Genomic DNA, 56,845 nt, shown 5'->3' with positions numbered 1-56,845 from the left:
CCAAGGCTGATCCGATCGCCTGGCCGGTTCCGCTGTTAAAGCCCATGCCGATCTCTTCGTCGTTGAAGATGATCCGGCGAATCTGCGCCACTGGTGGCATCGTCGATCCCTCCCGGTCGGGTTCGTTTTGCTGGGCGGATGTGTTGCAGGGTGCTCGCCCCGGGAGTCGTGTGCCTTCTTCCAGGATGGGCTGTGTGGGTGGTTCCGCAACTTGGCTAGGGTCGACGCTGCGGAGATGTACCTGCAGGCCGGCCCGCGCTGGCTGTGGCCGAACGCCGCGAGCAGCAGAGCCCTCAGGGACGTCGACGACGGCGAGACCGTGCAGGGCGCACGGACAAATGGACGAGTGAGCAGTGTGAGATGACGCTCAAGTCAGAGGATCTGTACCTCCTCAAGCGAGCTTTGTGACGGCCGCGAAAGGCGCTTTGGAAAATTGAGGGGAGGTCGGACACGGCAGCTGCAAGTCTTGATCGTCGAGGTGTCAGGGGCTTTGCATGAACGCGGTCTGCCCGGTACGTCGGACTGACGTGTGACGTGGCGTCAGGGCGAAGGACGCCCCGGGGCCGGCAGGACCGCGACGTTCACCCCGGAATGGCGCAGACATTCGAGGAGGCGGGCGTTGTATGCCTCCAGTTCGACGTTGCGCAAGGTCAGGACCTGGATCTGGTTGGCGTAGGTGGCCAGGGTGTCCTTCAGTTCGCGGAGCTCGGCGGCATGCTCGCTGCGAAGTTCGCGCTCCGCCTTCTTCAGCCGGGACACCTCCGCCCGCAGCTCCTCCGGTTCCGGGCGACGGGTCTGCGGCGCCTCCAGGATCTCCGTGTACGGCTTCCACGAGCTGCTGCACGTCGTCGGGCAGGGTGAGCGGCTGCTCGGGCCGTCGGGCGAGGTAGGCGGCGGTGGCGAGCGGCAGGAACGGGGAGTCCAACGGGCGCCAGGCGGGCGGCAAGAGGGTGCGGCCGCGATGGTCGGTGGGCTCCAGGACGATCAGGCGGGGGCGGTCGCCGGACAGCCAGTCGGGCCGCTTGATGTGGTCGAAGCGCCACAGGCGGCCCAGGCGTTGCAGGAGGGTGTGCAGGGGCGCCAGGTCGCTGACCATGACGTCGACGTCGATGTCGAGGCTCATGTCCAGCAGGCTGGTGGTGACGACCACCAGCCGCCCGGGGCGCTCGTCGGCTGAGGCCAGGGCGGTGCGGATACGGCGGATGAGAGCCTCGCGTTGGTGGCCGGGCAGGCGGGCGTGCAGCAGGAGCAGCTGGCCGTCAGGGCCGCCGTCCGGCCAGTCGAGGGCGGTACGCAGATGTGTGTAGGTGGTCTGGGCGTCGGCCATGGTGGCGCAGTACACCGCGGCGCAGCCGCCCGAGCGGGCGACGGGGGCGATCTCCTGAGTGATCCGCTCCAGGCGGCTCTCCCGGGCGGGTGTGTCTTCGGGGTCGGTGCAGGAGGGGTGGCGCACCGGGTGGAGACGGAGGTCGGCGCGGCGGTGGTGGCGGTCGGCGTGGGCGTCGGCCGCGGCCGGGTCGATGCGGGTGAGGGAGGCGTCCGAGGCGGCGGCGTAGAGCCAGCCCGGGTAGGGGGGCCGGCAGTCCAGGTGGGCTGTTGCGGGGTGCGGGTGGCCGGCGCCGTCGAGATAGCTGCGGACGAGTTGTTCGCTGATGTGGCCGGGCAGAGTTGCGGACAGCAGCACCACGGGGCAGCCCAGGGCGCCGAGCCAGTGCAGCAGCCGGGACAGTGTCTGCCGCATGTACGGGGGCAGGGCGTGGACTTCGTCGACGATGACGGTCCGCCCGCACAGGGCCAGCATGCGCAGGGCGCTGAAGCGGACTGGCAGGGCGGCCATGAGGGCCTGGTCGTGGGTGGCGACGGTGAACTGGGCCAGCAGGGCCCTGTCCCAGCCGCGCAGCCAGCCGTCGGGCACCGTGACGCGTTCTTCGGGCCGCTCCCCCGCAGTCGGCCTGCCCTCGTCATCGTCGCCGTCGTCGCTGTCGCTGTCGGGCCAGTAGGCGTCGCTGGTGGAGGGTTCGTGGGCGGCCAGGCGGTGGTCGGTGTAGGCGGTGTTGTCGTAGCTGTGGCTGTGGACCAGGGAGACCGGGGCGTGCTCGGGATGGTGGGCTGCGACGTAGGCCTCGAGGAGGTCGTAGGCGGCGTCGGTGGTGGCCGTGGTCGGCAGCAGCCACAGGATTCCGGCCGTGTCCCCGGAGGCGTTGAAGATCCGTGCTGCTTCCAGCGCGGTGACGCTCTTTCCGCCGCCGGTGGCGTCGGTGACCGCCAGGATGCCGGGCCCCTTCTCCCTCACCGCGGCAGTGAGTTGCTCGATCACCGAGGCCTGCAGGGCGTTCGGCCTCTCCAGGCCGCCGTGTGCCTGGGTGAACGGCACCTGCGGCAGGGTGATGCGGGTCAGCCCGGACTCCTCGACCACGGCGGGGGCGTCCCGGACGGCCTGGGCGTAGTGCTCGCCGGCGCCGAAGGCGGGCGCCTGGGCTTTGGGCAGCCAGTAGTGGCGCTGGCTGGCCAGCCGATCCGCGATGATGCCGATTCCGGTGATCAGCACGGCAGCCGGCACCGAGACGTCCGAGGGCACCGCGGTGGCGCCGGTCAGGTGGCGCAGCAGGGCGAAGTAGCGGCGGCGTAGATCCTGCCAGGTCGGTCCGCCCAGGGCGAGGTTGACCCGGGAGGCTTTGGCTGCGCCGTCGATGTCGACCTGCAGGAACCGGCCGTGGTGGCCGCCCAGGATCTGGGCGACGAGCACTCCGGGGCTGTCGGAGGTGTCGGCCGGATAGCCGGCCTCGGCCAGCAGGTGCAGCACACTGTGCATGGACGCCCGTTCGTGCGGCATACGCTGCCAGTCACGGATGTCCGCGCGCAGGGTGTCGCTGACCCGGGCCCAGGGATACGCCTCCTGTTCCTGGAACGCCGACAACTTGCCGAGATCGTGCAGGCCGGCGATGAACATCACCAGACAGCGCGCCTCGGCCAGAGTGAGCCCCAGCCCGGCGGCGATCAGCCGACGCTGACCGCGGGTCAGGTACCGGTCCCAGACCACGCCCGCGAGCGCCGCGGCATCCAGCAGATGAAACAGCAGCGGATACACCGCCCACGCCGCGCGGTCGAACTTGCCCCACGGCGTCAGATCGATCCCGCCGCGCCGGGCATCCTCCCGCACCCCCACCAGCCCGCTCCCGCTCCGCTCTGCGTCAACCCACCCTGCAATAAGGAGTGTTGCGCCTATCCTGCCGCATGCAGAGCATCTCCCCCGGCGCACGTCCCTGGAAGGGCAGGGTGTAGCCTACGATCGGGGTTTCGTCGGTTTCCTCATCCTGTGAGGGTGCGCCCCTGCTGGTCATCACGGGCCGCTCAGGGACCTACTTTTCCCCACACGCGTGGGGATCAGCCGTACAGCAGGGCGGCCGGCTGGACGATATGCGGCCCTCCCCACACTCGTGGGGGTCTGTCGACCTTTCCCCGGTCGACAACGATCGTCTTGGGATGCTCCCCACGCACGGGGGCTTCTCTCAGGTCTGGGATGCCGACCACGTGCAGCCCCCGTCTTCCCTCCACACGTGGGGGTCGTTCGCTTTCTTACATGCTCCGAGCCTTGCTGCGGTCGCCCTCCCCACACACGTGGGGGTCTGTCCAGCACGCGGGGATAGACGGGATACCAGCGGGGTGCCCTCCCCACGCGCGTGGGGGTCTGCCTCCCGTCGTCGAACAGATTTTCCTGGGCCAACGGTCACTTCGCCACGTGCGTGGGGGTCTGTCCAGGGTGTTGATACTGCCGAAGGTCCGCTCGGCGTCTTCCCCACACCCGTGGGGGGTCTATCGAACATTTGACCGCACCCGACGTCACGGGCGTTCAAAGCGCCCGCTCCAGGTCGGCGATGACCGGCAGAATTGAGATTGGCGGATGGTGACGCAGGCCGGAGCGAACCCCGACGGCGGATCACGTGGGAGGCAGAGCACGGGCCGGGGCGAGGAAGTGCAGGGGATCCCAGATGTCCGATCACCACTCCCCCGGCCACGGTCGGGCTTGGGATAGGCATGGTCCTCTTCTCTGACCCACCGTAGGGCGGCGGTCACCCTGGCGCCGTGGGAGTGGTCCAGGCGGACCGTCACCGTGCAGGCTGCGGGCATGTCATGGCCGATGGCGATGATGTCGAACGACCCCGGATCATGAGGGCCTTCCCGCTCATCCAGTGCGTCATCGCCAAGAACGCCGGCGTCCGTCTTGATGACTCCGTATGACCACTGTCGTCCATCGCAACGCCCGATCGCGCGCACGCCGCGCCCGGGAGACTCAGAAAGCAACAGGCGGATCATGCGGACGCTTGCTGGCGAGCCCCGATCGCGCCGGCGCACCCGGCATTCCGCGCCCCGGCCCAGGCTGGGGCGGCTGAGCTGTCTGGGGCGTGTGTCACGAAGGTGAGCTGTGGGATGTGGCGTTGGTGACGCGTGTCCCCGATCCGGTGCCGTTATCGGCTCGGCTGCGATAAGACAGGGAGCCCATAGCGCAGGGGGGCGAGCGTGAACACGGCACAGCTGGTTGTGGTCGTAATGGTGGGCTTGGGTCTGGGGGTGCTGTGGAGGCGGCACAGGTATCCAGGCGGTTGGGCCTTCGCATTCAGCTGGAAGTACGAAAGCGACCGCAACACCTTGGCGAATGCGCGCAGCAAGGCACGTGCGGTGTCCCGCAAAGCGGCTGAGGCCGAGTCCGCCGCGCAGGCCGAACTCACCTCGGCGCAGGCCGCCTACGAGCGAGGACTGCGTCAACTGGAGCAGCAGATAGCGCGGCTGCGCAATCCCGGTGCCGGTGAGCGACTGGGCAACCTGGGAGAACTCGTCCTGTTCCAGCACGTCGTAGTGGTGACATCCGGACCGGCAACGCGCTCGATCGAACTGGCCGGCCTCGATGCCCGTTTCGACACGGGCAGGACGAACCACTCGATCTACCTCACCGACGTCACAGGGCGGGTGCACCGTGCGAAGTACCCTCACGTTCTTCCCGCAGCGGATGACCAACAGCGATTCGATGAGGAAGCGGTGCGCGACTTCACCGTGGCCATCCAGAACGCCGTCGCCGACGAGAACAGCTTCCGCGCCCGGATCCCCCGCCAGCTCACGCAGGCTGAGCAACAGTTGGAAGAAGCCCGGACCGACACCCGTGCACAGGAGGCAGCACGCAAAAAGCTCGCCGTCGTACGGCAGCGCAACCGCCAGGACCCGCACCGCAAAGTTGCAGACTCCGAACTGGAGGACGCTCTCCAGGACTGGAAAACCCTCACAGGTCACCTCCCACCCAAGTAGTGGGCGGAGAGGAAGTTGCTGGCAGCCGTGCTCAAGGCGTCCGGCAGCCAAGGCCCGCTGGCCCCGTGAAGCATCGCCCGCTCACCGGCAGCGCCGACTTTCGTGAAGTGCAGAAAACAACGTCCCGGCCCGCCTCACTCCTGACCGGCGGCGCACTCGCACCTGCTGCCCCCCAAGGCCAGACAGTCTCAGCGGCCGCGTCAGCAACAACCGCTCCCAGGGCGCCAGCCTCATCAGCCACCAGATCAGGTAAAGTGATCGAAATACCACCGGTTGGTCTTCGGACGCAGAGGCCGTCAAGGGTCCTCCCCGCGCACGCGGGCGTCTATCCGACTCCAGTGCCGGAAGATCGATGAGGCCACATTCTTCCCCATGCACGTGGGGGTTCATCGTTCCGGGCCCGGGCGCACCTGACCACCCAAGGGAATCCTCTCCACGCAGGTGGCGGTCTTCCCAGCTCCTCGCGGCTGCCGAGGAAGTAGTCGCTGTCTTCCCCACGTATGCGGGGGTCTGCCGTTCGCCAACCGGGCACAGCTGTCCGTCGCCGCATTCCTCACACGCGTGGGAGTCAGCCGTACAGCAGGGCGGCGAGCTGAGCGATGCGCAGCCTTCCCCTACGTACGTGGGGGTCTGTCCACGAAAGCCCAGGCCAGCAGCACGCCTTTCAGGTTCTCCCCATGCACGGGGGGGTCTGTCCACTCTGGCCGTTTACACCTGCCTGCGCGAGCTGCTCTCCCCACAGACGTGGGGGTCTGTCCCAACGCTCGACCGTGGTCCAGGTCACCGGGGCGTACTCCCCACGCACACGGCGGCTGTTCGGTGCGTAACCCCTACTCCTCGTCGCGCTTGCCCGGCCGACGGCACTTGACGCACCCTCCGCATCCGGATGCGCCACGATGAATAGCCCCAGCCCCTCAAGGGCCAGCCAGCCCCGCTCGGCCAGCCGGTTCAGCTTCGAGCGCAGCCCTTCGATCTTGGACTTGTCGGTGCTCAGCCCGGCCGCGGCAGCCACCTGCCCTGCCCGCATCGCATGGCCGGTGTCCGCGAGCGCCTCCACCAGGTCCTGGTAGGAGCGCGGCAGCACCGACACAGACATGCCCGGCCGCCACGGCGGCACCGTCAGCACCCCGATCGGCGAGCCCTCCCCGGACTGAGACGTCCCGGCCGGTGGCTCGGTCGACTGAACCAGCTCCTGCGTTCCGGCCTCGCCGAGGATCTCGGTGACCGTCTCCCGGGTGATCTCCAGCCGGGAGAGCATCGACTCCTCGCGATCCAGCGACTCGGTCAACTCCGCGATCTGCTGCCGCAGTTCCCCGATACGGGCGCGGGCCGCCGCCTCCCGCACGTCCAGTTCCTCAAACAACGAGCCCATCGCCGCCCCCAAGGTCGTGACGACACCGTAGGAGACACACCACTCAGACCGCAGCCCGAGGTTCAAGTTCCCAGCTCAGCCAGTCCCCGAGGGAGAGCTGCGCCCAAGGACGACCGCGGCCAGGCAGCAGCCCTCACCCGCACGGCCAGGTCATGTAAAGTGAACAAAAAACGCTTTGCCGATCTCCAAACCACAGGTGAGCAAGGGTCTTCCCCACCCGCGTGGGGGTCTGTCCGCCCCGTAGACCTGCGAGAGCAAGGTAGGGCCGTCTTCCCCACCGCGTGGGGGTCTGTCGGTGACGGTCAGAGAGCCGGGAAAGCGCTCCGGGTCTTCCCCACACGCATGGGGGTCTGTCCAGAGCGTCGACGGACGCGAACAGCTCTTCCTCGTCTTCCCCACGTAGGTGGGGGCTGTAAGCCTGCAGAACCCCCGTGCTTCGCCTCTTGTTGCGCCTTCCCCAAGCGCGTGACATCTCCTCCAGCCAGGCAAGCAAAAACAGCAGATCAAAGGACTGGCCCTATGGGCTTCTCATTTCGGAGCGCTGGGGATTCTCATGTCACTGAATCTTCTCGCTTGATGTCAACCCAATTACTTCCTGACCAGCCATAAGGGATGACATCTAGGTGAGAAGTATGCGTGACATCGCAATGAGAAGTCGCACGCAGGGCGGTGAGGTCGGGGTCGGGTGGCAAGATCGTCACCCGACCATCCGATGGTGCAGACCCCTGCCCTGTCAGTGCAGACTTCTGCACTATCCGTGCAGGTGGACACCCAGGGTGACGGCACGACGCGAGTGCGGGGATCTGCACTACGGTGCGGACGGCTCCCTACCGCCCACCGGGAGCGCCCAGCATCCCGCCGCCCGGATTTCGGATGGGTGCGGATCCTCTGAAGTGATGGCAGGGATCACGCTCTGAGGTCGAAGTAGGGCCTGGCCCGACGTGGTGGAGGAGGGCTACGTTCGGATGATGCGGATCTTGCATCTCTCTGACACTCATCTCGACGCGGCAGGCACCCCGGACGCCGATGGGGCCGATGGCACTGCCGCGCTTCGTCTTCTGCTGGACGAACTCCAGTACGTGGACTGCCTCGACGCGGTGGTCATCACCGGTGATGTTGCCGACGACGGTTCCCGTGAGGCGTACACGCGGGCCGGTGAGCTCGTGTCCGCCTACGCGGGCCGACGCGGGGCGGAGGTCTTTTACGCGACCGGGAACCACGACGACCGCAGCGCGTTCCGTGAGGTGCTCGGCAGTGGCCACAGACAGCCCGAGGCTGCGTACGAGGGGGCGGCAGGTGAGCGCGCGGCGGTCAGCACCGTCAGCGGATGGCGGTTGATCACGCTGGACACGCTCGTTCCGGGCAAGGGCTACGGCCGCCTGGACCGCGGTCAGCTCGACTGGCTACGGGAACTGCTGGCCGTCCCTGCGCCGTCGGGCACCGTCCTGGCGTTCCATCATCCGCCGGTCGCCCTGGACGTCGAGGTCCAGCAGGCGCTGGGCCTTGAGAACCCTGCAGAGCTGGCCGAGACGATCCGCGGGACGGACGTTCAGCTGATCTTGTGCGGGCACTTCCACCTGCAGATTCTGGCGCGTATGGAGCAGGCGACGGTCTGGGTCACCCCAGGGGTGGTCAGCCGCATCGACCTGACCGCCCAGCCGGGTACCGAGCGTGCGGTCCACGGCCCTTCGGCCTCCCTGGTCCGTCTGGGGGCACCCCATGGACCGCTGATCCATACGCTTCACGCCCGGGATCCGCGCATGGGTGAGACGGTTTACGAGGCCGACGAGAAAGAGATGCGCGAGGTCATCAACAGGCTAGGCCCTCCGCAACGGGCCTGACTTTGCGGGCTGCTGCGGAAGGCGCCCCGTTGCTATGTGGTGATGCCGTTGCCCTCCTACCGTTGGGTGTGGAGGTGGGGCGCCATGGTGTCGTTACCGGAAGAGCTTCGAACGCGGGAGGCGGCGGCTCGCCGCTGCGTGGAGGAACTCCAGGCTGAGGCTGCGGAGTTGGCCATCCGGCTGGAGAAGGCGCGGGAAGATCTGTCGCGACTGGAGATCACGCGGGAGACCGTCACGCAGGTGCTGGCGGATCTGTCAGCCGCGGAGGCCGAACCGCACGTTGCGGTCGGGGACGTTCCGGAAGCGAACGAGGCGTCGGTGCCTCACGGCGTCGGGGTGATGATGGTGCCACCGTGGCGAGAGGGTCTGGTCATGGCGGTGCTGCCGGATGTCTACCGGGACATCGTGGAGATCATCGCTGATGCGCCGGGACCGGTGCAGGCCAAGCAGATCGTGCCGCGGATCGGTCTGCCGACGACGACCGGGAAGATCGAGGGGACCCGGGGCAAGCTGAAGCGTCTGGTGGAGCGCGGCTGGCTGGACGAGGACACGCCGGGACAGTTCACCCTCGCCCGGCAAGGCCCGGGGCGAGATCGGGGCAACTCCTAGTGACCAAGGGGCTCTTCTCCGTAGATTCGTAGGTGCCAACCAAAACGAATCACTCCCGAAGAAGAGCCTCGATGAAACCGTACGACGCCTTACCCGAGCCTGATCCGTATGCCGCCTCCCGTGATGCCTTCGAACGCCTCATCTCGACGCTGGCCGACGGCCCGGCGGCGAACATGTCTCATGACGAACTGGAAGTACAGCTCGAACAGCTGGGACGCGAACTACTGCGGCAATTGATGCAGAACCACCTGGATCAGCGAGCCAGGAAGGAGGAAGTCACGCTGCGAGCGGACGGAGGACTCCCGCTGGTAATCGGTCCGGAAGGACAGCCGCGGACCTGGCGAGAGCGAGGCCACCGACGCCTGCTGACCTGCGTGTTCGGGCCGGTTAGGGTGACCCGGATCGCCTATCGCGGCCGCGGCGAGGCCAACGTGCACCCGGCGGACGCACAACTGTCGCTGCCCGCCGGCCGGCACTCACGCGGACTGGCCAAGCTCGCAGTCCGGGAAGCGGTCCGCGGCTCGTTCGACCAGGCCGCCGCTGCGATCGAGCGTCGGTGCGGGAAGGTGCTGGGCAAGCGTCGCCTCAAAGAGCTGGTGGTCGCCTCCGCCATCGACATCGCCGCCTTCTACGCGGCGAAGATTCCCACCCCGTGCACCCGCGAGATGCCGCTGATCATCCAGGTTGACGGCAAGGGTGTGGTGATGCGCCCCGAAGCGTTGCGCGAAGCCACCCGCCGGGCCGCGGCCAGGAGCGCAGCGGCCGGGCGGCGCGGACGTCTGGCCCCGGGCGAGAAACCCAACCGCAAACGCATGGCGACGGTGGCCTGCGTCTTCGACGTTGCTGCGGCCCCGCGGCGGCCGCACGACATCGTGCACCCGCCCGGCGGCCGCAGCGAAGCCCGGCCACCCAGGCAAGGCCCGAAAGCGGAGCGCAAATGGTGCACCGCCTCGGTGATCCGTTCCTCGGACCAGGTCGTCGCCGACGCCTTCGCCCAGGCCGCAGCCCGCGACCCGCAAGGTCTGCGGGACTGGATCGTGCTCGTCGACGGCGCCCGCCACCAACTCGACCTGATCCAGAACGAAGCCGCCGCCGCGGCATCCGCCTGAACATTCTGCTCGACTTCGTGCACGTCGCCGAGTACTGCTGGACGGCCGCGCACGCCTTCCATCCGGTCGGCAGTTGCGAGGCCGAGACCTGGGCCGCGGACAAACTCACCGCGATCCTCGCCGGACACGCCGAGCGCGCCGCCATCGAGATGACTGCCCAAGCCGCGGCCGAACAGCTTCCCGCCACCCGCCGTGACGCCGTCACCACCTGCGCCCGCTACCTCACCGGTCATCTCGACCAGCTTCACTACGACACCGCCCTCGCGGCCGGCTGGCCGATCGCCACCGGCGCCGTCGAAGGCGCCTGCCGCCACCTGATCGCCGACCGCCTCGACATCACCGGCGCCCGCTGGGGACTTGACGGAGCCGAAGCCGTCCTCCAACTCCGCGCACTGATCACGAACGGCGACTTCGAGGACTACTGGCGCTTCCACGCGGCCCGTGAACATCAACGCCTCTACCCCAGCCCCGACCAGCAGAACTACAGCCTCACCGCTTGATCCCGACCGTCACTTCAAAGGATCCGCACCCATTCGTGATTGCGTCAGCCGACTCTCCCTTGTGGCCTGCTGCTATCTCCAGCGGCTGGTGATGCGGCGGAGCTCGGCCCGCAGAGCCTCATCGTGCACATGCTCCTGCAGCCCGTCCGCGTCGGTCGGGCGCAGCTGCTGCAGTCCCTCGTGGGTGAGTGTCGCGAGGAGGGGCTCGGCGTGGTTGGTCAGCCAGTTGTCGGCGCCGAGGTCGCGGGCCAGCCGGAGCAGGCCGATGATGGCGTGCGGCGGCCTGGGCTGCGGAAGTTGTTCCAGCAGGGTGAGGGCCTCGGCGAGAGCAGTCTGGCCTGGCCGGCGGCCTGCGGTGTGCCACATCAGGGTGCTCTGGGCTTCGGCAAGCAGCAGCGACAGCCTGGTCAGTGGGTCGCCGTCGGTGTCGAGGGCGGGTGCTTGGGGCCCGAAACGGCTTGTGATCCTGCCGAGTTGATCGTGCGGGATGTCGGAACGTGAGGCGAGGCTGTTGACGCAATCGGCAAGGACCAGCCAGGTCTTCGCGGTCAGGCCGCCGGAGCTGGTGAATCGGGGCGTGGTCAGCTGGTCGAGAATGTCGATGACGGTAGCAGCGGGCAGGTCGGCGGCGGAGTGGAGGAGATGTCGTGCCAGGATGTCCGCGGCCATCAGGCGCGCGTCCCTGGGCAGATCCTGCAGCATACGCAGGAGTTGGGGGTAGGGCATGTCAGATGGGCGCATGCCGGCGGCGGGGCGGTGCAGCAGGGCCACGAGCATGTGTGCCAGGGACCGGCTGTGTTTGCCGTCGGCCGCCTGGTAGGTCTCGGCGGCCGCAGGTATCTGGTGCAGGAGAGGCGCCATGGCGTGCAGCAGGTGCTGTATGCCGACATCGTGCATGAAGGTTGCCGGCCGGTACAGGTCTGCTGGGCTGCCCTCGGGGTGCCGGAAGGTTCGCGTCGCGTCCTCGGGGCCAGGGAGGTTGACGGTCCAGACGAGTTCCTGCTGAGGGAGGTGGGCGGACACGCTCACCTGCAGATCCGTTGTCTGGTTGGTGGGGCCGGTGAGGGGCTCGGCCGTCAAGGTGCGGGTGAAGGCGTCCCAGGAGCCGTCGCTGAGCTGGGAGTGCCACAGCTGTGTGTGGCGGCGCCATTGGTCAACTGTGCTGCGGGTGCCGAGCAGGGTCGAGACGCGGATGCCGGAGTGGGCCAGGACGGCGAGCATGAGGAGGTTGGCGCTGTAGACGGCGTCTTGCTGGGTTTGGTGGACGGGGGCGGGGTGGTAAAGCACCGCGGTGCGGTGGCCGGTGCCGCCTGGAGTCTGGTGGAACAGGGTCCGTAACACGGTGGTCAGGTGCGCGCGCTGGGTTTCGGTGAAGCGGGTGAGGTGCTCGCTGATGTTGCGCACGACTTCGGCCCGGTCGGTCAGGGGGGCGTGGCAGAGCAGTGCGTACAGTCGGCCGTCGTCGACGGGCCGGTCGCTGCCGGGGCTGGTGGAGGCCTGGAGGCGGTGCAGTTCGTCGGCGATGAGGCGGGTGAGGAGGTACTCGCCGAAGGTCGCGTGCAGGAATTCGTAGGAATGGTGTTCGTGGCCCGTGAGCACTGCTTGGGCTTCGTGGATGAAGAAGAACCGCCCGAACAGCAGCGGTGTGGTGTCGTTCGGGGCGGCCCCCAGCAGGGCGGCCAGGTCGTTCTCGGCGTCGGTGGCGGTGATGCTCTGGCGGTGGCGGTTGAACATGCCGATCGCGATGACGGCCAGGCGCTTCAGTTCGTGTTCGACCTGGGCGGCTTCGGTGTCGGCCGGCAGGGCGTTGTGCTGTTTGGTGACCTGGCGGCGGACGAACTCGGTGAGCAGCCGCTCATACAAGGTCAGGCGTTCGATGCCGTCGCGCTGGCGCAGGGCGTTGCCGGCTCCGTCGTACAGAGCGAGCATCAGCAGCAGCAGCGGCTGGCTGGCCAGGTCGCGGTGGCGGCTCACCACATCCCAGGTGAGTGGTTGCAGGCTGTGGGTGGTGAAGTAGCGGCGGTTGGTGCTGTTCCAGACGTCCAGCCAGTTGCGGATCCTGTCGTCGTCGAAGGGTTCCAGACGGATGACGGTGCTCAGATGAGGGATCCGGGCATGGTCGGCGACGACGGTGCGGCTGGTGACGATCACGACGGCAGGGCGTCCGTGGTCGGCCTCCCGCTGTTGGAACCGGCTGACGTTCTCGAGGTAGGTGAAGTGGCGTGCGGGATCCATGTGGTCGGCTGCGGCTTGCAGCAGTTCGTCGAATCCGTCCAGCAGAACGACCCTGACGACACCGGCGGCTTGCTCGGTGGCCTCGGGCCAGAGCGCGTGCTGGCCGGTGGAGCGCCGCAGGGACTCTTCGAGTTGCTCCTGCACGTCCAGGTCGGCCGGGAGGTGGCGCAGTTCGACGCGGTGGCAGAAGAACTCCGCCTCCGGCAGGCGAGCGGTGATCAGCTTGGTCAGCAGCGACTTGCCCGATCCGGGGTGTCCCAGGATCAGCAGCGGCGCGCGGGTGGCGTGCTCCGTCAGCAGGTGTGCGGCGAGGAATGTCTCCAGGTCCTGCCACAGCGGCTGGTCCTGCCACCAGTCGTCACGGACGAGGGCCTGGTAGCCGGAGTGGCCGGCCACGCGGAAGGAGGGGTTGATGTAGCCGGCTTGCAGGGTGGGGATGCGCGGGCCCAACTCCTCGGACTGGGCGAGCGGGGAGCGCAGTTGCTGCAGATGAGACAGGGGCACCGTGGCTTCGTCGCAGGTGAATTCGCTGAACAGGCGGGACAGCCCCGCCATGCCTGTGCCCGGCGGTGATGCGGGCGCCAGGGTTTCGGGAGTGTCCAGGGCCTCGGGCGGATCTTCTGTGGCGGACGTCAGGCGCAGCTCAGGGCATTCCCAGGTCACACCGGCCAGCAGGGCCTCGTAGCGGCGCCAGGCGCTCCGGGCGAGTTCGTCCGGCGGCTGCCCCTGCCCGTTACCGGCGTCGTGCACAGTGTCGGCCGCATACATGTAGGTGGTCTCGATTTCCGCGCGCACGGCGGCCGGGTGCCTGACGCGGTGCGATCCGAGGGTGATCCGTTCCAGTTCCGTGACCACGTCGGTGACGAGGTCGCCCCGCTCGTAGGCGAGTTCTGTGTCATAGCGGATGCCGGACGCTCCTACGGCATCGCAGAACGCGGTCACCAGGATGACCAGGTCGGCCGCGCAGAGCAGGGCTGTGCGGGTGGTGCTATGGCTGGCTCTCACCCGTTCGGTGAACCCCTCCAACACGCCGCGCAGGTCCGCGACCACCTCACCGTGCAGGCTCAGGGGCTGCAGTAACTGCTCTGCCAGCCCACGGAATTCGTCGGTTCTGTCACCGATGAAGACGTCCACGGCGCTCACGAAATCATCGGGAATGCTCTCAGCGCGCCAGGGTGCCGGCACCTTGACGACACGCGGCCGCAGCAGCGGCGGCGCCTGGTCGTGATGAGTCTGCGCCTCGTGGTGGCGGTGGCGCCACCAGTCCGCATCGGTGGTCAGCCCGCCCGGCACACTGGTATTGCCGCGGCCTTGGCAGTACTCCACGATGCGGGCGACGTCGTCCCAGGGCGGCGGGGTGCGGCGCTTCCCGCTGAGCAGCATGGAGATCGTGGCGGGGCTGAGATTCACAGCGCGCGCCAAATCGCTTTGCTGGATGCCTTGCTCGTGCACCAGACGTCCCAGCAGCCTGCAGAACACCGCGGCCGGCCCCGAGAACTCCCCCGCCGTCACCCACCCACCCCCGCCGTCACCCTGAATCAGTGTGATCCCCTGGAAGCGTAGGGCTGACCTGCACTAACCGCCGTCTACTTCAGGACTTTTCAGCGCGACGCCTCTGGCGAGCCACCGTCCGGCACCGTCGAAGCACCACCCATCAGGTCGCTTCGAGGAGCATCAAATGCCCTGTCTCACCGGCTATGTCCCAGCTCTCATTCTGGCTTTGTGCCTGCTCGTGTTCGCAGGCGTCGCGCTGCCCGCCGTGTGGTCCGCCCAGCCCACCCGCCGCCAGGCAGCCGCCGCCGTGCTCGCGCAGCTCCTCACCGCCCTGCGCGGCCCGGGCAGCACAGGCCCTTGCGCGCCCGCGCTACCCCTGTGCGCCGGCAGCGCTGCCCCGGCCGGCCACCAGCAGGCGCACCCCGACCCGAACCTCCCGGATGCCGAAGCTCGCGACACCCACCCCAACGACAGCGAGCACGACGCGCAGCCGTGATGATGCCCTCCCCCTCCGCCCGCGCACGACGGACAGCTGGCGCGCACAGCCGTAACGGCTCCGGACGCGGGGCAACGGGCGGGTGCGCTCGGGTCAGGTGAAAGCCGGCATCCGCCTCCGCCGCCGCGAGGTCGAGCACAATGCGTGTCGCAGGCGGATGCCCATCGCGCAGATCCTTGGCCGACGGCTCGCCCCACCGCCGGCCTCGGCCCGTCATGCGCAGCCCGATCGCCAGCGCGCACCATCGAAGCCGGCGCTGTGGACGAACGGGCGGGAGGCTTCCGGGTGCAGCGTGACGTCGCGGGCTAGCACCGGCACGGCCCGGAGCACCGTGTTGTTCCGCTGCGCGCGACGGCGCGGCTGGCCGGGTCGGCGATGCACGCGAGTTCGTGCAGGAACGCCGCGACCTCGTGCCCCGGATAGACGTGCGGCCGTCTGATCGGCGATCAGCTCCCGTGCCTCGTCTTCGCCGGCCACCGCGGCCGCGACCACCACTTCGGCCGCGGCGACGCCTCCGGTGTCCAGATCCTGTCGGTCCGGGCCTCGGCGAAGGCCACACGCCCGGCGACCGCCCGCAGCGGCAGGTGGCCAGTGTGCTCGGGTCATCGCTGGTCCTCTTCGAGGAGTTGGGCTTCGAGGTCAGCGATGCGCTGGTGAGCAAACCGAGGGTTGGAGCGGGCGCCCTCAACGCGTTCTTGCTGGGTGCGTTGTTCCCGAGTGAGTTGCTGGACGCGGCGTTTGAACTACGGACTCCCTTCCACGCTCGTGCACGGGGGTGCCATGACGGAGAAGAATCTCCTCAAGGAGGTCCGCAGGATCTCGACTGTCCCCGATGGCCTGCTCGACGGAGTCGCGATCGCGCACTCCGTCGAGTGGTTGCGCGACCTGGTCCGGCGGTGACGGTGCCAGGGGTTCATCGCTGTCGGTGTACGGTCGCGGCGCATCGTCCTGGGCCGCAGGAGGGAAGGGATTATTCCGGTGGCCGGACCAGAATCAGGTCGCCTGGGTCGACGTCGTCCCGTGTCTTTAGAACCGGCAGCTCGGCGCCGTCAAGGGAGGCGGCGATCATAGCGACTTTGGCTTGTTCGACCGCGGTGGATACCGATTGCGCGGAAGCGATGCCGGCGTAGAAGCGGGCCGCAAACGTCACTGCTGAGGCATCGTTGATCTCATCAGACATGCCGATGACTGTGGGCACCGCCTGGAGGAGATCGTCAGCTCCGTCCAGGCTCTCGCATGCGTTGAGCACTACGAGACGGGGGGCTCGTCCGTGGCGCCGAGCATTCGGGCAAGCAGGCTGAAGTCGATTTCCGCGCCAGTCTGTGTGCCTGCGTCGTTCTCCATCAACAGCCCCCAGGACGAGGCGTGGCCGGAGAAATGCACGACATGGGGGCGGTGGTTGTTCAGACCTTCGAGGAGGTCCATGGTGGTTGCAGCGGGAAGATGTTCGACGGCCACCAGGTCACGGTAGATCGACTTGCGGAGCATGTCCTTGACCTGCCGGACCTCATAGTCCACGCGGAGCCACACGCCGTTCGTCTCAATGGAACCGTCGGGGTGCTCAATCGTGGTCTCCACGGCTTCCGGGTTGGCCGTGAGGTACAGAACACGCAGCGGCTCCGGTTTGGGCGACTGCACGGCGACATACCTGATCCGGGCGGCTGGTTGGGACAAGCGAGCGACTTCCCGGGCGTGATTCTTCTCTTTCCGGCGCCGGCTGTCGTTTTGCCGGTCCTGAGCACGCTGTTCGGTACTCAAAGCTGCCCTGAGGGACGCCTGTTTGCTCGCGATGGCCTTGGTGTTGTTTGCGATCTTGTTCTGAACGGTGGCGATCTTCTTCTGTGCATCAGCGGCTTTCTTGGCTTCACGCTCTGAGCCAGACAGCACCATGCGCCGACTGGAGTCGCTGCGGCTGCGTGTGGCCTGCTCTTGCTTCCTCCGAGCCACTGCACCGGCGTCGTTGGCCGTTTTCTGCGCTTTGGCCAGGTCGTTGTGCAGGCCTGCGTTCTTCTTCTCCAGCTGGGCGATCTCCGACCGGAGTGTGTCGCTGCGCGCCATGGGACTTCCTCCTGCTCTTCCGCCACAAGTCTTTCAGGCGGCACTGACAGTCCGCTGGCTCGTGCGGGCCGACCTCGACAAGGACGGTCCGCTCCGCGGAAGGGCCCGGGACGAAGGCACGGACGAGTCTGCTGCCGTTCACCTGTACGCGGCATCCGCGGGACCGGACCTCAACGCGGCGCGTGCCGTGTGTAATGTGGGGAACCTTCCCCACGCGCTTGGGGGTTGGTCCGTGCCCTGGGGCCGGTCATTGGTTGGGTCTTCCCTGCACGCGCAGGGGTCTGTCCGCGGCCGAGGCACGGGATAACCTCTATGCTTCGCCCTTCCCATGCACTTGGGGTCTCTCCTGCGCTACGACCGGATCGACTACTCGATCAAGGTCTTCCCTACATACCGTAGGGGTCTATCCCTCTGGGATCGCTTCGTGGCCCAGCATGGCCTACCTTCCTCACAGACGTGAGGGTCCGTCCCGCAGACGGCGTCTGATCGAATATGCCGCCTAGTTTTCCCCGCTCACGTGGGGGTCTGTCCTGATCATGACGGACATCCGCATGCGCTTCCTCATCGTCCCCACACACGTGGAGTTCTGTCCGAAGGCCTGGACAGCTTCGACCCGCGGGGAGTGTCCTCCCCACACGCGTGGGGGTCTCTCCCACCTGCCGCGCCAAGTACCGCGTTCGCTGACGTCCTGTCCCCACACGTGGGGGTCTCTCGCGCATCTCAGTAGGACGTTGGCCTGCCGCTCCAGGTCGGCCATCCGGCCCTCGGTCACTCCCACGTCCCCCAGGGCCGAGCGCAGGGCGACCCAGTCGGCGTCCGCGAGCCCGCTGTCGACCAGGTCCGCGTCGGTCCCGATGATGACCACCGGGGCGATCACCCCGGCCAGCAGCAGCATCGGCACATCAGAGGCGTCCCGCCCGGCAAGAACCTGAGCCTGCGGGGTCATCGGCAGGCCGGCGGTGTCCACGACGTACAGGACGGGCGCGTACCGGGACTGCCACAGCTCCAGCGCCCGCCCCAGGTCGAACCGGCCGCCCTCGCGGTGCCGGTCGGCCAGCACCCGCGGGACCTCCTCCCACACGTGAACCGGGATCAGGCACCGGACCGTCCCCGCCCGCGCCCCGGCGACGAACGACGACGGGGCCAGCCGCCGGGTGGCCGCGATGATGTCCGTGGTCAGCACGGAGGTGTCCAGCAGCGCGCGGCGCAGCGGCCCGCGCTGGTACAGGGGGCGCCGTCGGGCCGACGCCAGCTCGTCCATCCGCGCATCGTATTGCGGGCGTTGACCGGCAGGTGCGGGATTTCGGCGTCGTGCGCGTGGTGCACCGCCCCCTCCAGAGAGAGCCTGAGTCCTACAGCCGGAACCGGTTCCGATACTCCCCGGACCCCTACGGGTGTTCGCCCTCAGCGAGGGCTACCGGCCTCGGCACAGGCTGCGATGGCGCGCGCTCAACCTTCGGTGAGAACACTCAGCCTTCGCTGCGAAGGGACATCAGGGAAGGGGACTCTGACAGTGCGCTCCCAGGGGGGAATCGACGCGTTCGTGCTGTACGAGCAGGGGCGTGTCGAGCAGCGGGTCGTGCATGACCTGGACCGGGTGGAGGCCCGGCGGGCGGAGCGGGAAATGCAGCTGATCGCCCAGCGCTACGCCGTCTATGCGCAAAACACCTCGACTCCGATGCCGTTTGAGCAGTTCGTCGAGTACATGCGGAGGTTGACCGGTGGCCAGTGACCAGCCGCGCTGGTGGCACCCTGCTCTCGACGCGCCCCCGAAGAGGCGCTTGCCCTGGAGGCAACCGCCGGACAGCAGCAACGATTCGCTCAGCTCGACATGCTCGCGGCCCGGTTGCTGGCTGCAGCACTGAACGGCCAGCCCACTGTCTCGGTGGTCAGCGGCACCGGGGCGCAGGCCACGGACAGCGTCGAGCTGTTGGGGCTCAGCGCCGGGGAAAAGGCGTGGTGCGCTGAGACGTTCGGAGTCCAGGAGCAGCAGCGGCGCGGTGCCCGGTCCCTGCCGCAGAAGCTGTCGCTGAAAGCCGGGGCGGTGAACCTGCCCCAGCTTATTCGCGAACGCACTGCCGTTGGCCGCGGACAACTCGGCCGGAGTGAGCCTGGTGGACGGCGACGGCCGACGCGGTGCTGCTGTGGGCAGTGCTGGTCCCGTTGTTCGAGACACTGATCGAACCGATCCGGGTCCGGGCAGCGGGGCCGACGAAGACGATCGACGACCAGCGGCGAGTGTGGTCCAGCATCGAGGAACGCTACCGCCTGCTAGGCATCGCCGGCGATGCGCTGGAGGCCTTCCGCCTCGGCGGCGGATGGCACCGGCTGGACCGGCACAGACAGCAGTACGCAGCAGCACTTGGGCCCCCAAGAGATGATCACACGATCCACGGCCGCGACTGTCTCATCCCCACGACCAGACCAACGAGCGGACAAGCCGCCAGTCACATGATCAACCACTTCTGTTGGGACCTGTAAGGCGTACGAGATGGGCCCCGACGCCTATTTCGCCAAGCCGGTCTAGCGCGGAGAGCGACGGCAACTTCCGCCGCCCCACTGGTCTCTCCGACTGTGAGCAGGTCAGGCAGTACGGGCCTGGAGGAGGCACTCGGCGATGATGGGCTTGCCCAGGTAGCGTTCCACGTTGTGGGGGTTGAGCGCGCCGTTGTGCGCGACGACGTCGGTCACTCCGTCGGCGAGGTCGGCCAGGCCCTTGCCCCGTGGCACCACGTCCAACGGCGAGTACAGGTTCGTCCACCGGACACCCGCCGCCACGCCGAGCGGCTCGCCGGGGGTGTGCACGCCCTTGCGGACCGCCAGCCATCTCAGCGGGGACCCGAGAGTCATGAGGGTGGTCACCACAGGGCGGCCGTCGGCTTTCACCGGGATCTCACCCCGGCTGAGCATGTCGTAGAAGACGACGCTGCCCAGTGAATGGGCGAGGACCACCGTCGCCTCGCTCTCCACCAGGGCCTTCCGCACCGTTGCCCGGACGGCGCTGGCGGTTTCCGGCTTGCGGAGGTACGCATGGGCCTCACGGACGAACCACAGCAGCCGATCAGTCACCCCCTTGCCCGCCACCTGGTCGACAGCACGTTTCCGCCGCGCGACGCGAGGCGTGAGCCGGTCCTGGCCGAGCGTTCCTTCGAACGACGTGTCGAGGGAGGCCTCCGCGGCCACGGCCTCCGGTGCGTACGCGGCCAAGGCATCCAGGACGAAGGCCTCCTCTTCCTCATCCAGCGTCACCCCGTCAGCGTCTTCCGGACCCAGCCGTACGAACCGGGTGACCGTCTTCGGGAAGACATCTCGGTAGGACGGGACGGTGACGACGATTCCGTCGGGTCCTGACCACACCGGTACGCCCGCTCCCGGGACGGCTGGCGCCGAGACGAGCGCGGCTCGCCAGTCGTGACTGAGTTCCTCCGTCGTCGCGCTGGCACCCTGACGGATGCCGTGCACACCCACGATGCGCAGCAGACTCATGCGTTTCCCCCTGTGCAGTGGGCCACCGATGCGGCCTTCCCGTGCGCGCAACCGACTCTGGCCCCTGTGTCCGCATCGGCCTCAGGCGCGGTTGGGGATATGGTAGATCGGCCGTGCGAGGCAGGTGGGGGTGGCGGTTGCACACGCAGGCCGGTGACGACCTGAGCGGGATCGCCCGCAGACGACTGGTCGTCGTGGCAGTCGATGGTTACCGGGACGAACGCGAGGGCTTTCGCGACGCCATCGCGGAACAGGTCACTCGGATCACCACCTGGCTCGCAGACCCCGCCCTGGGCGAGGACCGGCGGTTCGAGGTGGTTCCGGTCGAGGATCCGCTGCATACCGTCGGAGACCTGCGGGACTTCCTGCGAGAGGCCAAGCTGTCGGAAGCCGCATATGAGGACGCCGTCGTCGTCTACATCACCGGCCATGGGCTGTGCCGTCAGGCCGGCCGCCACTACCTGACCCTGCCGAAGACACATCCTGAGCGGTTGCTGTCGACCGCCTTTCCCACCAGCGAGCTCATCACCGCGGTGCTGGACAGCGAGGCCGAGCACGTTCTGGTGCTGGTCGACTCATGCCACTCCGGGGTCCTGCGCGCAGAACTGAGCACCCTGCTGCAGGACTTGTCCAAGGAACGTCGAAGGCACGTCGGGATCGCTGTGGTCACCGCCGGCGACCATGAAGATCAGCCGCAGGTGGGATCCTTCACCCGGCGCGTCGCGCTCGCCTGGGAACGGATGAACGACGAGTCCGCCGGCTACACCTCCTCGCACCTGTCCTTCGCTGAGTGGGAGCAGTTGCTGCACGAGGTCGGGCTGGCCGACGGGGTGGAGAAGGACCTGATCGACGCTGAGTGGATCATGCCCCACTCACGTCGGCACCAGCTGAGCGCATGCCTGCCCAACCCGCGCTACAAACCGTCCGGGACCGCCGTCGACCCTGCCCTGCGCCAACTGGTCCTCGAACATGGAGATCTGGAGTTCTGGCGGGAGCGCGCCTCCGGACGGGTCAGCGGCGACGACGTGGGCTGGTACTTCAGCGGCCGTACAAAGCCCATGAGGCGCCTGGTCGACTTCCTCCGTGACGGCGAGGGCGTGCTCATCGTCACGGGCGCCGCAGGATCGGGCAAGTCCGCGCTGCTGGCCCGGCTGGTCACCCTCACCGCTCCCGCCTTCGCCGAGGACGCGTCGTACGCCGCTCTCATCGCCCGTATCCCTGGTGAACTCCGGCCAGAGCCCGGCTCGGTGGACGCGGCCGTACTGGCTCGCAACAAATCCTCCCGTGCCGTGGTCGACGACCTCCTCACCGCGCTCGGCGGGACGCCTGCTGCCAAGGGCACCCCGTTGCAGGCCCTTTTCAAACGAACGACCGAGCGTGCGGCCGAGCTCTCCCGGCCGGTGACCGTCATCATCGACGCGCTGGACGAAGCGGAGGATCCGCTCGCCTGTGTCAATGACGTCATTCTCCCGCTCGCCCGCCTTACCGCACCGGTCGGTGAGACCGCCGTCCGCCTCCTCCTCGGTATCCGCAGCTCACCCGTCACGTCCCACTCCTCCGGCGCCGACCTCCGCGACGAGCGGGCAGACGACCTGCTGCAACGCCTGACCGCCGCCCTCAAGGCCGAAGGTGCCGTGCCCGAGCCGCTGCGCACGGACGGCCCGGACTGCGAGGCCGACATCGCCGCATACGCGGTCGCGTTGCTGAGCGGCCCCGAGGACAGCCCCTACAAGGACGCCGACGACGAAGCCGTCGAAGCGACGGCCCGTGTGATCGCGAAAGCCGTCGCCCCCTCCTTCCTCGACGCCCAAATAGCCACCGACCAGCTGCGGACGGCCGAAACCCGACAGGACCTCACCGAGGAGGGCTGGCTGCACCGGCTCGCCGACGGCACCAGCAGCCTGCTGCGCGAAGACGTCAGGGGCGTCGCCGCGGCAACCGGGGTCCCGGCCGACCTGCTGGTCGCGGCGCTGCGTGCCACCGCGCTCGCTCAGGGCTTCGGCCTGCCCTGGGGGGAGATCTGGCCCGCGGTCACCGCCGCGCTCGCAGCAAACCCACACGGCCCAGCCAGGCCGGCTGACCCGGAACGAGAGCCAACGGCGCCCGGCGGCGAGGCACCCGAGACTGCGGACCTGGCCGACCACGCCGTCCGCACGCTGCGGTCCAGTCGTCTGACCGGATACCTCGCCACCGCGAGCGAAGACGGGCGCACCGTCTATCGGCCCGTCCACCAGCGGCTCACTGACCTGCTCCAGGCCGGTCACGAGTGGCTGCTTGGCGCACCGGACGCCCCCCCCCCCGCGCCCACCACTCCCGACGACAGGCAATGCCACAGAGCTGGCCGGTGCCCATGCGACCGTCACCGGAGTCCTCGCGGGATTGGTGCGCCGGGCTCGTCCGCACCAGGCACATCCCTACATCCGGCGCCACTACCTGCACCACGCGCAGGCCGGCGACCTCCTGACCGACCGACACGTTCCCGTCGAACTGCTCGCGCAGGAGACCTCCGGCACCCTGCGCGCCCGGCTGTCCCTGCCGCTGCCCACCGGCGATCCCGAGCGAGGCGCACTCACAGCGGCCGCGCTGATCGAGCCGTACCTCGACGACAGCACAGCCCGCCGCTCCCGCCGCGACAGCATCCACTTCCACCAGAGCGTACGAGGCGAGACGCGGGACGCGGCCCATGAGCAGCGCGCCCTGGCCTTCCGCTGGGGCAGCTGGGCAGCGCAGGTGAACGTACTCGCCCCCGCACAGAAACTCACCCGAGCCCTGTGCGCGGTTCCCACTCTCGACGGGCGCTGGCTCGTCGCGGTGGCCGATACCTCCCGACGAGTCCGCGTCTGGGACGCGAGCACGGGCCGGCCGACCGCAGACCTGGCCACTGACGGACCGGTATTCAGGCTCCGCACCATCCGTGCGACCGGCGGCCGCACCTTCCTCATCACGCTCACGCCCCACCGGATCGAGATCCATGACCCAGTCTCGGGGCAGCTAGTGGCGCAACTGGTCGTCTCGGCACGCGACGTGCACGTCCTGGAAGACGGCCCCTCGCTGTGGAAACTGTTCATCCTCACACGGAGTGGCAGCATGGTGTGGCGTCCCCACTCCGGGCAGACCACACCAGCTCGTGACGTCCCTCCCTATGAGCGTGAGGACCCGCTACAGTCGGCAGTCGTCCGACGGGCGAGCGGCCACGCGCTGGTCGCCCTCGCCGGAAGCACGGGCATCCGGTTGTGGGACCCGTTCTCCGGACTGACGGCCGACGCACCGTTCGGTCCCCGTAACCGTGAGGTTCGGCTCGCCACTTTGAGCCGGACCGGGCAGGACGACCTGCTCGTCGTGCAGACCCGCGGGGTGTCTACTCAGATATGGGAGCCCTTCACCGCGTCGCAGACGGCAGGTGTCTGGGAGACTGGCCACTCCCTGGTACAGGTACCCGGAGGCACCGACTTCGCCTACGCCACCGGAAGCGAAATCGTCGTACGCGACATGGAACTCAACGAAGTGCAACGCATCGCCGCCGATGTCTCACGCATCAACGAGCTGACCGCGTTGACGGGCCCTGCCGGGCCTCGCGTCGTTTCAGCCGCCCCCCAAGGCATCCGTATCTGGGACCTAGCCCCCACCGGCCGACCACCCGGCGATGACCTTCCCGACACGCCCTACCCGGCACCCGCGCCACACGGGTTCTTCCTTCACACCTGGCCACTGCGACGGATGGCGTACCCAGGCCCCGACGGCCCCAGGGACTGCGTCGTTGTCGGCACGCGCGACGGAATCGACGTGCATGACGCGACAACGGGACGGCTGCTGAAGCAAATCCCGATCCCCACCGCTCCCGTCACTGTCGTCGGAGCGCTGCCCTCTCCCCGGGGAGCCGCTCATGTCGCGGTCGCGGGCACTTCTGCGTCCGTCTGGGACCTGGTGTCAGGTGAATCCGTCGCATCACCCGACCCTGCGTCGCTTCCCTATTTCTCCTCCCGCACGTGTGTCACCGTCACTGGCGACGGGCTGCCGGTCTTCGTCACTGCTTCTGGAGGGAGCAAGCTGGCCACCACGACCCTGGACCCGAACAGCGGCGAGACCATCACCCACGTGGCGCCGGCCGACTTCGGGCGCGATGGGGGGCCTGTGCTGATCCCTGTGCCGGCGGCACATACTGTGACGGGTCCTGGGATCGTGGTGGCCCACGGGCGAGCCATAGAACTCGTAGACGCGGTGACCGGGCATGGCCTCGGCCCATGGGTCCGGGGGAAGCCCGGAACGCCCTATCGAGTCGGATGCACTGTGCCGCGGTCCGACGGTCTGCAGATCGCGGTGGCGAACGACAGGGAGATCCAGGTCTGGGACCTGACCGGCGGCACACAAGTCGTCGCCTGGCCCGCGCATGGAACCCTGGCCATGACCGGGCTCCATCTGACCGATGGCCGAACACTGCTGGTGTCCGGCAGCTCCAGCGGTGTCCGCATCTGGGACTCGACAACAGGTGAACTGCTCCACACCCTCCTCACCGGCGCGCCCGTCCACGCGGTGATCACCGGGATAACCGAGGAGGGCCCCGTTCTTCACCTGCACGGTCCAGTCGGCCTCGTCACACTGGCCGTCGACCCCCCGCTGCTGTGAGGACTACCACCCTCTGACGAGGACCTCGCCACCCTCGCCGTGGGCGACACAGCCGAGCTGCTCCGGCCCCGCTGCGGCTCCCGCGCCGACGAAGCGGTTTGGCCAATCACCGGCGCGGATCCGCTCGACACCGCCCTGGGACGGACACGACCCGACCGGCCACAGCCCAACGGCAGCGCCGTCCAGCGCATCACGCGCATCCGGCTGCACACCCCACAGCCAGAGGACCCGGGGGCGGAAGCAGTGCGGGACCGCGAAGCCCTGACAACGGTCACAAGCGTCGACACACACCCCAGCCCGGACCTCTCCAAGGGGTTGTTGGCGGCACCTGCTACGAAACTCAGCCAGGGCAGCCACGAAACGATCGAGCACGACCCACACCCGTCGCTGGTTCGGCGCTCGAGGATGCTGACGCGGTCACAGCCTGGTGGTGGGCGTCGTCGTTATCTAGGGGTCGAAGGGGTTCTGTGCAGTTCAAGAGCGTGATCGACGGTGCAGGCAAGTAAGGCACGTAGCCGGGAACGTTCGGCCGAACCGTTCACAGGACTCGGCCATGCCGGGCCGGGGCAGTCAGCGTTTGATGCGGCCGCGGACGGCGAGGACGGCGAGGGCGAGGAGAGCGGGTTCCATGAGGCGGGAGGTCATCTCGATGTAGGTGCCGGCGGTGGTTAGGTCCTGTCCGCTGGAGCGGAACACGACTGAGTTGAGCGTGACGTTCAGGGCCTTCTCGAAGCGCTTGCCGGTGAACCGGTTCCCGGTGGGGTTCTGCGGATCGCCTTTTTCGATCTCGAAGGTGACCTTGCCTCCGCCGGGCGGCACGGTGCCGGTCGCCTCCTGTTTCGGGTCGTCCTTCGGCAGCCCGAAGCCCATCAGCAGCACGAGGGTGACCAGCATGGCGGCGGCGAGCCAGCCCAGGGCCCGCAGGGCGCGCAGGCCGTAGCCGGACAGCATCCAGTAGGCGTGCAGCAGTCCGCGTTCTGCGCGGGAGGTGGTGGTGCGGTCGTGGCGGCGCATCTCCATCTCGCCGTAGTAGAAGTCTGCCGCTCCCGGCTCGTTCTTGCTGTCCTCGAACGCCTTGCGCAGCGCCCGGTACACCGGTGCCAACTGCGCTGGCCCGGCGCGCACGGCGCCGAGCACCGCCGTGTTCCAGCCCTGGGCGGCGTCCGGCTGGTTCGCGCGCCAGTGATGCTCCTCGGCGAGGGTGCGGCGGGGGGTGAACCGTGCCGGTCGCCCGCGCTGCCAGTGCGTGCCGGGCGGGACCGTGTCGAAGGAACAGTCGCCCTCAAGTCGCACCTGGTCCAGGTGCACCGTCCCGGTGAACAGGCACCCCGACAGGTCGACGTCGGCGAGGACCAGATGCGCCGCGTCCACCCCGCGCAGCGAAGCTATCCGCACCGCGGCGTCAGGCGCGTGGTCGAGGCCCGTTCCTCCAGCGGCTCCCCGGTGGAGAGCACGAAGGGGTCGGCCTCCGCGGCGATGGTGAGGGGGTACTCGAAGACCGCGTGGGCAAAGTCCACGCTGGTGTAGCGCAGCCGCACCTCGGCCGTGGACAACCAGCGGGTCCGCCGGCACTCCAGACGACGCGCGGCGAACGAGAGGCTCGCCGGCCCATTGAACACCGCCCCGGACAATGACATCTGCCCAGCGCACACCAGCGGCCCGAGGCTGACCCGCTGATCGAAAGCCGCCGAGTCGAACCGGGCGTCGCCCTGGAAGGTCGCCGACACGAACCAGGCGCCACCCTGGAAGGTCGCCTTCCCGAACCCGGCGTCGCCTTGGAAGGTCGCCGACTCGAACCAGGCGTCGCCTTGGAAAGTCGCCTCCCCGAACGCGGCGTTGCCGAGGTGGGGGCGTTGGGTGGTGGGGTCGCGGAGGGCGTTGAGGAGGGAGTTGAGAAGGGGTTCGGTGAAGGGGGTGCCGCGGTGGTCGATGTCGGTGCCGGGGGTCAGGCCGGCCAGGTAGGCGTCGCGGTCGGTATCGGCCAGGTGGGCGAGGCACGCGGTGTGGCCGGGAACGTGGATGCCGCGGCAGCCGACAGGGTCGGCAGCAGGGTCTGCGCCGTGTGCGCAGTGCGGCCAGGGTGGCGGTTCGGATGTGCTCATGGTGCGGCGGCTCCACGGTGTCAGGGTGCCCGTATGGACGCTCTGGGGAGCGGGAACGGTTCAGGCTTGACCGTGACAGGCAGCGTCGCCGTCCATGCCGCCGACCAGTTCGGTAGGCAGTCGTCTATCAGCAGCAGGGATGCCCGGGGAAGGAGCGCGGCTGTGCTCCTGGCTGTCGCCGGGCGATGGCATCCGATGTGACTCGAACCGAGCGAAGTCATGGATCGGCTCCCACGTGTGCGACATCCCGTGAGTTCTTCTGAGCCCCGTTGAGTCCCTGGCCTCGTGGCCAGGGGGTTCTTCCTCCTTCGGGTGCTCGGCGACCTTGTGACGTAACTTCGGGATTCTTGAGGCGTTCTCACCTCGTCCGACCGATCCGCAGTCGGGCCGAAGGCGAGGAGGCTCGGGTTGGCGGCGCTGGCAGTCGTACGGGACCTGCGTGAGCACTGGGCACCCGCGTCGACGGAGGAGCTGGAGCGGTTCGAGACCGACGTGCTGTCTGGGTTCGTCCTTGCACGGGCCTCGGCGGGCCTGGCGGACAGCACGATCCGTGGGGATGTCGGGCATCTGGACCAGATCAGGTCCTGGTTCGGCCGGCCCCTGTGGGACATGGAGCCCGCTGACGCTGACGCATACTTCGGGAAGGTACTGCGGAACTCGCCCAGCGGCACCCGGCTGGCCCGGTCGCAGGCGCTGACCACGTACTTCATGTTCCTGGAGCTGCGGCACAAGGCCGAGCTCCATCGGATGACCGGCCGGGTCGTGGAGTGCCCGATCGACGAGATGAACCGGCCGCGCGGGGCCAAGGATGCCCAGCTGCGGATCCCGCCGAGCGAGCCGGAGGTCGGGACACTGTTCACCGGCTGGGGCGGCGAACTGGCAACCTGCCGCAAGTTCGCCCCCACCGCCAGGAACTACACCGCCTCGAAACTGATGTCCCAGGTTGGCCTGCGGGTGAGCGAGGCATGCAAGCTGGATCTGGCCGACATCAAGTGGGACCTGGGCCGCTTCGGCAAACTCCACGTCCGCCACGGCAAGGGCGCCCGCGGATCGGGTCCGCGTGAGCGGATGGTGCCGCTGATCAACGACGCCGACCGGACACTCCGCTGGTTCATCGAGGACGTCTGGGGCCAGTTCGACGACGACCACACCCGCCCCGGCGCCCCGCTGTTTCCCTCCGAGCGCAAGAACACCGACGGTTCCTCGCGCCGGGTCGGCGACGACGCCTTGCGGGACGGCCTCAAGAACGCGGCCAAAGCGCATCTGCCAGCGTGGGGCGAGAAGCTGACGCCGCACGTCCTCCGGCACTTCTGCGCGTCTCAACTCTACGGAAACGGGCTCGATTTGCTCGCAATCCAGGAGGTTTTGGGGCATTCGTGGATCGCCACGACCATGCGATACATCCACGTACAGCAGACCCGGGTTGAAGATGCCTGGGTCGCCGGGACGGGACGGGCCGCGAAGCGGCTGGAAGGACTGGTCCGATGAGGTGGAACCTACGGCTGACCGCCGCGAACAAGGGCGTCTGGAAAGCCTCCGAACTCCAGCGGAGCCTGGCCGAGCACGGCCTGGTCATCTCGGCAGGGAAGATGTCCGGACTGTGGTCCGGCCAGCCCGTCTCACTCAAGCTGGAGGACCTGGACGTCATCTGTGTTGTCCTCGGCTGCGAGATCAGCGATCTGCTGATCCCCGAGCCGGAGAAGGTCCGGCGCCCCGGCGAGGAGACCGGCCGGCAGGCGGCCGTTGCGGCTGGCCCGGCCCCGGTGGTGGTGCCGCGTCGCCGTGACGGCCGGTCTCTGCCGCCGACGTGATGGCCTACGTTCTGCCAGCGGGCAAGTGCAAACCGCCAGCCAGTTGCCCGACCTGCTTCGGCTGGGGCGTGCTGCCCGGCCGCGCCTGCGGCGCATGCGAGAGCTTCCGCCGCAACGAGAAGCCCGCCGAGTGCAGCGGCTGCCGGCGAACAGTGCGGTTGAAGAAGGGGTACTGCCGTCTGTGCTGGCATCAGGCAAGCCAGGACGCCAAGGGCCAAGTCACCGTACTGGAGCCCTACTTGGAGAAGGTGCAGCATCATCAACTGTTCTTCACCAACCTCCACCGACCGCGTCAGCCCGGCCCTCCCAGAGGCAAGCAGGGGCGACGCCGGGGGCGCCCGCGCCACCCCGACCCGGCCCCCGCCTACCGGCCGGTCCCCGGCTGGCTCCAGCCGCGGCTGTTCGAGGTCCGCCGAGATTTCACCCGGTTCAATCGCCAGGAACATGCCCGGCTCGACAACCCGTGGCTGGCCTGGGCCCGGCATACCGCACATAGTCTCGGCGAAGCTCACGGCTGGCCCCGCCATGTCCGCCTCGACGTCGGCCGAGCCCTGGTCATCGTGCTGTCCGGCCATGTCAACGGCGAAATCGTGCGGCACTCCGAGATTTTCCCAGCCCTGCGATCCCGCGGGCTCAGCGTCGAACACACAGTGGAAGTACTCGACCGCATCGGCGTCTTCCAAGACGACCGGACGCCGTCTTTCGAACAGTGGCTGGAGCGCAAGCTCGACGGCATCGCCCCCGGAATCCGCCGCGACGTGGAGCACTGGGCCCGGCTCCTGCACGACGGTGGCCCTCGGTCCCAGCCCCGGGACGAGAATACGGTCTGGAACTACCTGAACCGGATCCGCCCCGTCCTGCTGGAGTGGTCAGCCCAGCACGACCACCTGCGCGAGGTGACTCGCGACGACGTCCTCACCGAGCTCGATACCCTCCACGGCAGCCAGCGACGGCACACGCTCATCGTGCTGCGGTCGCTGTTCGGCCGGGCGAAGAAGAGCGGCACCATCTTCAAGAATCCGACCAGCCGCATCCGCGTCGGCCAGCACGAATACGGCATCCTCCAACCCCTGGAGCCCGAGCACGTCAACAACTCCGTTGCCGCGGTCGCCAAGCCGGCGGACCGCCTGGTCCTCGCACTCGCCGCGGTGCACGCCGCGCGATCCGGTGCGATCCGGCGCCTCCAACTCGACGACCTCGACATCGGCAACCGCAAGCTCGTGATCAACGGCCGGGTCCGTCCCATGGACGAACTGACGCTGCACGTCGCCCGCGAATGGCTGGACCACCGGCGCCGCCGCTGGCCCGACACCGCCAACCCACACCTGTTGATCAACAAGTTCACCGCCTTGGGCACCGGCCCGGTCAGCGCGGTCTCCCTGACCGCACCGCTTCGCGGCCAGGGCGCCACGCTGGAACAGCTCCGCGTCGACCGGCAGCTCGAAGAAGCCCTCGCCCATGGCCCTGACCCGCTCCACCTCGCCGAGGTCTTCGGCCTGGACGAGAAGACCGCGATGCGCTACGCGAACTCTGCCCGCCAACTCCTGGAGCGACCCGTCGAGAGCGGGCTCTGACTGTCGTGTCACGTCGAAGATGGCGTCGCGTCCACAAACCGAGGGGATCGGCAGCAAAAAGCCATCGCGATGCCCCATACAGGGCTGGTAGCAATTGACGATGTCGACTAAAGCCCTTGACCCAATCGAACGTCTCTTGGCCGAGCGAGCTTGCGAGCGTCTGATCGTCGAGTTCGTGCGCCGCCTTGACCTGGGAGATCCGGGCAGCGTCGCGGACCTCTTCACGCCTGACGGGGTGTGGGAGTGGCCTCACGGCGACCGCAGGGTGGAGGGGCGTGAGGCGCTCCGCAGCTACTTCGGTTCGCGACCCAAGGACCGGCTGTCACGGCGCATGTCGACGAACATCTTGGTCACGGTGAATTCTGCGTCGGCGGCCACCGCCACCTCTTACTTCGCCACTTACCGGGTCGACGGCTATACCGACGGCATGGTGCCCCCGACGCTCCCCGCGAACGTGGGCCACTACGAGGACACGTTCCGGAAGGTCGAGGACACCTGGTTCCTAGCCAACCGGGTCACGCTCCTACCATTCGGCGGAGAGACGGTGCGTCTCAGCCACCCCAAAGGTCAACCCGCTGGGCCGGACTCGGGGTGTGACCGAGATACGCGCCAGAAGGGGCAACGGGATGATCTTGAAGCCCTGAGCGCCGGGCCCGCCCCGTATTTCAGAGGGACACCCGTGCTGTTCTGCCAGCGGCAGAACACCGGCCGGACCGGGCTCGACGATCACTACAGTCCAGTCTCATGACGAAGATTACGACGCGTACGGTCGAGTACCCGGCCGACGGTTTGACGATGATCGGGCACCTCGCGCTCCCGGCCGGTGTCGACCGCCGGCCCGCGGTGCTGCTCGGACCAGAGGGCATGGGGCTCAGCGACGTCGAGCGCCGCCGGGCCGATGCTCTCGCCGGGCTGGGATATGTAGCGCTGGCCTTCGACCTTCATGGCGGGCGCTATTTGGGTGACCCCGAGGAGATGCTGGCCCGTTGCATGCCACTGCTCGCTGATCCCGAGCGGATGCGGGGGATCGGCCATGCGGCGCTCGACGTGTTGCGCACCGAGCCCCGGACCGACCCCGACCGGATCGCCACCGTCGGCTACGGAACCGGGGGCGCCGTCGGGCTGGAACTCGGGCGCGGCGGCGTCAACCTGCGCGCGATCGGGACAGTCAACGCAACTACCACGGGCCGACCGGGCGAGGCGGCGCGCATTCGCTGCCCGGTGTGGGCCGGAGTCGGGTCGGAAGACCCGATCATGCCGCCCGCGCAACGGAACGCGTTTACCGCTGAGATGCAGGCCGCGGGCGTCGACTGGCGCCTCGCGGTCTACGGCGGAGCCTTGCACGCCTTCCACCACCCGCCGGTCGACCACCCCACGGTCCCCGGCGTCGGCTACCACCCACAGCACGCGCAGCGAGCCTGGCGCGACGTCGTCGACCTGCTCGCCGAGTGCCTGCCCGTGACGGAGGACCTGGGGGCATGACCCAGGCAAACATGCTGGTGCCAGGCCTGGTCGGCGTCGCGCACTGACAGTCTCCTCCCCTCAAGCCCTCACAGCAGACCCGCATTCGGACAGTTGTGCGGTCGCGGAGACGTATTCCCAACTACCGCAGTAATACCGGATTTACTGCGATGGAGCCCTGGCCGTGATCGTCGCGACCTGCGGCGGACCGTTCCGGCTTCCAGGGCGAGATGTACGCATTTACTGCGGCGTCACTGTGCTGACCACGCGTAAAGCCGCATCAGGATCTACTCATTGCCCCCTTGCCGCGTATCTCGGCTGAACCCCGACTCGGCGGCCTGTTCCAGCAGGGCTCGTGCGGAGTCCGCGTAGCGCATCGCGGTCTTCTCGTCGAGCCCGAAGACCTCCGCGAGATGGAGTGGGTCAGGCCCGTGGGTCAGGGCTTCGTCGAGTTGCCGGTCAACGCGAAGCCGCTCCAAGGTGGCGTCCTGTCCTCGCATCGGAGCACTGATCCAGTGGTTGCTGGCCCGGCCGGTCGTGTTGGCGGTCTGGTTGTTGATCAGCAGGTGGAGGTTCGCGGTGCTCGGCCACCGGCGTCGCCGGTGGTCCAGCCAGTCCGTCAGGAGCTTCAGGGTGAGGTCGTCGAGAGGCCGGGCGCGTCCGGCGATGGTCAGTCGGCGGTTGCCGAGATCGACGTCGTCGAGCACGAGGGCGGCGATCTGGGCGACCCGGGCGGCGTGGACCGCCGCGAGGGCGAGGACGAGCCGCGCCGCCGGCGTCAACGCAGTCGCGACGGAGCGCTCGACATGCTCAGGGAGGAGAGGTTGCAGCACGGCGTACTCGTTCTGCCCGACCTTGATCCGGCTGGTGGGGTTGCGGAAGATCAACCCCTGCCGTTTGGCCCAGGTGAACAGAGACCGCAGGGCGACGAGCTGGTCACGTCGCTGATGACCGTGCAGCGTCTTGACGTGGGCGAGGACGCCGTCGCGAGTCACCTCCCGCAGGTGGTCGTAGCGGTTCGACCACTCCAACAGGGCCGGACGGACCTGGTTGAGGGAGAGCCAGACCGTGCCCTCCCTGCGCGGGAGACTGCGGGGGCCGCCGTCGCGCAGGACTCGGGTCCAGCGCTCGGCTTCCGAACGGATGCCGGGTGCGAGCCCTTCCAGGCGTCCGACGAGCCAGTGCTCGAAGGACGGCTCGCTGTCGTCCTCGAAGATCCCCATCTCCTCCAGCACCGTGATGATGTGGCCGACGGGCAGGTCCAGGGCCCGTAGCGGGGAGAAGATCTCCGTGTGCCAGATGACGTCACCTTCGACGTGACCGGTGAGGACGATGGCCAGGCCCCGGTTGACCGCGAAGCGGATGTTGCGTCCCCATCCGCGGGACTCGGCGAGCCGGTGGGCGAGGTACTTCGCCCAGGCCAGCCACGGGCTGGCCAGGTCGGCGTCGGCCGGGTCGAGCCGACCGAAGTGCCGGGGGATCTGCTCGAACAGCGGCGGCTGCCGCCAGCCGAGGTCCGGACGCCAAGCCGGCGCGGGAGGCGGTTTGCGCGGGGGGCCACGCCGTCCTCCCTTCCGTCGGGCTGGAGGCGTCGGTCTTCTGCGGTAGTGCGCGTCCGACGCCCCGTCCCCGGCCGCCGCCGCAATCCCGACGAAGAACAGCTGTTGGTGCCGGACGGCGGCGAGCCTCTCCCGCACGTCTGCCCCTTCCGCCAGCTGGCCGTCGACTGTCTTCGCGCCGAGGCGGGCCTGGCACCAGCACAAACGGCAGTAGTCCCACTTCAACGGCTGGACGCGACGGCAGCCGGCGCATTCCGCCGCGTCGTGCCCCCGGCCGAACATGTAGCAGGTGTGGCAGAGCCGTCCGCGGAAGTCGCCCCAGGCCAGGCAGCCCGGGCAGGAACTGGTCGGCTTGACGTAGCCCTTCGGGAAGCGTGCCACCAGCTCACTCCGGCGGCAGCGACCGGCCGTCCCGGCGCTTGGGGATCACCTTCGGCGCGGCGGTCCCCGAGCCGACAGCGGCCCGGACCGTCTCCTCCTGGCCGGGGCGGTGCACCTTCTCCGGCTCGGGAATGAGGAGGTCGCCGATCTCGCAGCCGAGGACGACGCAGATGACGTCCAGGTCCTCCAGCTTGAGGGAGACCGGCTGGCCGGACCACAGCCCGGACATCTTCCCGGCCGAGATGACCAGGCCGTGCTCGGCCAGGCTCCGCTGGAGCTCGGAGGCTTTCCAGATCCCCTTGTTCGCGGCGGTCAGCCGCAGGTTCCACTTCATCGCAGAAGTCCTTCCAGCCGCTTCGCGGCCCGCTGCTGCCCGGCTGCCCAGGCGTCCTCGACCCGGGTCTGCTGGACATGGACGTATCGCATGGTCGTGGCGATCCAGGAATGTCCGAGGACTTCCTGGATCGCGATCAGGTCGAGTCCACCGAGGTAGAGCTCGGACGCGCAGAAGTGCCGCAGGACGTGCGGGGTGAGCTTGTCGCCCCAGCCCGGCAGATGTGCCGTGGCCGCGGCCTTGAGGCCGCCGCGCAGGGCATCGTCGCCGACCCGGCCCGAGGAGCCGTCGGAGCATCTGCGTTCGGAGGGGAACAGCGGGGCGCCGGGGCGGGTGTGGTCGTCGTCGAACTGGCCCCAGACGTCCTCGATGAACCATCGGAGCGTGCGGTCGGCGCCGTTGATCAGGGGGACCATCCGCTCGCGCGGACCCGAGCCCCGGGCGCCCTTGCCGTGGCGGACGTGGAGCTTGCCGAAGCGGCCCAGGTCCCACTTGATGTCCGCCAGATCGAGCTTGCACGCCTCGCTGACCCGCAGCCCGACCTGGGACATCAGCTTGGAGGCGGTGTAGTTCCGGGCGGTCGGGGCGAACTTCCGGCAGGTCGCCAGCTCGCCGCCCCAACCGGCGAACAGCGTTTTGACCTCCGGCCCGGACGGCGGAATCCGCAGTGCCGCGTCCTTCGCGCCGCGCGGCCGGTTCATCTCGTCGATCGGGCACTCGATCACCCGACCGGTCATCCGGTGGATCTCGACCTTGTGCCGCAGCTCCAGGAACAGGAAGTACGTAGTCAGAGCCTGAGAGCGCCCCAGCCGGGTGCCGCTCGGCGAAGCCCGCAGCACCTTCCCGAAGTACGCGTCGGCGTCAGGCGGCTCCATCTCCCACAGCGGCCGGCCGAACCAGGACCGTATCTGCTCCAGGTGCCCGACGTCCCCGCGGATCGTGCCGTCCGCCAGCCCCGCCGAAGCCCGCGCCAGCACGAACCCCGCCAGCACATCGGTCTCGAACTGCTCCAGCTCCTCCGCCGTGGCCGGCGGCCGGACATCGCGCAGGTCCCGTACGACAGCCAGCGCCAACCCGAGCCCCCTCACCTTCACCCTGACCGTCGACCGGTCAGACACAGTGAGAACGCTTCAGGAATCCCGAAGTTACGTCAGGGCGCGAAGAGTCACTATTGAGAGGGCGAACCCCCTGGCCACGAGGTTGGTGACTCTGCGGGGCTCAGGAGAACTCACGGGATGTCGCACACAAGCCCGGTCGAATCTGTCCTGACACACGCGTACGGAAAGCCACGAGGCCGGCCGGAGCACCCGGCACGTGAACGACGCGCCGGGCACGAATCCCGTGACTCCACGAGCCCGATGTGCGGCAGAACACTCCGGGCTGTTCCCGGGCATCCCGACGGGCCCCGCGGACCGTGGAAATCCGGTCACCGGCGGCGCGCCGCCTCGCGGCCGGCCGATCGCGCCGCCCAAGGAAAGGCCCCTCCGGACGGCCGCCCCACCGCCATTCCACCGAAAAGAAAACGCCATGGAAAATACCGGCCCCCTAACCGGTTTTTCTGCCGAAGACGCCGTTCGGCATTGCCTTTTCTCTCACTGCTCGCGGAGATCATCCTTGCGCCCCGCCCGAGGCATCGCATAGTTTCCTGTGCGATCAGCCTCCACGGCCGACCGATGGGCGATCCCCACCCCGGCGTAAGGAAATCGACAATGCCTCATGGACCCCCTGCTCACAGCCCCCTATGAACCTTCCATGAACGGCATGTTGCACACCCCGGCCATGGCCGAGCGGGTGCATTACGTTGACTGAAGGTGCTGCCACAGAAGGTCGGACGCCACAGCATAAAAGCCTATTCCCCGAGGAATCCTGTGAAGTTGTACAAGCAACCGGACGATCTTGTGGCCGTCGTCGGAGCCGGCGCCATGGGAACCGGGATATCCCAGGTCGCGCTCCTCGCCGGCCACCGGGTGCTCCTGCTGACCCGCCGCGCGGAGAGCTCCCGCCGAGGCCGGGAGGAAATCGAGAGCCGCATCCTCCGGCTGGTCGACAAGGGACGGCTGGGCAAAGAGGAAGCGCTCGCCGCCCTGGACCGGCTGACCACCTCGGAAGAATTGCCGGAAGCGGCATCGGCCGGCCTCGTCATAGAGTCCGTGCACGAGGATATGGCGGCCAAGTCCGCACTTCTGGCGGACATCGAGAAGCATGTGGGCGAGGAAGCCGTTATCGCCACCAACACTTCTTCCCTATCTGTGACCGCTCTCGCCGCCGGCCTGGAAAACCCGGCCCGGTTCGCGGGACTGCACTTCTTCAATCCGGCTCCCCTGATGGCGCTGGTCGAAGTGGTCTCCGCGCCGACCACGGCCGAGCGCACCACCCGTTTCCTGCACAGGACCGCGGAACGCTGGGGAAAGACCCCGGTGCTCTCCGCCGACCTGCCCGGATTCATCGTCAACCGGGTGGCACGCCCCTTCTACGGGGAGGCGCTGCGCACCCGGGAACAGCGGGCGGCGTCACCGGCCACCATCGACGCGGTCCTCACGGGCTCGGGGGGCTTCGCCATGGGCCCCTGCGCGCTGATGGACCTCATCGGCCACGACGTCAACGAAGCGGTCACCCGGGGGGTGTGGAGCGCCTTCCACCACGACGCGCGCTTCGCCCCCTCCCTCGTCCAGCGCAAGCTGGTGGAGGCCGGGTACCTCGGGCGCAAGGCGGGCCGAGGGTTCTACGACCACGGGCCCGGCGCCGCCCGGCCCACTCCCGACACCCGCGCCCCGGTGTCCGTACCGCCGCCGCGTCTGGTGCGTCTGCACGGTGACGCCGGGCCCGCCGGAGGACTCGTGGACGTGCTCGTCGCGGCCGGGATCCCCGTCGAGCGGGTGGCGGCCGCCGCCGGCAGCGCGCTGGACGGGATGTTCGAGCTGCCCGACGGGACGCTGCTGCGTCTGACCGACGGGCGTACGGCCGACCGGCACGCCCGGCGTACGGAACGTCCGGTCGTCCTGTTCGACCTGAGCCTGGACTTCGCCACCTCCTCCCGTACCGCCCTGGCGGTGAGCGGCGGGGCGTCTGACGCCTCGCGGGACGCCGCGGTGGGCCTGTTCCAGCTGCTGGGCAAGGACGTCAGCACGGTGGACGACATCCCGGGGCTGCTGGTGTTCCGCACCGTCGCCATGCTCGTCAACATCGCGCTGGACGCGGTGGCCGACGGCCTGGCGAGCGCCCCCGACGTCGACACCGCCATGCGCCTGGGCACCAACTACCCGCTGGGGCCGGTCGCCTGGGGCGAGCGGATCGGGCTGCCCTCGGTCCTCGCCCTGCTGGAGAACCTCGACGACGAACACCGGGACGGGCACTACCGCCCCTCCCCCGCGCTGCGCCGCGGCGCGCTGCGCACCGGCCCGCTCGCGGCCTGACCCCCCATGCCAGAAAGGGAAACACCACCCATGCAGGCTCTGTTACACCTCGCCCAGGACGTCGCGTCGGCCAAGGAGCAGGGGCGCTACCGGACGTACCTGAATCTGGAGCGCCGCGCCGAGACGGCCCCGCGGGCCCTGCTCCACGCCGCCGACGGTCCGCGCGAGATCACCGTCTGGTGCTCCAACGACTACCTCTCGCTGAGCCACCACCCGACGGTCATCGACGCGGTCGCCGACGCGGTGCGCGGCGTGGGCCTGGGCACCGGTGGCGCGCGCAGCATCTCGGGCACCAGCACCTTCCACGAGGACCTGGAGGCCGAGCTAGCCTCGCTCTACCGCAAGGAGCGGGCGCTGCTGTTCAGCACCGGCTTCGCGGCCAACGACGCCACCCTGTCGGTGCTGGGCCGGCGTATACCCGGGCTGGTGATCTTCTCCGACGAGCTGAACCACGCGTCGATCATCCAGGGCGTCCGCAACAGCGGCGCGCAGAAGAGGATCTTCCGCCACAACGACACGGGCCACCTGCGCAAGCTGCTGGAGGAGACGGACCCGGACGCGCCCAAGCTGGTCGCCTTCGAGTCCCTGCACTCCATGGAGGGCGACTTCTCCCCGATCCGGGAGATCGTGGACATCGCCGAGGAGTTCGGCGCCCTGACCTACCTGGACGAGATCCACTCGGTCGGCATCTACGGCGAGGAGGGCTCCGGCTACGCGGAGGAGCAGGGTGTCCGCGACCGGATCACGGTCTTCCAGGGCGGTTTCGGCAAGGGGCTCGGCGGGGCCGGCGGTTACATCGCCGGGCCGGCCTCGGTCATCGACAGCGTGCGGACCTTCGCGGCCCCGTTCGTCTTCAGCACGTCCGCCCCGGCGCCGCTGGTGGCCGGCGCGCTGTCCGCGCTGCGTCTGGTCCGACACGACTCCACCCAGCGGGACCTGCTGCGGGCGCGCGCGTCGGAGCTGAAGGAGGGACTGGCCGCGCGGGGCATCCCGGTCATCTCGCGGGACAGCCACGTGGTCCCGGTGCTCGTCGGCGACCCGCACCGCAACAAGGAGGTCAGCGCGCTGATCCTGGGCGACCACGGCATCTACGTCCAGCCGGTGAACGCGCCGACCGTGCCCGAGGGCACCGAGCGGCTGCGCGTCACGCCCACCTCCCGTCACACGGCCGAGGACGTCCAGGCGTTCGTCGAGGCGCTCGACGCCGTGTGGTCGGCGGCCGGTCTTCCCCGCAGCCGCTGATCGCACCGGCCGACGGCCGTCGCCCCGGCCCGAGTTCCGGAACGGTGCTCGTGCCGGGGCCGCGGCCGAACCTGAACACAAGATTTCAAGGATTCCCGTGAAAAACGCCACCCCACCCGTGCTCTGGCTGCTCGCGGTGGGCGCCTTCGCCATCGGCACGGACGCGTTCGTGATCGCCGGTGTGCTGCCGGAGATCGCGGACGACCTCCGTGTCTCCCCCGGTGCCGCCGGTCAGCTGATCACCGTGTTCTCCCTGACGTACGCGCTGTTCGCCCCGGTCAGCGCCACGATCACCGGCTCGCTGTCCCGCCGGACCGTACTGGCCTGCGGGCTGGGGGTGTTCATCGCCGGCAACGTGATCTCCGCACTGGGCGACTCCTACGGATGGGTCGCGGCGGGCCGGTTCGTCGCCGCGCTCGGTGCCGCCTCGTACACGCCCCAGGCTTCCGCCGCCGCCGCGTCCCTGGTCCCCGAGGAGCGCAGGGGCCGGGCACTGGGCATCGTCATCGGCGGCCTGACCATGGCCACCGCGCTGGGGGTGCCGATCGGCACCTGGATCGGCGGCCTGGCGGGCTGGCGGGCCACGCTGTGGGCGGTCGCCGCGCTGGGCGCGGTCGCGCTGCTGGGGGTCCTGATGCTGCCGAGGCTGGCGCCCGCGGGCAGGCACCCGCTGGCCGAACGGCTCTCGGGCCTGCACAACCCGGCCGTCCTGATCACCCTGTCGGTCACCCTGCTCGCCGTCACCTCCGAGCACGTGGTCTACGCGTACATCGGCCCGGTGCTCCAGGACGCCACCCACGGCGGGCGGGCGCTGTCGGTGCTGCTGTTCGTCTTCGGCGTCGGCGCCGTCGCGGGCAACGCCATCGCCGGGATCGCCACCGACCGGCTGGGCAACCGGGCGGTGCTCCTGCTCGCCGTCGGCGGCATGGCGGTGGACCTGGCCCTGCTGCCGCTGTGGTCCGGGTCCCTGATCGGGGCGGGCGTCGCGCTGTTCGTCTGGGGCGCCACGGGGTGGATGTACCTCGTGCCCCAGCAGCACCGGCTGCTTTCGCTCAGCGAGGCGAGCGGCCCCTTCACCGTGGCGCTCAACAGCTCCGCCCTGTACCTGGGCATCGCCATCGGCGGCGCGGTCGGCGGCCTCCTCGTCAACACCTGGGGCCCCGAGTCGACCGCCGTGCCCGCCTTCGTCCTCGCGGCCGTCGCCGTCGCCGTCGCGGCCCTCACCTACGGACGTCCCACCCCCACCGGTCCGGCGCGGGAGACACGCAGTGATCCCGCGCGGCAAGGAGTTTCCGACGATGACTGACCGACCTGCCGACGACCCCGTCGTCATCACCGGGATAGGCACCCTGCTGCCCGGTACCGGATCGGCCGCGGAATTCTGGCAGCACGTCTCGGGCGGGCGGTCCCAGATCGGGGCCCTCACCCGGTTCGACGGCCCCGCCGAGGGGCTGCCCGTGCACGCGGCGGCCGAGATACGCGACTTCGACCACACCGCCCGCCTGCCCGGCCTCGGCCCCTCCCACGCCCGCAAGTACAGCCGGGAGATCCTGATCGCAATGTCCGCGCTCGTCCAGGCCCGCGACGACGCGGGCCTGGACCAGGGGGACGTCGATCCCCGGCGGCTCAGCGTGATCTTCTCCTCGTCGCGCGGCCCGCTCTCCTGGTGGCAGCCGGTGCTGCGCGGCGAGGACCCGACGGCGTACGACGACAAGGGCGCCATGTTCCGCGGGCTGCCCGGCACCCCGGCCAGCCTGGCCGCCATCCACACCGGGGCGCAGGGCCTCGTCACGACCGTCAGCAACGCCTGCGTCGGCGGCCACCAGGCGATCGGCCTGGCCCTGCGGGAGCTGCGGGCGGGCAGCAGCGACGCCGTCCTGGTCGGCGGCCACGAGTTCCCCATCCTGCCCGAGGTGGCGCACTGCTACCGGGCGCTGGGCAACGGTGTGCTCTCCACGGAGTCCGAGGACCCGTCCCGCGCGGTGCGCCCCTACAGCGCCGACCGCGAGGGGTTCGCCCTCGGCGAGGGCTCCGTGGTGCTGTGCCTGGAGCGGGAGTCGACCGCCCTGCGGCGCGGGGCCCGGGTGTACGCCCGTGTCCTCGCCCACGCCTCGATGAACGAGGCCGACCACCCCACCACCATGGACCTGACCGGCAAGGTCACCGCCGGTCTGGTGGTGGAGGCCCTGGAGGAGGCCGGGCGCCGCCCGGACGAGGTGGGCTACTTCTGCGCCCACGGGACCGCGACCCGCTACAACGACCTCGCCGAGAGCCGGGCCCTGCGCGCGCTGTATCCCGGCCGCGGCCTCGGGGCGCTGCCCCCGATCAGCTCCAACAAGCCGATCTACGGGCACACCTTCGGCCTGGCCGGGATCATCAACGCGGCCTCCACCGCTTTGATGCTGCACCACCAGCGGCTGGCGCCGACCATCAATCTGACGACGCCCGACCCGGAGTGCGACCACGACCACGTGGCGGAGGGCGCCCGCGACACCTCGTTCGATCTCGCGGTGTCCATGTCCTTCGCCTTCGGGAGCCAGACGTCGGTGCTGGCGATGGGGGCGGCGGCCTGAGATCCGCGCCCCGGCCACCCCGGCGTACCCCGTCGGCGGGACGTCCCGCCGACGGGGTACGCCGTCAGCCGGTGCCCGTCAGGTAGGCGGAGACCACCACGTTCGCGGTGTAGGCGCCCAGCGCCCGGTCGAAGGTGCCGCCGCAGGTGATCAGGCGCAGCTCGGGGCGGCCGGGGTGCAGGTGGGGCCAGGCGGCCAATATCGAGGGGCCGACGCGACAGCTTCGCCTCGCGGTACCACACCACCGCACCCGCCGGGTCCTGGAAGGTTACAGGTACCGCTTGACTCACGGCGCCCGTACTGTTCCCAGACTTGCTCACAGGTCGTGGACGGGAAGGAATCGAGCATGCTCATCAACTGCGCACGTGCCACCGGGCAACCGGTTCGTCGGCGCTGGCTTCAAGCACTCACCACCTGCGCGGCGGCGGGGGCAATCGCTGTGGGACTGGCAGCGCAGCCCGCCGCAGCCGCTCAGTTGATCGTATGGCAGGCGCACGGGAAAGACAGCGGTGAGCTTGAGTACAGCGGCGATGCCACCTGGTATGGCGTCGTCACCGTCTGCGACAACGAGGCGGACGGCCATGGCGTTTACGTCAAATTGACGAATGAGATCGGAGAATCCCGCACCTGGACCGACACGGGCGGCTCTGACGGTAAATGCGTGACCGACGATTCCTACTTCGCAGTCAACTTCATCAAGTGGTTCCGAGTCTGCGAGCGGATCAACAACCTTCCCGACAACTGCACGGAAAAGGTGAGCATCACCAAGGGCGACTGACAACCCCAACGCCTGACGAAAACAGGCACAAGGGGGGTTCAGGCCGGTGGTACCAGGGACGCTATAGCGCGCCCCTGGGCCTCGCCCAGCGTGGCAACCTCACGCGCGTATGCCGGTCGTGGCCAATGCCCGTGCGAGTGCGCGTTCCCCACTCTGTACGGCGTGCAGCTCGCCTCCGAGTGGCCCGAGATGCGCGGGCGCCGGCCTTCCAGGACCGTGTCCGATCCGACCGCCGTACGGCTGAAGGCCGGCCACACGCTGACCGTGACCGAGACCGCGCTCATCTTCCTCCAGGACGCCCGCCGCCGCGGCGAGCTGTGCCAGCCGCTGGACTGGATCCCCGAGGTCCACCACCCGATCGGGAGCGGCGAGGCCGTCATCCCCGACGCGCTCCTGTACTACCGGCGCGGCCCCGTCGACGGCGACAACGGATCGATGCTGCGGGCGTTCGTGGAAGTCGACCGGGCCACCATGGGCCCCGAACGCCTCGCCGCCAAGCTGACCTCGTACGAACGCCTCTACCGCTATGTGTCCGTGGCCCCGGGGCGCCGGCCGACCCTCCAGGAACCGGCGCTGGAGGAGTGGCGGCGGCGCTACCCGCTCTTCCCCCGCGTCTTGTTCGTCCTGGACGGCACCGGCCCGGCCGGTGTCGAGAACCGGATCAGCACCCTGCGCGCGGGGGCCGGGCTGCTGGCCAGCTTCCCATACGACGTCCCCGTCCTCGTGGCGCCGCTGGCCGATCTGCTCCAGCACGGCCCCTCCGCGCCCGTGTGGCGTCCCGTCCACGAGCCCGACCAGCGAGTCCCCTGGACCGGGCATGCGTTTCGGCAGATGTAGCGCGCTGACCAGCCATGGTCGGGGGTAAGAGGTGGATTCGAAGGATCGTTGCAACACGGGGTGAGTTGATCAAGCCGTGAGCAGTTTATGCAGTCGCTCGGTTGGGGTTTCCCAGTCGAGCGTTTTGCGTGGACGGCTGTTGAGTTCGGTTGCGACGGCCTGCAGGTCCTCAGGAGTGTGAGTGGACAGGTCGGTGCCCTTGGGAAAGTACTGCCGCAGCAGGCCGTTGGTGTTTTCGTTCGAGCCGCGCTGCCACGGGCTGCCGGGGTCGCAGAAGTAGACCGGGACGTTGGTGGCCATGGTGAAGCCGCGGTGAGCGGCCATCTCGGTGCCCTGATCCCAGGTCAGAGACCGTTTCAGGTGGGGTGGCAGGGGGTTGACGGTGGTGATGAGGGCGTCGCGCACGGCTGCGGAGTTGTAGCCGTCGGGCAGGTGGACAAGCATCAGGTACCGGGTGCTGCGCTCGACCAGGGTGGCGATGGCGGAGTGCTTGTTGCGGCCGAGGATCAGGTCGCCTTCCCAGTGCCCGGGGACGGCCCGGTCGGCTGCCTCGGGCGGCCGTTGACTGATCATGACCTTGTTCTTAACTGCACGGAAGCGCCTGCGGTCGGCCAGGCGGCGAGGGCGTCGCCTGGCACGTCCGGTGCGCAGAGTTCGGGTCGGTTCGCGGCGGAGTTCTGTGCGGCCTTGGGTGTAAAGGGCCTGGTAGATGGTCTCGTGGCTCACGTGCATGTCCGGGCGATGAGTGAAGTGTCTGCGCAGAGCGTGGCAGATCTGCTCAGGGCTCCAGCGCAGGGTCAGGTGCGTCTGGATGAAGTCGTGCAGTTCCGGGTTCTGGCCGATCTTCCCGGTCTTGGGGCGAGGCCGGCGGGCGTCAGCGCGGCGCTGGGCGGTGTAGGGCCGGTAGTGCCAGCGGCCGTCGGCAAGGAGGGTGCCGTTGCGGCGGACTTCGCGGCTGATCGTCGATGGGCTGCGGCCCAGCTCGGCGGCGATCGCTCGGATGGTGGCCTTCTCCAGTAGCCGGTCGGCTATGTGGACGCGGTCGGCCTCGCGGAGATAGCGCGAGGGATCGCTCGATTCATCGACGGGTGCCGCGTTGAGCGGTGGATATGCCTTGATCCGACCCGAGGCCCCTCGTCCGTTGCGCCATCGTTCGCCGGTACGGGTGCTGATGCCGACGGCCCTGGCAGCCTCGGCAAAGCTCATTCCTTGATCCACAAGTAGGAAGTATGTCTCCCGTTCTTGGACCAACGGCCTGTTGCCCTGGGGCCTCCGGTTCCCACGAAATTCGACGTCCATCGCCACCTCTGAGCTGAGGTGTTGCAACGACCACTAGAACCCAGAAGAGCGGCACGGCCAACCCCGTGGTCGGGACTGGACGCGGCGCGGCCGCACCTGTGGTCGGCCTCATGGTCGAGGCGGGGCCGACGCGACTGTGACGGCATGTAGGCGCAGCATCTGTCGCAACAGTGCCCGGATCAGCGGTCCACGGCGGGCAGGTGGACCAGGCCGGTGTCGTTCATGATGCGGTCGACGGTCTCGTGCAGGGCGCTGTCGGCGCCGATGACGGTCTCGATGCCGCCGGGCAGCACATCGCGCGCCCGGTACCAGTCGCGCAGCTGCGTCTCATTGACGTCGTCGGCGATCGGCTTGGTGGCGTGCCGAGCGAGGGTTTCGCCGAACGGCACGTCCAGGTAATAGCCGTCGGGCCGCGGTGGTCGGCACGCAGCTGCGCGAGCATGTCGCCGTAGCGGTCGGCGTAGAGGATGCCTTCGACCACGACGTGGAACCCGGCGTCCAGGGCGTAGCGGGCGGTCAGGTCGATCAGGCCGATGTTCGCCGCGCCGGGCCGGTCGCGCTCGCGCAGCACGATACGGCGGAGGTTGTCCTGGCCGACCACGGCAAGCCCGCGGCCGAACCTCTCACGGAGGCCGGCCGCGACGGACGACTTCCCCGATGCGCTGTTGCCGCGCAGGACGGCCAGCCGGGTTTCTTCAGTGCCCACCATCACGGCGATCACGCTACCGACGGCCGCTGATTGAGAAGCTGTGTCTGAGCCTTACATGTCAATCCGAAGACCGTTCTCCGCGCACACGGAGTCACCGTGCGAGGGCCCGGTGATGGCACTCACCGGGCCCTCGCACTTGCCTTCTGTTCCTACCGCGTAGCCGTCATGTGGGTGTCGACTCGCAGGGCCAGGGCGGGCGGCAGTTCACCACCGTCCGGTGACCCACTCGGCAAGGCGCTGGCCGACCCATGTTCCGATCCCGCGCAGCACGCCCAGGCTGATCTGGAGTGGTCCATCGCAAACGGCCCGCCTGTGACTGGGCGTGCCCTCCTCCGCTGGTCGCTCCGGTTGGTGTGGCTCTCGCCGGTTAGGTACCTGCTCTGATCGTTCCATCGACCCCTCCTGGTGCCGTTGAGCTGTCCTCGCGACGCCGGGCAGCGGCGTCCGACAGGGCGAGGAGAAATCTCGAGTCGGCATTACGCGGGGCGCACCCGTCTTCGTGAGCGGCAACTAGAGGCAGCGCCATGACCTGGGTGAACACAGATATCGAAAGGAAGACCGATAGGAAGCACGCGTGGAGACGGCACACGCTGGTGCCCTGCGGGGCCCCTGACGGGTACCTGGGACCTGAGTCCTGCGGTTCCCCTTGAGCCTTGCGACTGCGTCCTGCGTTTTTCGTTGCTCTTTCCTCTGATCGATATCCATATCGGGATCTCTGGGCCTCATCAACACTCGATTCGGTGGCACCTGTCGTCCCGTTGTCGCGGCACAGCGTGATGGCGCGCCAGCTGGAAGTGCCCGTGCGTTGTCCGATACGGCCATGCCGTCTGTGCTTTCGCGCCGGTTTGGAGTGGTGACTGTCGGTCGTACCGTGGCCACATGGGCAGGGACGGCGGTCCCGGCTGAGGCTGGTTGTGATCGCGAACGAGGACTCCGGGCCGCGGTTGTGCCGGGGATGCGGGGGTCCGCTGATGCCGTCGGCGAAGGCGACGGCGGTGTTCTGCTCGACCGTCTGCCGGTCGCGGCACTGGCGGCGGATGCGGCGGGCGCGGGCGAGGACCGAGGCGGTGAAGGCCGGAGTGGCGTCCAGTTGCCCGGAGTGCGGGACGGCCTGGACGGTCGGGGTCGAACGTCCGGCCTTGGCAACGTACTGCTCTCCCGCCTGCCGCAAACGGGCCTGGCACAAGCGGCGCACGCAGCCGGGCGGGGTGTGAAACCGCGCATCCGGCGGACAAAACGCGCTCCCCACACCGGGACGCACGGCCTTTCCGACGGCGCGAGGCGGTCGGATGGTGCGAAGTGACGCCCGATCCCGCCGAGCGGTTCGAGGCGGTGAACAACCCCCCGGCCAACCCCTGCGGCGGGGAGCCCCGCTGGACACACGACAACGCGAAGCGGGTGGTGGGCTGGAAGGTCGACTCCCCGGAGAGCGTGCAGGAGAAGGTGGAGGCAATCCATGATCTGGCCACCGACGACGCGGTCGCCTCGGTGGTGACCACCGACTTCCTGCGCCGTCCGGCGGTCGCCTCGAAGGCCATGGCCGACGACACCGCCCGGCACGCAGTGAACGAGGCCCAGTTCGACCGGTTCCGCCAGCAGGTCCAGTTCGTCCGCGAGGAAGCTGCCCCACAGCTGCAGCGCATGGAGCACAGCGCCCAGTTCATGGACCTGGTCGCGGCCTGCGCGCAGTTCGTCACCACCGCCGGCCGAATCGTGCCGAACCTACGCGGCGAGCAGTACGACGCCGGCGAACGCGACACCATCGCCCGCGGCCTGGCGCGGGTACGCGCTGCGGCAGACTGGATCGAGAACGCCGTCACCCGCGGCGAGATCGACCTGAACGAGCAGCTCCAGAAGCTGCTGAAGGGCTCGGGTGAGTAGGCGATGGGGCGGGACGTCCCCGCTCACGTCCACGCCGAAGCGATCCTCAGCGCCCTGCAAGAGGCACGCCCAGCCGGACTGACCATCACCCAGCTCATGGCCGCCACCGAACGCACCCGCGCGCAGATCCACACCGGGCTCGCGCACCTGCGCCAAGTCGCGGCCGCACGCGGCCTTCCGCCGGTGACCTGGGACAGGAAATAGGGATACCGGCTGCTGGACGACGCGCCGGAGGTCTGGATCGGCTACGAACGGGCCTTTTTCGACATCGTGCACCACCGTGTCGAGAACTTCATCGCAGGGATCCTCCTGCCGCACCAGAAGAAGACCCCCGACGCCCCCTACATCCGCACCGTGATGGCCCAGATGGGCGCGATCGAGTCCACCCTCCAGCTGCTGTCCAACCTGGAGTGAACCGGAAAGGCAGGCAACGGGCCGCGACCGCCCCGCAGTTGGCTCCCTCCCCAGGTCGCGGCCCCACACCGTCATGCTGCTGCCCCGCTACCACTACCCCTCCGACACCAGCGACCTCGAATGGGCCCTGCTCGAACGCCTTCTCCCGACGCCCGCATGCCAGACCCCCAAGGGCGGCGCGCCCGAGAAATGGCCCCGGCGACGGGTGGTCGACTCGATCCGCTACATCGTCGACAACGGGGCGAAATGGCGCGCGCTGCCCGCCGACTTCGGCATCCCCTGGCGCACCGTGTCGGGTACTTCGCGCGCTGGGCGAAGGCCGGCGTGCTCAAGCGCATCCTCGACCAGCTCCGCCGTCGGCTGCGCCTGCGCGGCAGCCGCTGCCCCTGGCCGGTCCGCGTGATCATCGATGCCCAGTCCGTCAAGGGCGCGGAAACCGTATCGAAGACGAGGGGATGGGATCAAGCCAAGATGATCAACGGGAGGAAGCGCCATCTAATCGTTGACCAGGACGGCCTTCTGGTCGACCTGCTCGTCACCCCCGCCGACGTCCAGGAGCGCGCCGCCGCCCGCATCCTGCTCACGCGGCTCCATGCCGAGCACCCCGAAATCGTCCTGGTCTGGGCCGACAACGCCTACGGAGGCGAGGAGTTCACCGCCTGGGCCCAGGACACCCTCGGCATCACCATCAAGGTCGTTCCCCTCCCCGAGGACGCCAAAGGCTTTGTCGTGCTGCCCAAGAGGTGGGTGGTGGAGCGGAGTAATTCGTGGACCATGCGAGCGAGGCGCAACGCGAGGGACTACGAACGCTTGATGTCCCACGCGGAAGCCCACATCCAGTGGGCGTTCATCACCCTCATGTCCCGCCGCCTGGCCCGGCAGCACAGCCGCACCGAGGCGGTCCAGGACACCCTCGCAACAGCCGCCTGAAGATCCCTCCACTGCCGTTCGTCTGCCCGCCCACTCGACGCCCACCCGAACGGCAAACCGAGGTATCACCATGCCTCATGGCGCCGGGACCTGTGGAAAGGAGATGTGACACAGCTTCTGACCTGGCAGGGTGCCAGGAGGATCGTGATCCCGGAGCTGGCCCGACCCAGCGGCCCCGCTGTGTCGGGCCAGGCCGCCCTCGGCATCGAGGAGGCGGCCGGGCGCCTGAGGCGACCGCGACACGGCAGCACAACGCACCGACCGGTCGGCCCGGCCATCAGCGCTGACCGGCAACCCGGGTCAAGGCGCGTATGCGCATTCCGTCGTCGGGGTGGTTTACCGCTGTGATGTCCGTCGTCCCCGGTGTGCCGTGCGGACACTGGCCGGGGGCGGCACACGCCGCCGGGGAGGGGACGACATGGCCGACAGCAGGATTCTGGTCGCGGTACGCGAGCACCCCAAGGACGAGGGCGCAGGCGTCGAGCAGCTGGTGAAGATCCGTGAGGCGATCGAGTTAGCGGGGTTCGGGACCCGCTGGGCGGTCAGCGCGGCCGACGCCGACGCGGTGCTGCGCACCGAGGCCGGCCTGGCCGCCGCGTTGGTGGCCTGGGACCTTCCGCCCGGTCCCGGGGCGGACGGTGAGCCGGGCGGTGCGGCGGTCCTGCGCCGGATCGGCCGCCGCTTCCAGGACCTGCCCGTCTTCCTGGTCATGACGGACGACGAGGGCATGCAGAACCTGCCACTGTGGGTGTCGGAGTCGGTGGTGGGCTACGTCTGGCCGCTGGAGGACACCCCGGCGTTCATCGCGGGCCGGATCACCACCGCTGCCCGCAGCTACCGGGAAGCCGTCCTGCCACCGTTCTTCCGGGCGCTGCGCCGCTTCGACGACGCGCACGAGTACTCGTGGCACACCCCTGCCCACTCCGGCGGCGTCGCCTTCCTCAAGTCGCCCGCGGGCCGGGCGTTCCACGACTACTTCGGGGAGCGGCTGCTGCGCAGCGACCTGTCGATCTCGGTCGAAGAGCTCGGGTCGCTGTTCGAGCACACCGGCCCGATCGGCGAGGCCGAGCGCAACGCCGCCCGGGTCTTCGGCTCCGACCTCACCTACTTCGTCCTGCACGGCGACTCCACCTGCAACCGCCTGGTCGGCCACTTCAGCGTCACCCGCGACGAGATCGCGCTGGTGGACCGCAACTGCCACAAGTCGGTCCTTCAGGGCCTGGTCGTCTCCGGCGCCCGGCCGGTGTACCTGATCCCCACCCGCAACGGCTACGGCCTCGCCGGGCCACTGCCCCCGTCCGAGACCGAGGCGGACTCGGTAGCAGCCCGGATCGCCACGAACCCGCTGGCCCAGGGTGCCCTCCCGACCGCAGCCCAGTACGCCGTCTTCACCAACTCCACCTACGACGGCCTGTGTTACGACGCCGTGGCGGCGGCCCGGGCATTCGCCTCCAGCACACCCAGGCTCCACTTCGACGAAGCGTGGTTCGCCTACGCCCGCTTCCATCCCCTCTACGCCGGCCGCTACGGCATGTCGGTGGGCCCGGAGACCTTCCCCGGCCCCGAACGCCCCACCGTCTTCGCGACCCAGTCCACCCACAAGCTCCTCGCCGCGCTGTCGCAGAGCGCCATGGTGCACGTCCGGCCCGCGCCCCGGGCCCCGGTCGAGCACGACCGGTTCAACGAGGCGCTGATGATGCACGGCACCACGTCCCCGCTGTATCCGATGATCGCCTCACTGGACGTGGCCACCGCGATGATGGACGGGCCGCAGGGCCGGTGGCTGGTCGACGAGGCGGTGACCGAGGCGATCCGCTTCCGCCAGGAGATGGTGCGCATCCGGCGGCGCATCGAAGCCGCCGGGGACCGGCCGCCGTGGTTCTTCGGGGTGTGGCAGCCCGAGACGGTGACCGACCCGGAAAGCGGCACACGCCTGCCCTTCGACGAGGCCCCGGCCGACCTGCTGCGCACCGAGCCCTCCTGCTGGCACCTCGAACCGGGAGCGGACTGGCACGGCTTCCCCGGGCTGACCGACGGCTACTGCATGCTGGATCCGATCAAGGTCACCCTGACCTGCCCGGGGATCACCGCCACCGGCGACATGGCCGACTGGGGCATCCCGGCCCGGGTGCTCACCGCCTACCTGGGCACCCGGGGCATCGTGGTGGAGAAGACGGACAGCTACACCACGCTGGTGCTGTTCTCCATGGGCATCACCAAGGGCAAGTGGGGCACCCTGCTGGACGCCCTGATGGACTTCAAGGCGCTCTACGACGGTGACGCCCCGCTCGACCGCGTCCTACCCGCCCTCGTCGCCGAGCACCCGAGGCGCTACTCCGGCCGGACCCTGCGCGAACTGTGCCAGGAGATGCACGACCATCTGCGCTCGGTCCGTCTGGTGGAGCTGCTGGACACCGCCTTCCAGCAACTGCCGGAGCCCGTCTCCCCGCCCCAACTGTGCTACCAGCGCCTGGTCCGCGGCGGCACCGAGCGGGTGCGGCTGGCCGAGGCGCCCGGCCGGGTGGCGGCCGCCATGGTCACCGTCACCCCTCCCGGCATCCCCGTGCTGATGCCCGGCGAGAGCGCCGGCGACAAGGACGGCCCGCTGCTGCGTTACCTCAGCGCGCTGGAGTCCTTCGACCGCCGCTTCCCCGGCTTCCGCAGCGAGACCCACGGGGTGACCCTCGACCCCGACACCGGCGACTACCTGATCGAGTGTCTGCGCCTGGAGTCCGACGACGACGCGAGCGACTCAGGCGCTCGCAGGCTCTCCGCTCCGGCCCAGCGGCGCGCCCCCGGAGCCTCAGGGAGCCGTCAGCCGACGAGCGGGTAATGGCAGGCGGTGTGCCGGCCGGACGGCGTCCGGACGAGGCGCGGACGTTCCAGCGCGCAGCGCTCACGCGCGTACGGGCAGCGGGTGTGGAACGCGCAGCCGGCCGGCTTGGCCACCGGGTTGGGTACCTCGCCGGTGAGTACGATGCGTTCCCGGGGCCGGGCCCCGGGCCGCCGCCCGCCGTCGTGGTGCCGTCGTCGATGTCCGGTACCGCGGACAGCAGCGCCTGGGTGTACGGGTGGGCGGGGGCGCCGTACAGCTCCTCCGTCTCGGCGAGTTCGACGATCTCGCCCAGGTACATGACGGCGATCCGGTCCGACACATGGCGGACCACGCCGAGGTCGTGGGCGATGAACACGTAGGTGAGCTCGAACTCCTCCTGGAGATCGGCGAACAGGTTCAGCACCTGCGCCTGGATCGACACGTCGAGGGCGGACACCGGTTCGTCGGCGACGATCAGCTCGGGGTTCGTGGCCAGGGCCCTCGCGATGCCGATGCGCTGGCGCTGGCCGCCGGAGAACTCGTGCGGGTACCGGTCCAGGTGCGCCGAGGCCAGCCCGACGACGTCGAGCAGCGCGGCGACCCGCCGCCGGACCGCGGCCGCGCCCCCGTAGCCGTGCACGAGCAGCGGCTCGGCCACGATGTCCCCGGCACGGCGGCGCGGGTTGAGGGAGGCCTGCGGGTCCTGGAAGACCAGCTGCATGCCGGGACGGACGCGCCGTAGGCGCCGGGCGGACAGCGCGGTGATGTCCTGCCCGTCGAACTCGACCCGGCCGCCCGTGAGGTCGGTGAGTCGCACCAGACAGCGGCCGAGGGTCGACTTGCCGCAGCCGGACTCGCCGACGATGCCGAGCGTCTCCCCGCAGCCGGGGATGCGATAGGTCAGCCGACCTGATACGGACTGATCGAACAGTCGATGGTCGGGCGGCGGCGTTGCCGCGGGGGCGTAAGAAACTTGTCCGCATTTGTGCGAACCACGCCCGGAACCGCCCTGGATTTGTTCCACCCGCCGAAGCTTAGGAAGGTCGGCGCGTCGCACCCTTGAACCACAGCGGCATCCGGACGGAACATCCGCGCCACGAGACAGCGTTGGAGCGGCGCATGGAGGAGACGATGAACAACGCTGTATCGGAGGCCGAGACGTCACGCGGGGCATTCTTACTGGACTCCACCATCGCGGGCGCCGGGCCGCGCGGGTTCGACGCCTTACGGAACGCATGGGAGACGCAGATCGGCGATGTCTTCCAACTGCCGAGCTTCAGTCCGGCCACGATCGGTGACCTCCGGGTCAAGGGCCGCGCCGCCAAGGTGCGCGACGTGACCATCACCGATGTCCGCAGCGCGTCGGGCCTCTCGGGCACGCCGGGTGACGATCACGATGCGGTGGTGATGCACCTGGTGCGGCGCGACACATGGACGTTGGATGACCCGCCCGATCGCGGCGAACACACGGTTTCGGCCGGGCAGTTCCGCCTCCGGCACTTCAGACGGCCCTCGCAGTTCGAGACAGCGCCGCACACGACGACGAAGATCCTCGCTCTGCCCGCCGCAAGGCTCAGCCCCGTGCTCGGGAACCGGATCATCACCGGGCCGGCGGACTCAGCCGAGGTGCGCCTGCTGGTGGCCCACACGAACATGGTCCACTCAACCATCGACGAACTCGGCCCGGCCGGTGTGCACGCCGCTCACAGCACCCTGATCGAGCTGGCCAAGGCAGTGGTCAGACGCCGGTTCGACGACACAGAACCCCAGCTGGCTCCCGCACTCGCCCAGGCCGCGAAGGACCTTGCGGACAGCCATCTCGCCGATCCCGAACTGTCTCCGGCGATGCTGGCGCGTCAACTCAACGGCTCTGTACGCACGTTGCAGCGGGCGTTCGCCGCGACGGGAGAGTCGGTGGGCGCCTACATCCGCCAACGGCGGCTGGAGGAAGCCCGCCTCGCGCTCACCGCCCCGTCCGGACGGCTGAGCGTCTCGGAACTCGCCGCCCACTGGCACTTCGCCGACAGCAGCCACTTCATCCGCGCCTTCAAGAAGCAGTACGGCCGAACACCCACCGATTACGCGAGCTCGACCAGGCCGACCGACAGATGACCCGCAGATGACCCGCCCTACCGGCAGGCGGTCAGCCAGTGGAGGCATCCTGCCATGGGCCGCAGTCCCACGGAGTGCCTCCGGCGCCGTCCTGGAGGCAGGCGCGGATATCGATGATCCTGTTCTCGGGCAGGGAGAGGTTCCAGGTTTTCGTGTTTCCCGCGCCGTTGGGGTTGTAGTACGAGTTGACGGTGGACGAGCCGCTGTAACGCCACTGGGCCGTGGCGCCGTGGCCGTCGGCATGGTTGTCCTCGGAGGTGAGGATCTCGCCGTTGCTCTCGAAGTACGTGAACGAGTCCAGGCCCCTGCTCCCCGCGCTGTATAGCCTGGCGGCCGCCGGGGTCGCCACCATCGCGACCACTGCGCCGCCGCCCGCGATCACGCCGGCCATCGTCAGGAGATTTCTTCGGACACTGCCCATAGTGAACCCCACTCGTATTCGAACTGGCTTGCCAGACGGGGTGAACGTATCACCAGGGGAGCACCAGAAGGCCCGTGTCCGCCAAGGAAGTTGACCCATCGGCGACCCGCGGACGACGCGGGAACACCCGGTGTCGCAGTGCCGCCGGGGTGAACAAGGCGGCGGCGCGGTCCTGGGGTGGGGATGCCCAAAGCCCGGAGCCGGATGATGAGTTGGTCACCGCTGCATGCCTCATGGGGTTTCAACAGCTCAGGCCGGGTGCCTTGATCCCGACGGGGAAGGGGTGCCGCAACCGCCCTTTGCGGCTCGGGACTATGACCACCGAGCCGTGCCGGTGTGGCCGGGCACGGTGAGCCCGGAGCCCGGCACTACACGGTCGGGACGCGGAGCGAGGCCGCCACAGACACCGGCGGCGTGGCGAACGCCGTGGACGGCTCCTCCCCGCCGCCCGCCTCGGGCGTGCAGACGGGCGGCATCCGCATGCGCGAGGCCGACGGTGACGCGCTGCGGAAGTTCGGCACGGCGGGGACGACGGTCGCGGTGGTGGAGTAGGAGCGGGCCCATCACCGGTCCCGGGGCTGCGGGCGGTCGAAGAGTCCGCCGGAGCGATGGCCCCGGCGGACCGTCCGGTGCGCGTCGACTACTTGCCGAAGTACGCGTCGTAGACCGACACCGACGACCTGTTGCCCTGCTTGTCGGTGAGTCGGCGCGGAAGGAGACGGACCTGTCCACGGCGGGGTTCCTGATCGTGATGCGGCCGTCGTTCACTGGGGTCCGCTGCCAGCACGATGGGTCGCGTCCTTGGCGGTACGCAGGGCAAGCCGCTGGCAGGATTCCGTACGCCTGCTGCTGATCGACGCAGCAGCAAAGCCGCTGGCCGAGGGCGAGACGGTGCCCACTCAACAGTGGGCGTGGTGCACACTCAGGTGCGCCTGCAGAAGCTTGACTTCTGGGTGCGCTACCCGGACTACCTGGCCTTCGAGCTCATGAACGAATACGAGGCTGCGCCTGACGAGACGGGTCTGCTCGCCCTCGCAGCGGACATCCTGGACTCCGAAGTTGGGTGATGCGAGCAAGTCACGCTGGGTTGGTTCGGGCCGCTACTTGGGCTGCTCGCTTATCGCTCGGCGAAGCGTTCGGCGTATCAGTTCGTCCACGCCGTGTCGTGGTACGAGTCCGTCGGCGGCGGCTTGCAGGCCCGTGTAGACGGTGCTCCATATCATCAGCTCTATCCACCTCGCGGGAACTGTCGAGTCGAGTGCCCCTTCACGCTGGCCTCGTTCGATCTCGGCGAGGATCAGCTCGTCGGCCTCTCGGGCGATACCGGCGTCAGCCTCAGCATCATGATACGTCGACGTCTTATAGTGAGAAATTATGTCTCATTTAAAGAACGCCTCTCCCGTCTTGGTTACCGGGGGCACCGGGGCGATCGGCCGCCTGGTCGTCGCAGGACTGCTTGACGCCGGTCACACGGTGCGCGGAATGTCGCGGCACCCGCAACGTGCCGCACTCCCGGATGGTGCGGACGTGGTCTTCGGCGACCTGGACGACCCGTCCACGCTGAGGCACGCATTCGACGGTGCCGCGCAACTCGTCCTGATCGCGGCCCCTGAGACCGTTGCGGCGGTCGTCTCTCGCGCAAAGCAGGCGGGCATCGAGCACGTGGTCGTGGTCTCCTCCGCCGCAGTGACGGCGGGCTACGACACCACGTACAACGCGGTCGTCGAGCAGGCCGTCATGGGCTCGGGGCTGGATTGGAGCATCGTGCGTCCTGGTGAGTTCGCGACAAACTCACTCCTCATATGGGGGCCAGCGATCAAGACGGATCGCCGAGCTGTGGAGCCCCTTCCTGATCAGATCGGGCACCCCATCCATGAGGCCGACATTGCCGATGTCATCCTGGCCAACCTGCTCGACCCACGCCGCCGCGGACGGATCGACACGATCATCGGACCGGACAGTCTCACTAAACGCGAACAGGTTGCACTGATCGCAGAAGCGATCGGAGAACAGATCACGCTCGATGAGGTCTCTGCCGAACAAGCCCGCGGCTTCTACCGAGCCCAAGGCGGCTTCGCGGCCACGAACGCAGACTTCCTGTTTGGCTTCGAAAGCTACGACGGCGTCGAAGGCATCACAGATGAACCCCATGACACGAGCGCCCCGAACGACGATGCGTACCTCACACTCGACCAGATAACAGGAACTCCAGCTCGCACCTTCCGCCAATGGGCGCACGATCACGCCCCAGACTTCACTTAAGCACTGCATCTCGTCGCGCCACGAGATGGTGGCTTCGCCGGTGAGGTGGCGGGCTATCAGGTCAGGTCATGGCGAGGTGGATCATGACTTCGGAACGCGCGGGTTCAGGAGCGGTCAGTGCCCTGGGACCGTTGCCAGTTCTCATCGATATTCCCGGACCGTTTGATCGCGAAGTGCTCCCGAAACCGTCGACAAACGTTGCTGGCTGCCACGTACAAAACCACTATGCGGGCCCGCTGACAAGCACGGGCTCAGAGCGCGAGGCGGCACCCGGGTTAGGGTGCGGATCGGGTCCGTGCCGAGCGCAGTCGGCACGGACGCTTCACGCTTCGGCGGCATATCCCCGGCGTCAACGGGCCCAGGCAGCGTGGTCTGCCCGCTGCCGCGCGCGAGTGACAGAGGGGGCGCCCGATTCCCTCGCCCGCTGCCCACGCTCCCGCCCCAGCTGGCTTCGCCAACATGCGGGTGGAGGCGTAGGTCGGCCTGCAGGAGAGTTCCCTCCGCAGTTGGGGCGATGCCAGTCCTGCCGGCGACCGTCCGTCCCCGGAGGGGGAATCAGGCTCCTAGAACGTCAAAGCTCCGTGCCTGTGATAGCCATCCACAGCTCCATGTCGGAGAGCATCAGCCGGCCTGGCCGCTGTGTGCCGGTGTCCGGGACGGCCGCCCGGACCACGGGCTGGTCGCCTTTGTCGACGGTCACCTTCGTACCGTCGAACGTGGGTGACATGTCGGCCACGACCGAGCGCAGCTTCGCTGCGGCGCGGTCGGCGGTTGCCTCGTCCTTGGCTACGAGGCACAGGATCTCGGTGTTCTTCG

Annotated in this window: 39 protein-coding genes and 9 pseudogenes; 29 read left to right on the top strand and 19 right to left on the bottom strand. The window is 68.9% G+C overall.

What is annotated here, in order from left to right:
• Positions 1 to 481: 481 nt before the first annotated feature.
• A complete protein-coding gene (cas3, locus tag CLM62_RS09540; protein WP_257003769.1) occupies positions 482 to 3,166 on the bottom strand; it encodes a CRISPR-associated helicase Cas3' in 2,685 nt (894 codons plus the stop codon).
• A 1,352-nt stretch (positions 3,167 to 4,518) separates the two neighbouring features.
• On the opposite strand from cas3, the gene CLM62_RS09535 reads away from it, so the two are divergent.
• Positions 4,519 to 5,298, top strand: a complete 780-nt coding sequence (locus tag CLM62_RS09535) for a hypothetical protein (RefSeq protein WP_143658994.1) — start codon at positions 4,519 to 4,521, stop codon at positions 5,296 to 5,298.
• Positions 5,299 to 5,962: 664 nt separating this feature from the next.
• On the opposite strand, the gene CLM62_RS09530 is transcribed toward CLM62_RS09535, so the two are convergent.
• On the bottom strand, positions 5,963 to 6,670 hold the full coding sequence (locus CLM62_RS09530; RefSeq protein WP_143658993.1) for a hypothetical protein: 708 nt from the start codon (positions 6,668 to 6,670) through the stop codon (positions 5,963 to 5,965).
• A 968-nt stretch (positions 6,671 to 7,638) separates the two neighbouring features.
• Here CLM62_RS09530 and CLM62_RS09520 point away from each other — a divergent pair.
• From CLM62_RS09520 to CLM62_RS09510, 3 genes and pseudogenes are all read left to right on the top strand, one after another.
• Entirely contained in the window at positions 7,639 to 8,511 is an 873-nt protein-coding gene (locus CLM62_RS09520) for a metallophosphoesterase (protein ID WP_095749409.1), read from the top strand.
• A gap of 168 nt (positions 8,512 to 8,679) precedes the next feature.
• Complete coding sequence (locus CLM62_RS09515) at positions 8,680 to 9,120, top strand: hypothetical protein (protein WP_257003768.1); 441 nt, start codon at positions 8,680 to 8,682, stop codon at positions 9,118 to 9,120.
• A 71-nt stretch (positions 9,121 to 9,191) separates the two neighbouring features.
• A pseudogene (locus tag CLM62_RS09510) lies at positions 9,192 to 10,729 on the top strand (ISKra4 family transposase).
• Between the two features lie 72 nt (positions 10,730 to 10,801).
• Here the strand turns inward: CLM62_RS09510 and CLM62_RS09505 are convergent.
• Positions 10,802 to 14,443 (bottom strand): helix-turn-helix domain-containing protein, encoded by a 3,642-nt coding sequence (locus CLM62_RS09505; protein ID WP_373559126.1) that lies wholly within the window; start codon positions 14,441 to 14,443, stop codon positions 10,802 to 10,804.
• Positions 14,444 to 14,642: 199 nt separating this feature from the next.
• Here CLM62_RS09505 and CLM62_RS09500 point away from each other — a divergent pair, with 199 nt between their 5' ends.
• Positions 14,643 to 14,954 (top strand): hypothetical protein, encoded by a 312-nt coding sequence (locus tag CLM62_RS09500; RefSeq protein WP_095749401.1) that lies wholly within the window; start codon positions 14,643 to 14,645, stop codon positions 14,952 to 14,954.
• Between the two features lie 970 nt (positions 14,955 to 15,924).
• Here CLM62_RS09500 and CLM62_RS09495 read toward each other — a convergent pair.
• The 3 genes from CLM62_RS09495 to CLM62_RS09485 form a co-directional block, all read right to left on the bottom strand.
• A complete protein-coding gene (locus CLM62_RS09495) occupies positions 15,925 to 16,203 on the bottom strand; it encodes a CHAT domain-containing protein (RefSeq protein WP_179382026.1) in 279 nt (92 codons plus the stop codon).
• A complete protein-coding gene (locus CLM62_RS09490; protein ID WP_095749399.1) occupies positions 16,203 to 17,012 on the bottom strand; it encodes a hypothetical protein in 810 nt (269 codons plus the stop codon). The genes CLM62_RS09495 and CLM62_RS09490 overlap by 1 nt, the downstream gene beginning before the upstream one ends.
• Before the next feature lie 499 nt (positions 17,013 to 17,511).
• Positions 17,512 to 18,273 (bottom strand): PIN domain-containing protein, encoded by a 762-nt coding sequence (locus tag CLM62_RS09485; RefSeq protein WP_095749398.1) that lies wholly within the window; start codon positions 18,271 to 18,273, stop codon positions 17,512 to 17,514.
• Between the two features lie 282 nt (positions 18,274 to 18,555).
• On the opposite strand from CLM62_RS09485, the gene CLM62_RS09480 reads away from it, so the two are divergent.
• Complete coding sequence (locus tag CLM62_RS09480) at positions 18,556 to 18,744, top strand: hypothetical protein (protein ID WP_257003767.1); 189 nt, start codon at positions 18,556 to 18,558, stop codon at positions 18,742 to 18,744.
• A gap of 851 nt (positions 18,745 to 19,595) precedes the next feature.
• Here the strand turns inward: CLM62_RS09480 and CLM62_RS09470 are convergent.
• Positions 19,596 to 20,498, bottom strand: a complete 903-nt coding sequence (locus tag CLM62_RS09470; RefSeq protein ID WP_095749396.1) for a hypothetical protein — start codon at positions 20,496 to 20,498, stop codon at positions 19,596 to 19,598.
• A gap of 137 nt (positions 20,499 to 20,635) precedes the next feature.
• Here CLM62_RS09470 and CLM62_RS09465 point away from each other — a divergent pair, with 137 nt between their 5' ends.
• Both CLM62_RS09465 and CLM62_RS51310 read left to right on the top strand, forming a co-directional pair.
• Positions 20,636 to 23,185 carry an AAA family ATPase gene (locus tag CLM62_RS09465; RefSeq protein ID WP_095749395.1) on the top strand — a complete coding sequence of 850 codons (2,550 nt, stop codon included), beginning with the start codon at positions 20,636 to 20,638 and terminating at the stop codon, positions 23,183 to 23,185.
• Between the two features lie 43 nt (positions 23,186 to 23,228).
• Positions 23,229 to 25,121, top strand: a complete 1,893-nt coding sequence (locus tag CLM62_RS51310) for a WD40 repeat domain-containing protein (RefSeq protein ID WP_257003766.1) — start codon at positions 23,229 to 23,231, stop codon at positions 25,119 to 25,121.
• A 570-nt stretch (positions 25,122 to 25,691) separates the two neighbouring features.
• Here CLM62_RS51310 and CLM62_RS52985 read toward each other — a convergent pair.
• Positions 25,692 to 27,223 (bottom strand): annotated as a pseudogene (locus CLM62_RS52985) (pentapeptide repeat-containing protein).
• A gap of 408 nt (positions 27,224 to 27,631) precedes the next feature.
• Here CLM62_RS52985 and CLM62_RS09455 point away from each other — a divergent pair.
• From CLM62_RS09455 to CLM62_RS09435, 5 genes and pseudogenes are all read left to right on the top strand, one after another.
• Positions 27,632 to 28,711 carry a site-specific integrase gene (locus CLM62_RS09455; protein ID WP_095749394.1) on the top strand — a complete coding sequence of 360 codons (1,080 nt, stop codon included), beginning with the start codon at positions 27,632 to 27,634 and terminating at the stop codon, positions 28,709 to 28,711.
• Complete coding sequence (locus tag CLM62_RS09450) at positions 28,708 to 29,034, top strand: helix-turn-helix transcriptional regulator (RefSeq protein WP_095749393.1); 327 nt, start codon at positions 28,708 to 28,710, stop codon at positions 29,032 to 29,034. The genes CLM62_RS09455 and CLM62_RS09450 overlap by 4 nt, the downstream gene beginning before the upstream one ends.
• Positions 29,035 to 29,282: 248 nt before the next feature.
• Positions 29,283 to 30,608 carry a hypothetical protein gene (locus CLM62_RS09445; RefSeq protein WP_257003770.1) on the top strand — a complete coding sequence of 442 codons (1,326 nt, stop codon included), beginning with the start codon at positions 29,283 to 29,285 and terminating at the stop codon, positions 30,606 to 30,608.
• A 100-nt stretch (positions 30,609 to 30,708) separates the two neighbouring features.
• Positions 30,709 to 31,170: pseudogene (locus CLM62_RS09440) on the top strand (nuclear transport factor 2 family protein); the annotation flags it as partial.
• A gap of 182 nt (positions 31,171 to 31,352) precedes the next feature.
• Complete coding sequence (locus CLM62_RS09435) at positions 31,353 to 32,090, top strand: dienelactone hydrolase family protein (RefSeq protein ID WP_095749390.1); 738 nt, start codon at positions 31,353 to 31,355, stop codon at positions 32,088 to 32,090.
• 266 nt (positions 32,091 to 32,356) lie between these two features.
• Here the strand turns inward: CLM62_RS09435 and CLM62_RS09430 are convergent, their stop codons facing one another.
• From CLM62_RS09430 to CLM62_RS09420, 3 genes are read right to left on the bottom strand one after another with little or no spacing between them, the layout of a single operon-like run.
• Positions 32,357 to 34,009, bottom strand: coding sequence for a hypothetical protein (locus CLM62_RS09430; protein ID WP_095749389.1), 1,653 nt, complete (start codon positions 34,007 to 34,009; stop codon positions 32,357 to 32,359).
• Positions 34,010 to 34,013: 4 nt separating this feature from the next.
• Positions 34,014 to 34,343 carry a helix-turn-helix transcriptional regulator gene (locus CLM62_RS09425; RefSeq protein ID WP_095749388.1) on the bottom strand — a complete coding sequence of 110 codons (330 nt, stop codon included), beginning with the start codon at positions 34,341 to 34,343 and terminating at the stop codon, positions 34,014 to 34,016.
• Entirely contained in the window at positions 34,340 to 35,461 is a 1,122-nt protein-coding gene (locus CLM62_RS09420) for a site-specific integrase (protein WP_257003765.1), read from the bottom strand. Before CLM62_RS09420 ends, CLM62_RS09425 begins: the two co-directional genes overlap by 4 nt.
• A gap of 750 nt (positions 35,462 to 36,211) precedes the next feature.
• Between CLM62_RS09420 and CLM62_RS09415 the strand changes: the two genes are divergently transcribed.
• The 4 genes from CLM62_RS09415 (at position 36,212) to CLM62_RS09400 (ending at position 41,571) form a co-directional block, all read left to right on the top strand.
• On the top strand, positions 36,212 to 37,756 hold the full coding sequence (locus tag CLM62_RS09415; protein ID WP_257003764.1) for a 3-hydroxyacyl-CoA dehydrogenase: 1,545 nt from the start codon (positions 36,212 to 36,214) through the stop codon (positions 37,754 to 37,756).
• Positions 37,757 to 37,786: 30 nt separating this feature from the next.
• Positions 37,787 to 38,998: a 5-aminolevulinate synthase gene (gene hemA / locus CLM62_RS09410; protein WP_095749386.1), complete on the top strand. Its 1,212-nt coding sequence runs from the start codon at positions 37,787 to 37,789 to the stop codon at positions 38,996 to 38,998.
• A gap of 97 nt (positions 38,999 to 39,095) precedes the next feature.
• Entirely contained in the window at positions 39,096 to 40,304 is a 1,209-nt protein-coding gene (locus CLM62_RS09405; RefSeq protein ID WP_095749385.1) for an MFS transporter, read from the top strand.
• Positions 40,297 to 41,571, top strand: a complete 1,275-nt coding sequence (locus CLM62_RS09400; protein ID WP_095749384.1) for a beta-ketoacyl synthase — start codon at positions 40,297 to 40,299, stop codon at positions 41,569 to 41,571. The genes CLM62_RS09405 and CLM62_RS09400 overlap by 8 nt, the downstream gene beginning before the upstream one ends.
• Before the next feature lie 64 nt (positions 41,572 to 41,635).
• On the opposite strand, the pseudogene CLM62_RS09395 reads toward CLM62_RS09400, so the two are convergent.
• Positions 41,636 to 41,746 (bottom strand): annotated as a pseudogene (locus CLM62_RS09395) (class F sortase); the annotation flags it as partial.
• A gap of 171 nt (positions 41,747 to 41,917) precedes the next feature.
• On the opposite strand from CLM62_RS09395, the gene CLM62_RS09390 reads away from it, so the two are divergent.
• Both CLM62_RS09390 and CLM62_RS09385 read left to right on the top strand, forming a co-directional pair.
• On the top strand, positions 41,918 to 42,349 hold the full coding sequence (locus CLM62_RS09390; RefSeq protein WP_143658990.1) for a hypothetical protein: 432 nt from the start codon (positions 41,918 to 41,920) through the stop codon (positions 42,347 to 42,349).
• A 162-nt stretch (positions 42,350 to 42,511) separates the two neighbouring features.
• Positions 42,512 to 43,186 carry a replication-relaxation family protein gene (locus tag CLM62_RS09385; protein WP_257003763.1) on the top strand — a complete coding sequence of 225 codons (675 nt, stop codon included), beginning with the start codon at positions 42,512 to 42,514 and terminating at the stop codon, positions 43,184 to 43,186.
• Positions 43,187 to 43,255: 69 nt separating this feature from the next.
• Here the strand turns inward: CLM62_RS09385 and CLM62_RS09380 are convergent, their stop codons facing one another.
• Both CLM62_RS09380 and CLM62_RS09375 read right to left on the bottom strand, forming a co-directional pair.
• Positions 43,256 to 44,392: an IS30 family transposase gene (locus tag CLM62_RS09380; RefSeq protein WP_179382027.1), complete on the bottom strand. Its 1,137-nt coding sequence runs from the start codon at positions 44,390 to 44,392 to the stop codon at positions 43,256 to 43,258.
• 272 nt (positions 44,393 to 44,664) lie between these two features.
• Positions 44,665 to 45,194 (bottom strand): annotated as a pseudogene (locus CLM62_RS09375) (kinase).
• Positions 45,195 to 46,493: 1,299 nt separating this feature from the next.
• Here CLM62_RS09375 and CLM62_RS09365 point away from each other — a divergent pair.
• The 6 genes and pseudogenes from CLM62_RS09365 to CLM62_RS09345 all read left to right on the top strand — a co-directional run bounded on the left by CLM62_RS09365 (position 46,494) and on the right by CLM62_RS09345 (position 51,252).
• On the top strand, positions 46,494 to 47,075 hold the full coding sequence (locus tag CLM62_RS09365) for a DUF6192 family protein (RefSeq protein WP_095749381.1): 582 nt from the start codon (positions 46,494 to 46,496) through the stop codon (positions 47,073 to 47,075).
• A 3-nt stretch (positions 47,076 to 47,078) separates the two neighbouring features.
• Complete coding sequence (locus tag CLM62_RS09360; protein WP_095749380.1) at positions 47,079 to 47,279, top strand: hypothetical protein; 201 nt, start codon at positions 47,079 to 47,081, stop codon at positions 47,277 to 47,279.
• A gap of 66 nt (positions 47,280 to 47,345) precedes the next feature.
• Positions 47,346 to 47,489 carry a hypothetical protein gene (locus tag CLM62_RS49910; RefSeq protein ID WP_179382025.1) on the top strand — a complete coding sequence of 48 codons (144 nt, stop codon included), beginning with the start codon at positions 47,346 to 47,348 and terminating at the stop codon, positions 47,487 to 47,489.
• A gap of 73 nt (positions 47,490 to 47,562) precedes the next feature.
• A pseudogene (locus CLM62_RS52980) lies at positions 47,563 to 47,727 on the top strand (transposase); the annotation flags it as partial.
• An 8-nt stretch (positions 47,728 to 47,735) separates the two neighbouring features.
• Complete coding sequence (locus tag CLM62_RS09350; protein WP_179382024.1) at positions 47,736 to 48,419, top strand: IS5 family transposase; 684 nt, start codon at positions 47,736 to 47,738, stop codon at positions 48,417 to 48,419.
• A 418-nt stretch (positions 48,420 to 48,837) separates the two neighbouring features.
• Positions 48,838 to 51,252: an Orn/Lys/Arg decarboxylase N-terminal domain-containing protein gene (locus CLM62_RS09345; RefSeq protein ID WP_095749377.1), complete on the top strand. Its 2,415-nt coding sequence runs from the start codon at positions 48,838 to 48,840 to the stop codon at positions 51,250 to 51,252.
• Here CLM62_RS09345 and CLM62_RS52975 read toward each other — a convergent pair.
• Positions 51,234 to 51,368 carry an oligopeptide/dipeptide ABC transporter ATP-binding protein gene (locus tag CLM62_RS52975; protein ID WP_373559125.1) on the bottom strand — a complete coding sequence of 45 codons (135 nt, stop codon included), beginning with the start codon at positions 51,366 to 51,368 and terminating at the stop codon, positions 51,234 to 51,236. The two genes, CLM62_RS09345 and CLM62_RS52975, sit on opposite strands and share 19 nt — an antisense overlap.
• Before the next feature lie 113 nt (positions 51,369 to 51,481).
• Positions 51,482 to 52,408 (bottom strand): annotated as a pseudogene (locus CLM62_RS09340) (ATP-binding cassette domain-containing protein); the annotation flags it as partial.
• Here CLM62_RS09340 and CLM62_RS48600 point away from each other — a divergent pair.
• Complete coding sequence (locus tag CLM62_RS48600; protein ID WP_107483771.1) at positions 52,366 to 53,346, top strand: helix-turn-helix domain-containing protein; 981 nt, start codon at positions 52,366 to 52,368, stop codon at positions 53,344 to 53,346. The pseudogene CLM62_RS09340 and the gene CLM62_RS48600 overlap by 43 nt on opposite strands.
• A gap of 31 nt (positions 53,347 to 53,377) precedes the next feature.
• On the opposite strand, the gene CLM62_RS09330 is transcribed toward CLM62_RS48600, so the two are convergent.
• Positions 53,378 to 53,737 (bottom strand): hypothetical protein, encoded by a 360-nt coding sequence (locus CLM62_RS09330; protein ID WP_095749376.1) that lies wholly within the window; start codon positions 53,735 to 53,737, stop codon positions 53,378 to 53,380.
• 334 nt (positions 53,738 to 54,071) lie between these two features.
• Between CLM62_RS09330 and CLM62_RS09325 the strand changes: the two are divergent.
• A pseudogene (locus tag CLM62_RS09325) lies at positions 54,072 to 54,319 on the top strand (hypothetical protein); the annotation flags it as partial.
• Positions 54,320 to 54,407: 88 nt separating this feature from the next.
• Here the strand turns inward: CLM62_RS09325 and CLM62_RS49905 are convergent.
• The gene (locus CLM62_RS49905; protein WP_179382023.1) at positions 54,408 to 54,554 is read right to left on the bottom strand and encodes a hypothetical protein; all 147 of its coding nucleotides are present in this window, start codon (positions 54,552 to 54,554) and stop codon (positions 54,408 to 54,410) included.
• A gap of 127 nt (positions 54,555 to 54,681) precedes the next feature.
• Between CLM62_RS49905 and CLM62_RS49900 the strand changes: the two genes are divergently transcribed.
• Together CLM62_RS49900 and CLM62_RS09320 are read left to right on the top strand one after the other, a co-directional pair.
• Complete coding sequence (locus tag CLM62_RS49900) at positions 54,682 to 54,834, top strand: hypothetical protein (protein ID WP_179382022.1); 153 nt, start codon at positions 54,682 to 54,684, stop codon at positions 54,832 to 54,834.
• A 307-nt stretch (positions 54,835 to 55,141) separates the two neighbouring features.
• Complete coding sequence (locus CLM62_RS09320) at positions 55,142 to 56,029, top strand: SDR family oxidoreductase (RefSeq protein WP_095749375.1); 888 nt, start codon at positions 55,142 to 55,144, stop codon at positions 56,027 to 56,029.
• A gap of 571 nt (positions 56,030 to 56,600) precedes the next feature.
• Here CLM62_RS09320 and CLM62_RS09315 read toward each other — a convergent pair.
• A pseudogene (locus tag CLM62_RS09315) lies at positions 56,601 to 56,845 on the bottom strand (hypothetical protein); the annotation flags it as partial.

It is taken from the genome of Streptomyces sp. SA15, assembly GCF_002291145.1.
Taxonomy (GTDB): Bacteria; Actinomycetota; Actinomycetes; order Streptomycetales; family Streptomycetaceae; genus Streptomyces.
The sequence above is the reverse complement of the archived record's forward strand: the minus strand, read 5'-3'. Positions and strand labels throughout refer to the sequence as shown.

What these genes read in the sequence shown, in the direction of transcription:
- CLM62_RS09530 (WP_143658993.1), bottom strand. Translation starts at nt 6,670, where the DNA reads ATGGGCTCGTTGTTTGAGGAACTGGACGTGCGGGAGGCGGCGGCCCGC.
- CLM62_RS09360 (WP_095749380.1), top strand. Translation starts at nt 47,079, where the DNA reads ATGGGGCGGGACGTCCCCGCTCACGTCCACGCCGAAGCGATCCTCAGC.
- CLM62_RS09380 (WP_179382027.1), bottom strand. Translation starts at nt 44,392, where the DNA reads ATGAGCTTTGCCGAGGCTGCCAGGGCCGTCGGCATCAGCACCCGTACC.
- CLM62_RS09350 (WP_179382024.1), top strand. Translation starts at nt 47,736, where the DNA reads ATGGCGCGCGCTGCCCGCCGACTTCGGCATCCCCTGGCGCACCGTGTC.
- CLM62_RS09320 (WP_095749375.1), top strand. Translation starts at nt 55,142, where the DNA reads ATGTCTCATTTAAAGAACGCCTCTCCCGTCTTGGTTACCGGGGGCACC.
- CLM62_RS09485 (WP_095749398.1), bottom strand. Translation starts at nt 18,273, where the DNA reads ATGGACGAGCTGGCGTCGGCCCGACGGCGCCCCCTGTACCAGCGCGGG.
- CLM62_RS48600 (WP_107483771.1), top strand. Translation starts at nt 52,366, where the DNA reads ATGAACAACGCTGTATCGGAGGCCGAGACGTCACGCGGGGCATTCTTA.
- CLM62_RS09500 (WP_095749401.1), top strand. Translation starts at nt 14,643, where the DNA reads ATGCCCTGTCTCACCGGCTATGTCCCAGCTCTCATTCTGGCTTTGTGC.
- CLM62_RS09470 (WP_095749396.1), bottom strand. Translation starts at nt 20,498, where the DNA reads ATGAGTCTGCTGCGCATCGTGGGTGTGCACGGCATCCGTCAGGGTGCC.
- CLM62_RS09435 (WP_095749390.1), top strand. Translation starts at nt 31,353, where the DNA reads ATGACGAAGATTACGACGCGTACGGTCGAGTACCCGGCCGACGGTTTG.
- CLM62_RS09400 (WP_095749384.1), top strand. Translation starts at nt 40,297, where the DNA reads ATGACTGACCGACCTGCCGACGACCCCGTCGTCATCACCGGGATAGGC.
- CLM62_RS09520 (WP_095749409.1), top strand. Translation starts at nt 7,639, where the DNA reads ATGCGGATCTTGCATCTCTCTGACACTCATCTCGACGCGGCAGGCACC.
- CLM62_RS09390 (WP_143658990.1), top strand. Translation starts at nt 41,918, where the DNA reads ATGCTCATCAACTGCGCACGTGCCACCGGGCAACCGGTTCGTCGGCGC.
- CLM62_RS09450 (WP_095749393.1), top strand. Translation starts at nt 28,708, where the DNA reads ATGAGGTGGAACCTACGGCTGACCGCCGCGAACAAGGGCGTCTGGAAA.
- hemA (WP_095749386.1), top strand. Translation starts at nt 37,787, where the DNA reads ATGCAGGCTCTGTTACACCTCGCCCAGGACGTCGCGTCGGCCAAGGAG.
- CLM62_RS09330 (WP_095749376.1), bottom strand. Translation starts at nt 53,737, where the DNA reads ATGGCCGGCGTGATCGCGGGCGGCGGCGCAGTGGTCGCGATGGTGGCG.
- CLM62_RS09490 (WP_095749399.1), bottom strand. Translation starts at nt 17,012, where the DNA reads ATGGCGCGCAGCGACACACTCCGGTCGGAGATCGCCCAGCTGGAGAAG.
- CLM62_RS09345 (WP_095749377.1), top strand. Translation starts at nt 48,838, where the DNA reads ATGGCCGACAGCAGGATTCTGGTCGCGGTACGCGAGCACCCCAAGGAC.
- CLM62_RS09425 (WP_095749388.1), bottom strand. Translation starts at nt 34,343, where the DNA reads ATGAAGTGGAACCTGCGGCTGACCGCCGCGAACAAGGGGATCTGGAAA.